Origin of the sequence: Viridibacillus sp. NPDC093762 (assembly GCF_050279675.1) — a bacterium.
Lineage (GTDB): Bacteria > Bacillota > Bacilli > Bacillales_A > Planococcaceae > Viridibacillus.
Window position 1 is genome coordinate 1 of record NZ_JBNNUK010000012.1, and the last position, 57,671, is coordinate 57,671.

Consider the following 57,671-nt stretch of genomic DNA (forward strand, 5'->3'; position numbering starts at 1 on the left):
TGATTATATGGATACGACATAGTAAAAAAATCCTCTCCAAACTTATCTTTTATTACTTTCCTTTAATCAATATTATACATACCTTCTTCAACTAACCTGCCCCGTTAGTTCAATAAAGAAAAAAGAGCTGCCTATGCAACTCAATGATCTTCAAGTAAAGCCTCCGCTAGCACAAGAAGCGATCGCTCTCCGTTAGTTAAAGTAAGATTCTTCACAAATTCTTGGTTATTCGTAATATGTATTGGATTGCCTCATTTATTAGTTTACTCAAAATGTTCAGTATCTATTTGAAAAATTTAGCACCATCGAATTGTTCATAACCACTTTCTTTTCTATAGTCAGCAATTACAACACCATCTTAATCGAAATAACGAGTTTCCCATTGCGGATGACAATTTTTACTAAAATTATTACTGTCATATCGAACATTAATATTTAATGAGTCGTTACCTGACGTTACAATGCCCATCCTACCATTTACCTCTTCTCTCATTCCACGCTTTAAAAATGCCATAGAACGCTTTTCTTTTACGTTTTGTAATGATATTACTTCCTTCGTCATTCCCTTCCTCCCTGTATAAAATCTTTCTTAAATTCCATTTAATAATAATGTTATAGTGCTAAAAGCTGGCACGAACGTTCGTGTATAATTATAATTATCTTAAAAACAAAAGGAGTCTTGCCATATGAATCAAAGAGTTGCCTACTACGATGTTGCACCTGATGGTATGAAAATTATGATGGATATGGAAAAATACACTAAGAAGTCAACAATTAATCGAGCAACAAGGGAACTTATCAAAATTAGAGTCTCTCAAATTAATGGGTGTGCGTTCTGCATAGACATGCATACATCAGATGCTCGTAAGATGGGTGAAACCGAACAGCGTATTTATTGTTTAAATGCTTGGAATGAATGTACTTTTTATACACTCGAAGAGAAAGTTGCTCTAGAATTATCTGAGCATATAACCTTAATTCCTACTAAAAGAGTTCCAGATGACCTATATAAGCGAGTATGTGAATACTATGACGAGAAACAGTATGTTGACCTTGTTCTAATCATCAATCAAATCAACAATTGGAATAGAATTTCAATTGCAATGGGGAATACAGCAACTGAAAAACAATAACTCTTTAACGAACATCTCACGGTGTTCGTTTTTCCCTTCCTTTGTTTCGCAATTTCTTTCAGATATTCATTCAATATTGTGATGGAAAATAAAATTCCACTTTGGTATATCTGTTTAAAGTAACCTTCTTCAACTAAACTGCCCCGTTAGTTTAAGTACATTCCTTCACAAACTGTTTTATTCACTCTCGCTTTTTGAGTTATTAAAAATACTTAGCATGAATGTTAATTAGCTCCATCATAAATCACCTTGATATCGGTAATTTTATCTTCACCGAATGGTATTTTCCTAAATAAAAGTAATTTCCTTTTACTATCACCATTATTGAAATAAGCAATTGTTACACTGACATTTTCTTCAAGTGGAGGTAATCCAATAATTCTTTTTATAGGGGTATCTTCCCGTACCCATCAAGCTAAGATTTTGAAGTATTCCCAAAACAATTTTTTCTCTCTATATCTATTTATAAGAATTAAATTCATTTTTTTGTTTTGTGGAACAATCAATTTTTCAATTACATGCAGGAATTACATACTTACCAAATGAGTCTAAGGATGAAAGCACTTTATGATGTTCTAATCCACCAAAATTCATTACTGCCATAAAATTAGTAACACCTATTTCCCTGTAGGACTGAATTTGTTTAATAACTTCATCTGGACTTCCTATTACTGGATTGAATTTATGTTTAAGGTCTTCAAATGAGATATTCGTCCCACCCGGAGTATTCATAAATAGTTGATAAGGATCTTTTGCATTGGATTCAGCATCTGCATATGTTTCACCAACATGAACATGAAAGGCCACAGGGATTTCCAACTCTTCTGGATTACCGTATCCTGACTTTAGATACGTATTCTTGTAAGTATCAATCAGCTTTGCTAATTCATCTCGTGATTTACTAAACCCAAGCCCCATGAAATTGTTTCCCATACTTGCAACATGACTAACACCTTTTTCACTAGAGGTTGCAATCCAATGAGGCGGAAACGGAGCTTGTATTGGCTGAACATTAAGCCTAAGGTCTTTATATTGAAAAAAGTTCCCTTGATGAGAAAAAAGCTTGCCTGACCATGCCTTATGTAACACTTCTAGAGTCTCGTTAAAACGCTCAGTTTTGTCCTCCAATGAAATATTAAAACCATCAAATTCCTTCTGTGCATATCCACTACCTAACCCCAAATCTAATCTTCCGTTTGATAAAATATCAACCATCGCATAATCTTCAGCAACTCGTATAGGGTCGTGTAATGGAAGTACTGAAACACCCACACCAAGACGAATTCTATTTGTCCTTTGAGATATCATAGCGAGCAGAACTGCTGGAGAGGGATTAATACCAAAATCCGAGAAATGATGTTCTGCAAACCATACCCCATCAAAATTCATTTCTTCAGCCCGAACGGCTTGCTCCAATACCTCATTATAGAATTGTCTAGGAGTTCGGGATAATTGATTGGGGTAATGGTCAAATATTGTTAATGTACTAAATTTCATTTAATATCGCTCCTGATAATTTTATTTAGCTTATTTACTTCACGGATAGTTTACAAAAAATCCAGATGATACTGTATTTAAAAATAATCATTCTAGTTTTCCGAATTATTCCACTTACGGATTATTTCCAAACCATAATCCATATCATAAACTTCTTTTATAGCTTTAACCTTTTCAAGACTCTCTTGGTTAAACACAGGTTTGTTTTCAAAAGCATGAAGAACCATTCTTTCAAGAAGAACGCCTAGTGAAATATCGTGATATTCTGCCATGGCTTTTAAAACTTTTACCATTCTTTTTTCCATCCTAATTCCAGTTTGTACACGTTCAACTTTAATTTTTTGATCTTTTCCATTTATTTGTTCATTATTTTGTTCCATAATTTCATATCCTCCTCGTAAAAAAACGATATTTTGTTATATATGTAACAATGTACGATTATAACAACATTTCATGTTTTGTCAATTGTGTCATTATATTATTGATTTAACACAATGGGTTCTCGCCCCATTACTATTATCAAGATAATTTATATTTGTATCCATATAATGAAAAAACGCTATTCTTTTTTAGAAATATACAAAAAGAATGGCGTTTTTGTTATGAATTTATCGATTTCTGATGAACTAGAATTAGTTTCTAAAAAATTGCAATGATTTATGTCACCTAATACTTTGGAATTAGCTAGAAAAATCGGATTTGTTCAACGAAGAAGTGAATATGGGTACACAAGAACTAGTGGCTCCCCTTTAGTTGAATAAAAAAGAGCTGTCTAAACAGCTCAAAGATCTTCTACTAAAGCACCCATTTAGTACAATAAGAATAAATGGAACTATTTTATTAATTCTTCCCCTATTAAAATTCGAAAAAGGTTAATCGAATCTATCTTTGTTAATTTCACAAATCTTGTTTCACTCAAAAGAAAACCCTCCCATACAATTGTTTACAGCAGAATAGCCTAATTCAGGGAGGGAAATCTATTCAATTTATTATTTTTGCACTTCTGGCTTTGGGTAATCGAAGCCTTTCGTATCCACTTCAACCTTTTTCATTTTTTGTTCTTTCAATGGTTTATCGGATTCGTTGCGCTCCGCTTTAACGATTTCATCAACAACATCCATACCTTCTGTTACCTTACCAAAGGCCGCATACTCGCCATCCAATTGTTCAGAAGTATCTACCATGATGAAGAATTGTGAGCCTGCAGAGTTTGGATCCTGTGAACGTGCCATTGATACGACACCACGATCATGCTTTAAATTGTTTTCAAAGCCATTTGATAAGAATTCGCCTTTAATCGCATAATCAGGCCCTCCCGTACCATTTCCAGTTGGGTCGCCACCTTGCACCATAAATCCAGGGATAACTCGATGGAAAATCAAGCCATCATAGAAACCTTCTTTCACTAATGATACAAAATTCGCAACCGTATTTGGTGCTACTTCCGGTTCTAATTCCATGACGATTTTTTTATCATTTTCCATCGTAATGGTTACAATAGGTTTTTCCTTTACTTCAGAAGCATAGTTCGGTGTATCCTTCATCTTTTCAACATCTTTTGATGCACCACAGCCTGTTAATGCAACTACAGCTAATACGCTAAGTACTATATACGCTAATTTCGACTTTGCAACCATCTCTCTCTATATCCCCCAGTCACATGATTCTTTTCTTAAAAACTATATCATAGAAGACTAGAAAAAGGATACATGAACTAGAATTCATAAAGAACTGGGGTAAACGTTGCACATGAGAATTTATCGCATATCAATAAGCATCCGAAGTAAAAAAACCACACGTACTTATGATACAGTTCACCTAAACTAATATTAAACTGTAGTACTGCTTTTTCCTTGACCATCTATCTCTATTGTTAAATGATAGAATACACACTTTCTTCAAATATCCTGCCCCGTTAGTTTAAGTTTTTTTTTAGCGAAGCGGTTTCGTTCCAAAGCTCTGCTAAGCGTTCGATTCTCGGAAATTGCGATTATTGTCTTCAGACTTTATAGGTTTAACATGTTCAATTAATTCATGACCTAAAACGCAAAAAAACTAACTGGCTCATAAGAAATAAGTCAGTTAGTTTTCTTGATACACGGTTATTTTTCAAAAATTTCGTGAAGCACTTCGTTGGCACTGCTGTTATTAAGGTTTTTGTGAATACAACTAGCTGGTTTTTCGCGTAAGGTTTCGGCAAAAGCCTTCGCCATTTCAATTTCTCCGGCCACATGTATCTCCTTCCAGCCACGCTCTTTCTTCAATCGTTCTACAATTTCGCCCATTCCTTTATAGAATCGACCCAAATTTTCTTTTAGCCGAGGCTCTAAAGCACCTGCTTTGCTGCTTCCAATGCCGGGGTGATTGTCAGGAGTCACTTTTTTTCGATTGCCCCACTCTTCCAGATTCGGTTCGAAATCGTAAATAAGTTCATCATTCAAAAAGCCCATTGCTGTATCTAGAATACGTACCTCCCCAAAGCTCGGTAAGATAATGCCCGCATCTGGGTAAGCCTTATACATGTATTCCATTTCTTCAAGTACCGGATGATCCTCCCAGTGAAAACTCGTTTTCACCTGTACTTGTACATAGTGGACCGACCACAAACTTGGACTGTCCGAAGCAAAAATAACGACTCCTTTTCGCAATTCATTTGAATGGTCATCTATTTCTTTAACGACTTTATCTTTCACTGTTTTAAATGCTTTCATTTCATCCTCATTTTTAGAAGCAGTTAAATACTCTTCCATTCGCTTTAAACCACTTTTTAAATGAATTTTCCATGCACCTTTCAGCTGATCTGGATCAGCTGGATTAGTATTTAAATACACACTCAACACACAACGATTGTTACACTGAAATTCTTTTAGGGCCTGAAGCTCTTTACTTATTGACATAAATTCAGTAACCTCCTTAAGTTTTACATCTATATAAGCTTACCCAATTAACATACCCACACACGCTGATTCTAAAACGAATCAGAAGCTACATTAAAAGAATTGCAAAAGAAAAATTAGGATGAAAAAAATTAATTTGAAGACATTTCAATTACGTAGAAAATGAAATATAGAGATGGTGTAAGTCAGTGCATACGTGGTGGTTGCAGTTTAGTACGTGTGAAAATGAATTAAGTCAAAAAATTTCCTCTGAGAAAAATAGCAGTAAATAAATTTTTTTCAAACTAATTTCAAAAAGAAAAAAGTACTGCAAGATTGAGAAAATCTCTCCCCTTAGCAGTACCCATTTTCATCTAAAAATATTATGGTTATATAAATAATCGTAGGATATATCAATAAATAGGTATTCATTCACACTTACCGGTATAGAAAAAGTACGTGTCAATTCTCCTGTGTCAATATCGCTATATAAGTCAGATAAAACACCACTTTGGTCATTTCGCATTTCAATGATTGTTTTTAAGAAGTATGGACGCCAGCTCCAATTTTTATTAACCGCTTCTTCTTGTATATGCCATTTCTTATCGATACACATGATATTAGGTGATGTTTGAAACCCCTCACCATCACATATATATAGTCTGAAGGAATATGCATCAAGTTCTTTAGCAAGCGCTAGAAGGTGGTCTGTATTGTCGCTCGAAGGCTTCATACGTTGTACGGATTTTTCTAATGTATTTTGCAAAGTTTTTAAGGCATTGTAATTATCTTCTAACAAGCGCTTTTCTGTTGAGATAAACTGCTGACACCGCTCTTTAAAACTTTGCTTCAATTGATCCCGTGGAATTGTTCCTGTATGTACATCAGCTAGATATGTCCCTTGATAATAACGTCCTCCATTTTTCCACGCAAATTGAAGTTTATATTCTTTATCAATACCTTCAAATAACATATTTGCACCAATTTTACGCGCTAATTTACCAAGTGATGTGAACATATCATTTTGCTCACCCCAAGATTGATAATTCAATTGCTCTATATTTAACTTCAAAATATTAGGCGACAGCGTTTTTATATAGTCCCAATGACTTTCAGAACCAACCTGATTAATTGCAATTTTCATTCCATAAGTTTGGAAATAACGAATGATATTATTAAGTTGTCTGAATTCACCATTAAAATTATGCTCTGAAATTACAAGAACAATTCGACTTATCTCTCCCTCAGGGATATATTTTTTTATTATTTCGAAAAAACTTTCCCCATAGTCAAGTACTAACAAGTTGGCATTGCATGGTAAGTAAATATCAAAATCCTTAGATTTCTCCGCTAGTTGGGAAAGAGCTAAATGCAAAATTTTATGCTCCACTTCCACCCGATACTCTTCAGGAATATCGTCATCGTAGGCAAATGTATTTAAACTTATAAGCTCTTCATTGTCTATAAGCTTGCCAGAGACTTCATATGCAATAACAATATGCTCGTCTGCACTAAAAATGGGCTGGAAGTACGCCTTCAACTTCTCTAGGTTTGTTAATACATCAATTGCGTCCATCCCATAAACCTCCTTAACCGATTGACCATAAGACAATCTTTATATCATGAAACAATTATCTTTTTTGAAACAATTATTTCTATTTTCATGATATGCCGTCATAAGGGAATATGCAAATGAACTCAATGAAACTTTTACCAAAATGAAATGAAACACAATTCAAAAATTCAATTCCCCAATAATAGGTAGATCATTTGCTAAATACATTTGATACTAACTCATATTTAAGTTAAATTCCGCATGAAATAAAGCTTTCACTACTTTCTTTCACTTTCATTATTTACAGTACATTTTGTACAAGTTACACCTGGATAAGATTATCATACACTATAAAAAGACTGTAAATTCTAAAAGAGCATTCGTTGTGCACTTATGATGATAGGTCTTTATTTATTTGGAGATATTTTGAATAAAAAAAATTAACATGTAAACGTTCTTAACTAATAAAACCATATGAACTTTTCATTATTTCGTCATTAAACATTATTAACATGTCACTCATACCATGAATAATTACTTTATTTAAGGCAAAAATATAATCAAACTAGTTGAAAGTGGTGTGTGCATGAATTTCCCTATTATCCATACTAATTTTTGGGATGCAGTTATAGCTATCCCAATTATTATGCTTATAACTCAACTAATTAAAATCGTTTATCATACTCCTTCAAAATTTGTACCTACAATTGCGTTATTCTTTGGTTTATTAATTTCTATTTTCATTAGCCACAGACATGATTTACTAGCAGGTGTATTTATGGGGTGGTTTTACGGATATGCAGCTGTAGGAAATTATGCAGCTTTAAAAAGCGCTTTTATTAGTTACAGAAATTCAGGTAAATAACACAAAATTCATAAAAGAAGATGGCGTTACTTTACCATTAACTTAGCTTTTCCAATGAATTATCTTAAATGTAATTAATAGAATCAATTGTTTTTTATCTGAAGGAGGATAATCCATTGAATGAAAACTTTAATATAGATTTTGATGAAATAATGAGTTCTGCAACACCCGGAACAAAAAACTCCGTCAAAATTGAGCTTCTTGCGTCGACTATTAGAGTTATTGCCGATGCATTATTGGCTCTGGCTATTGTCGAGGAGATAAATGAAGCTCAGGCAGAGGAACAGATAAATACAAAGACCCAATCAACTAATAATCGCCAATTAAAAAATATGCAAAAACAATTAGATTTTATAGTTGCTCAATTATCTAGAATGGAGCGGAAGATTGATAGAAACTAAATATGCCCTTACACATAATACATACCACCCTAAAACTTTGAACAAAAAAACGCCAAGATTGACGTCAAATCTTGGCGTAGTACTTTTACTATTTTCACTAATGCGATTTACATGTCTTAAAGTTCACTGAATAATCATCTAAACCTTGGAGAATTCACTGTTTTACAGTTCGCCAACTAATTACAGGAACGCCAAAATGCTTTTTAATATTTCTCTCCACATTCATAAATGTTGCATCTAGTAGATCATTGTTTGCACCTTTAATGCAACTTGAAGTGAACATATGGCAATTTTTTCGAATAAGATGATAACCACTGTGCGTATTTCTTGCTGCTATCGCTCTTCTAGCAATTGCTGGGTCATGCAAAACATTACCATTCATATCGCAAGCTACATATAATTCTGTTCCAGAGCGTACAGATGAGCCATTTAAAAAATTATAGTAATCTACTTCTATAATTTTTTCGTTACCATTCAATTCTATTACTCTTCTATTACCAACATAAATGCCAGTATGATTTGGAGAACCGATTATTGTATTTGCCATTCCTAGTAATTTACAATAGACTATACTACCTGCAATAGGTTCTACATGTTTGAGTAAGTGCGCACTTATGAACCTTCTCCACCTTGGATTATTAAATGCCATTAAAATTACCTCCCTTCGAACCAAGATGAGGCATTTAAAATCAATTAGGCTATCATATGAGGGATTAAAGTTTTTTCACATATTTGGAGCTCGCTGTCACATATGTTCCGCTAATTGTCTTATACATCGCAGAACCATCTACGAGTACTTTTTTTTCAATAGTTAATCTTTCTCCTCTTTTTACTGTACCAGTGGGTTTTGACCATCGTGGGCCATCGTAGTAATTCAATACGTTTGCTAACACTTGAATCTGGAACGTCTTGCTTGTTGTCGGTTTTGAAACTGTAATAATTTTAGTTTTTGTAACTAATTTACGGAATGTTGACCAAGTAAAAGCCGCTTTACCACTTCTCATTTTAGATGGACAGTTTTTACCACTCCAATGATTGTGTTGAACAACATTACTAATAGGAATCTTTTCATCTTTCATAATTTTAGCAACTAGAATGGCAGTATTTTCTACTGCTTTTTTGTAATTTCCATCTTCATTCACACAAATTTCAATGTGAATGGAGTTTGCATTACCATCGCCATTTCCATCCCCCGCAGCCCAACACTTTACGCTATGATTAAATGATTGTACCGCTTCTTTATCATCTACTGTCCAATGCCATGAAGCAGCACGGCTATTTCCCATCGCTTGCAAACGAGCATGAGCATTTGCATTAGCAGTTTTTCTTGAATTATCTGTCTCGTGGATAGTAATCCATTTGCAACCGTTTCCTATCCCACTTGTTACTTTATTCGTAATTGATTGTGAAACTAAGTGTTTTCTTATTATGACCATTCATCTTTCAGCTCCTATGATATGAATTCTTGTCCCTAGTAAAAGTTTAATTGCAGTGTCATTACTACATATTAAATGCTGAACTTATCATTTTTGTGAAAAATATGAGTTTGAAGCCTATTTTCAAACTTTTAATTTGTTAAATACAGGTAAAATTGTGGCCAATATTTTTATACATGACACGGCATGCTTATTTTAGTAGTTCAGATATCACGTGAGCATGACAAGTCACGATTTATACTTATCCACCTTTACTTGTTACATAGAGTTTACAAACTAAAAGAGAGAATTTTTTCATAAAAAAAGACCCAAATGCATTGAAGCATCTGGGTGTTCTTTATGAATGTAATAATTCTAAATTATATAAGGTAAGATCTTTCTTTTCTGATTTTAATATTTTATCCAAATTTTCCACCTTTTGTTCCTCTATCATTTCACCCGTTACAAGATCGTATTTTTCTAGAAAATAAACGTCCTTTTCTCGGTTATTTAAATAAAATAGTGATTGTCCTCTAAAATCGACTTGCTCAAATTCTGGTTGAAACGTACCAGTAGGTCGGTTAAGTCGGAACTTTTTTTGGATAACATCATTTGAAGTATTGTATGAATATACTTCCCCTAACCCGTTAATATAATATAATTCCTGATTATGAAGGTGCGTTGAATTATCAAAGTTAAAAGGTACAGAGTTCGATACAATTTCTTCACTGCGATACTCAGCGAGGTTTTTTACATCTAAAGTGAACGTTCGTTTATTGATGGTTGCAAGCAAAATATCTTCTTTTGCATCGTCTTCAAAATATGATAGGACAATATAATAGTTTTCCTTATCTTCTAAAATAGATGAGATTGGATCCAATTCTTCAGCATGTGGTAAAGGTACTGATGCTAAGTGTTTTATATTTACCTTGTTTTTTAAAGTAACAGATTTCAAATCAAAGCTTCCTTTGACTAGATCTTGAGTTAAAACAATTATTTCATTTTTCATAGTACCTGCTGTTGCTACATAAAACGGTAAAGAAGCTGTTTTAAAGCCTGATGAACTGCCATATCGTACACCAGTGTCATAATCTGCATTCTTACTAAAACCAGTGTTATACAGGCTAAAAAAGATTGCTTCTGAAGAAAGATATCCAGATAGCGTATTGCGAATTTCATCACGTTCCATCGGAAATTGCTGTGCATTTTTCCCTAATAGATAAACACTATTTTTGGCTTCTAAGTACAATTGCTCACCATTATACTTACTCGCTCCAAATTCCATTCCAGCCATTTCCATTGCAGAGGCAGATCCTTTTTTGTCGATAAATATCGCCATACTTTTTCCCGTTCCTTTTTCTAGCTGTTCTGTCGGTAATGATGCATATAGAATGGCTCTTTTATCTGCTAAGAATTTAGGATCTTCTATTGTTTGTTGTGTGATAAATATGGATTTCTTTTGATTTGTAGCCGATACATGAAGAAATGCATATAACCCTAAACCAATCACCATTAAACTCGTGATGACTATGATCAACTGCTTTTTCATCTGGACCTCCTGGTTTGCTATATATGAATTTAAAAATTGTAATAAAATAAAAACCATAGTTTACTTAGATAATCATACTAAAATTCCTCACATTTTACTATAAATAGTGAACCGAAGTGCACTTTATATATCAGAGCAGTTCGGTATTAGTAACTGGAATAAAAAAACATATACTTGCTATTCTTTACCTATTAGAAATCAACTTAAACATTGTTTTTCATTTCCAAGTAAAATAAAGTGAATATATGGCATATTGAAGGTGAGGAACTTATATGAGAACACTTTATACAATTGGAGAAGTATTAATAGATTTTATCCCACAACAACAAGGAATCATGTTAAAAGACGTAGCTTCATTTAAAAAAATGGCGGGCGGAGCCCCTGCAAATGTAGCGGCAACTGTAGCAAAACTTGGAGGAAACGCCTCATTAATTAGCCAAGTAGGAGCAGATGCTTTCGGTCAATTCTTAATTGAAACATTACAGCAATTAGAGGTAAATACAAATTTAATAAAAGTAACAAAAGAGGCAAACACAGCCCTTGCTTTTGTGTCTTTAACTGAAGATGGAGAACGAGATTTTTCCTTTTATAGAAATCCTTCTGCTGATTTGTTATATAAGCAAGAGTACATAAAATCAGAATGGTTCACACCTGGTGATTTATTGCATTTTTGTTCTGTTGATTTAGTTGAAAGTCCCATGAAAGAAGCCCATAAAAAAGCTATTTCCTATGCGCGTGAAAATAGTACTTTGATTAGCTTTGATCCAAATGTTCGACTCCCTCTATGGGATTCAAAAGCAAATTGCAGAGAAACTATATTAAAATTTTTACCTTATACAGATGTAGTGAAGATTTCAGATGAAGAATTAGCTTTTATAACTGGTATCAATGAAGTAGAGACTGCTATTGAATCTTTGTTTATAGGTCATGTAAAAGTTGTGATCTATACAAAAGGTGCTAGTGGCGCGACTCTTTTCACAAAAGATGCATCCTTCAGCGTTCCAGGTTGTGATGTTAACGTGCAAGATACTACTGGGGCTGGTGACGCATTTATTGGTGCATTCTTATACAAGCTATTAACAAGTAATATTGAATTAAATGAATTAGTTGATTATTGTAGACAATCCGCTGATGAATTACTGACCTTTGCCAATCATTGTGGTGCTTTAACTACAACTAAAAAAGGAGCATTTGCTGCTCTACCGACATTAGAGGACATTCAAAATCGCTTATAAAAATAAAAATCCTGTATTAAGAGGCGGTTACAGTGATTCATAAAATCACTTCTTTTAACCTTTTATCTAACTCAATTTGTGGATTAATATTTTTTAAGTGAGTTACAAATCCATTCTTATCCTTGGGAGAAACTAGTGCCATGCCATAGTCGGTTCCATAACTAATTTCAATGCGATCAAATGACAGCGCAGAAGAAGCTAATGGATTCTTAGTACTGGAAACTTTTTCGATATTCTTTATTGGAATTCTCTTTTTTAGCGGTCCACTTTGGATTATTAGTAATTCGTTAGAGATTCTATATCCCGTTGTAAACCAACTCCAGCCTAGAAGAAATGCTAGTGGAATAGTAACAAATAGAGCTTCATAATCTCTTTGCATTAATAAGGGTAGAAAACAAGATAATATAACAGCCCAATTAATTACAGCTACCCAAACATCTTTTTTTGATGGATAATACATTCGACTCACCACCCTTCTTTATTTATTCTACGGGTGATATGAACTATTAGTTTCAAATAATTACAATTCACCACTTAATGCTCTAGTTCTATGTCTTTTTTCAATCAAAAAAAACGACTCCTACATCTAGGAATCGTTTTTTAGTTATTCACAACTTTTCCGTAATAATGCTTTTGGTACCAAGCTAGGAAATCGTCTTTTTTAATGACATTTAAGACACATGATGTTTTTTCTTGTCGCTCCATTTTTATTAGTTCTTTAGGAAATTCTTCTTCAACTGACAATGTCATATAAGGGAGTTTGGCTTGGGCTTTTTGGGAGCGAATGTTTTCTACTCTAGCACCAGCAAATACATAATCTAAATTAAAATGATTAAACGCTATAAAAAGTATCTTTTCTTTTGCTTGCTCATTATATCCAAGTCCCCAAAATGGATCCGCAATCCAAGTACCGATATGGCATAACTTCTTTTCATGCTCTATATCTTTGAGTGTCGTAACACCTACTATTTCAGAAGCATCATTTATTATTACACGCGATAATTGTTGATTCTCTCTTTCCGCAAGTTGCATGCCACGTATAAAATTGAGTACTCCATTAACAGAAGTCTGACAATCATCCATCCCCAGTGCATTCTTTACTAATTCCGAACTGATTAATGAAGATATTTTTTCAGCGTACATGACATCATGTGATACAAGTCTAATTCTATCCATAGACGATCTCCTTTCTACATATATGCCATTTGTGATTTTTAAATATGTAATATTTCCAATATTTATATTTACCATCTTTTTTAGCGTTTGCTGAAATACTTCATTTCTTATTAAAACTAAAAATTTTTATTAGTACAATTATAAACAAATGTTCACAAATATTTCAATATTTTTTCGATATTTATATTGCTTTTCCAAATCAACCTATTAACCAAAAATTTTATGGTCACTCTAAATGTTTTAATAACTGCTTGTAGGATTGAAAAAATGACTTTTCTTTGCTTCATTAAGATATTGACAATTAATTTTCATACTTAGTGTATAGAACTTTTGTGATACGAGAAAAATATATGAACAATCATATGCAGTATTCAAAAGGAGTTTTTTTGATGAAGGATTTCAATACAGCTGTCTTCTTTATTGTTCTAAGCATTTCCCTTTTTGTATTTTCTATCGTAGCACCTATACAGAGTTCTGTTGTTAGAGTTATCTTATTTCTGTTATGTATACTATTTATCGAACGTAGCTTGCGTATATACTCAACAACTGAACATAAAAAACGCAATGTACTAAACTAAAAATCATTAACACTAAAAAGGACTTCCAGTTTCAGAAGTCCTTTTACATTTACATATGAATTCTTTGATTAAATCTCTTCAAATGAAATATTATGTATACCTTGTAAATGACTGTTTTCTGTTGCATATCGTTGCAGCTCCATTCTAATAGAAGGCGCTATCCATACATCGCAGTCACAAAGGGATGCTGGTATGTTTTGTATATGTAATTCTCCACCGTTAAGCTTGAAATTTCGCACAACTAAAGCCGGTTTTTTTTCACAATCGCATTTCCCACAAATCATACAATCTCTCCTGTCATCATTTAACTACTCGAAAACCCTAGTGAAATTTATTAATTATTTTTCTGTTTCTTTTTACACAACCACCTCATTATACTATAGAGGGATAAAAGTCACACTATAATTATAAAATAAAATATAAAGGAACTAATTTTCAAAAATATTTGTTATTAAAATTAACTTCCATTGTATTTTTCAGTTATCTATAAATAACAATAGAAATTCTTCTCATAGTTAATAAAAAGACAGCATAGGATGTTAACCCCAGCTGTCTTCTTCTTTTAAATATTTATCTTTTTTTGGTAGCACGAGCTTCTGTCATCTGTTTCCATACTGAACCCTTTGCTTCCTCACCTTGTGAAATCCGGGCAATAGCCATTTTCACTTGAAGTTTAACTTCGAATTCACTGTCATCACTTGCTTCTTCAAGAGCTTTTAAAGAGGCTTCTGTACCCGTTTCATACAAGTACATGGCAGCACGCCAACGTACAAGCTTATTGCGGTCCTTAAGAGATTCCATCATTGCAGATTCAAACTCTACAAAACCTAGATCACTGATGCAATCTCCTGCAGTTCGACGTACTGAAGAACTCTTATCATTTAAAGCTTGTACTAACAAAGGTACAACTGCTACATCTTCGATCATACCTAAATAGATAGTTGCTAAACGACGAATAGACATCTTTTCATCTTGTAGCGCTTTTTCAAGTAAAGGTAAATCTTCAATTTCTGGATCTGCCATTTGATCTAACAGTTGGAATCGAATTTCCCAATTATCTACTAAAAATTCTTCTAAAGAAACTTTTCGTTTACGCGTTTCAACAACGTCTTTTTTCTCTATACTCGCCAAAATCAATTCATCAATACGTTGTTCAGGGAATGAAGCTTCAAGTTCAGCAACAACGCTATCACCTATCTCCTCTTTATCACCGTAACGGACACCATAGTCTACCCATTTACGTTCATAAATGTAGTTCTCATCTGTACTCATCGCCTTATTAAAAGCATTGATAAATCGCACTTCTAATCCAAAACGTTTTTCCGCAATACTATCAAACACTTTGACTTGTAAAGGGATACCTTTAAACATTTGAACATGAACGTATACTTCTCCAAAATGTTCATCCATTTGTTGTTCACTTTTCTCTGCTTGTTTATCTTCACCAAATGCAATACGAACAGATGCTAATATACTTTCCCAGTCAAATTTTGCAATTCGTTCTACTGCTAGGAAATCTGCTACATGATAGACCCCTTTGACGCCTTCGATTGCTAGTATGTCCAGTATTTCTTTAGGTGCATCCGTTTTATTGGCTTCGTTATAGTTATGTGCTTTCCCAAATGGTAATTCATAATCTAGAACGATTTTCATTGTATTTGGACTTGGTGTTGGTTCTATGGTTAAAATTTTCATTTATAATCCCCCTCTTATTGGTTCACAATGTCCTGTAAGTATTCCCATCGTTCAATAAGGTGCTCATAGTTTGCATTTAGTTCTTCCAGTTCAGCAGTTAATTGTTGAAGTTTTGTGAAGTCCGAACCCGCTGTAGATACACCTTCTTCTGCATCCATAATCGCTTCTTCTAATTTTGCAATATCAGCTTCTATTGTTTCCCATTCTTTTTGCTCTTTAAATGAAAGTTTTTTCTTTTGAGTTTTCACTTTTTGTTCTTTTGGTTTATCAACTTTTTCTTCTTTCACAGGTGCCGGTGTAGCTCCAAGTGCTGCTAAATATTCACTGTAGATATCGAGACTTTCGTCAACTCCACCTTGTCCATCTAATATCCATAGCTTTTTCGCAATACGATCTAAGAAGAAACGGTCATGGGAGATAGTTACTACAACACCTGGGAATTGTTCAATAAAGTCTTCTAAAACAGAAAGCGTTTCGATATCTAAATCATTTGTAGGTTCATCTAGTAAAAGTACATTAGGTTGTTCCATTAACAATTTCAATAGATAAAGACGTTTACGTTCTCCACCAGAAAGCTTTCCAATTGGCGTCCCATGCGTATGCAATGGGAATAAAAAGCGTTCTAACATCGATGCAGCTGAATGATGTTCTCCTTCTGAATCTTGAATATCATTAGCTGACTCACGTATATACTCAATCATACGTTGACTGTCATTCATTTGTGGTAGTTGCTGTGTAAAATGAGCAATACGGACTGTTGATCCTACTTCGATTCGACCTTGGTCAGGTGTAATTTCACCAGCAAGCATTTTCAAGAGTGTACTTTTCCCTGCTCCATTTGCACCGATAATACCAATGCGATCACCTTGCTGTAAAAGGAATGAAAAGTCTTTAATTATATGACGTTCACCAAAAGATTTTGTGACACTCTCTGCCTCCAACACTTTTTTCCCTAGTCTTGATGTTGCTAAACCAAGCTCCAGACCACCATCATCTGAATTGCGATCAATATTATCAGATAGTTCTTCAAAGCGCTGGATACGGGCTTTTTGCTTAGTTGAACGGGCTTGTGCTCCGCGACGAATCCATTTTAACTCTGAGCGATAACGGTTGCGCATTTTCGCTTGAGTAGCAACAGCCATTTCTTCACGAATCGCTTTGGATTCTAGATAGTCACCATAATTACCTTTATGCTTGTACAATGTTTGATCTGCGAGTTCATAGATATGCGTAGAAATTTCATCAAGGAAATAACGATCATGGGTGATAAAAATGACTGCACCTTTTAAACGTAGTACCATCTCTTGTAGCCATTCAGTTGATTGCACATCCAAATGGTTAGTTGGCTCATCTAATAAATATAAATCTGCAGGTTCAATTAGTACTTTCGCTAAAGCTACACGCTTTTGTTGACCACCAGATAGGTTGGTTACTTGTTCATCAAACATTTCAATGCCAAGCTTGGTCAGAGCTGTTTTCGCTAATGCATTAACATCCCACGCTTGCTGTGTATCCATTTCTTGCTGCAAACGGAATAATTGAGTCTGTAATTGTGATGATTCTGGATTTTTGCCTAGCAAAGAGAGTGTATCTTCATAATCACGATTTAATTTTAAAATCGGTGAATCGCCTGAGAATACAGCTTGTAATACTGTCTCATCTTGAGCAAATTCTGGATTTTGAGGTAAATGTGCGATGCGGTATTTGTTTGGGTGATCTTTGTCAATTTGGTCTGCATCAAGTTCTCCAGCCAGTATAGACATAAGAGTAGATTTACCAGTGCCATTTATGCCAATTAAACCTGCACGTTCACCACTATAAATAGTGAAGTCAATATTTTTGAATAGAGTTTTATCTCCGACCGTTTTTGTTAAGTTAGATATAATTAAATGGCTCATAATTCCCCGTCTCTTTCATTTTTAAGCTGTTTTAAAAAGCATACCATAAATTCATGTCGTTCTTTAGCCATCTGCTTGCCTTTTGCTGTTGTCATTAAATCTTTAAGTAACAATAGCTTTTCATAAAAGTGTGTAACAGAAGCTGTTTGTTTATTGCGATAGTCTTCAACCGACATATTATGGCGTGCTTCTTCTTGGTCATCATAGAGTTTGCGACCTTTCGCTCCTCCGAATGCAAATGTTCTTGCAATACCAACCGCTCCAATGGCATCTAAGCGATCTGCATCACGCACGATTTGCGCTTCAATGGATGTGGCTTCTAATTGGTTGCCTCCATTGTAAGAAACTGAAGCAATGATTTCTCGAATTATTTGTTGTGTTTTTTCAGATATATTAAGTTGTTGTAAAATTCGTTGTTCATTTTCTTTTGAATCTGTATATTTAGAATCACTTACATCATGTAATAAAACTGCGAGTTCTACTATTTCAGTATCTGCTGAGGGTTCCGTTTTTAAAATTGCTTTTGCATTTTGCATTACTCGTTCAATATGTTGCCAATCATGACTTGCATCAAACTGATTATAAATATCTTTTACCATTTGCTCACATTGTTCTACTATTTTCAATTTTGTTCCTCCTAAATAAAACAGCTACCCTCTATTATAAAGGTAGCCAATCACTTTGTTTCTATTTATTTTATTATAATGCTTGCGCTAAGTCTTCTAGTAAATCTTCTACATCTTCAATACCTACTGAAATGCGTACAAGTCCATCTACTATCCCAAGTTCTGCACGACGTTTTGCAGGAATAGAAGCATGTGTCATACGAGCTGGGATGGATATCAAGCTTTCTACTGCACCAAGACTTTCTGCTAATGTAAAATAACGTAACTTCGAGAGCATTTCTTCTGCTTTTTTTGCACTTCCTACATCAAAAGAAATCATACCGCCAAAGCCAGTTGCTTGTGTCTTTTGTAATTCATGACCTGGGTGTTTTTTTAATCCTGGGTAATATACTTTTCCTACCTTACTATTTTGTTCCAAAAATTCTGCGATCCTTTGCGTATTTGAATTTACTTCTTCTACTCGAATTGGCAAAGTTTTTATTCCGCGCATTAATAACCATGAATCCTGAGGCCCTAATATTGCACCTACAGAGTTTTGAACAAAATGTAATCGTTCTGCAAGTTCTGCATTATTTACAACGACAAGACCTGCTATTACATCACTATGTCCACCAATGTACTTTGTTGCACTATGCAGAACAATATCCGCTCCAAGTGTAATTGGCTGTTGCAAATAAGGGGTTAAAAAAGTGTTATCGACAATTGTTAGTAGTTGGTACTGTTTTGCTAAAGTACTTATCTGCTTTATATCTGTTATTTTCAGCAATGGGTTTGTTGGCGTTTCAATATAGATAGCTTTTGAATTAGGTTGTATTGCATCTTCTACAGCCTGAATATTAGCTGTATCAACAAAAGTTGCCTCGATACCGAATCGATTTAAAACTTTTGTAAAAACTCTAAAGGTTCCTCCGTAGACATCATCCGTTACAATAATATGATCACCTTGTTTTAAAAGCATAACTACTGAGCTTATAGCAGCCATTCCTGAACTAAAAGCAAATCCGGCATGTCCATTTTCAAGTTCACTGATTAATACTTCTAATGCATGGCGTGTTGGATTTCCTGTTCGAGAGTATTCATACCCACGAAATTCACCAACAGCATCTTGTTTATAGGTGCTTACTTGATAAATTGGGGTTGATACTGCACCTGTTGTTTCATCGCCAACAATACCAGCATGAATGAATTTTGTTTTTGCTCTCATTTAAACAGTCCCCTCTTCAAATAATTCGTATATTGATTGACTTAAATAGCGTTCACTCGAATCAGCAAAAATGGTGACAATATTACTTCCTGGTTTAACCACTTGAGCTTCTAGTAGAGCGGCGTGGAAAGCTGCTCCGGCAGAACTCCCTACAAGTAGGCCTTCTTTCTTAGCTAACTCTTTTAATGCGTAGAAAGCATCCTTATCGTGTATAGTATGGATGGCATCAAAATACGATTTTTCCATATAATCAGGTAAAAACTCCATTCCAATACCTTCCGTAACATGCGATGCCGCCTTTCCTCCATTTAAAATGGAGCCAACTGGTTCTACAATGACTGTTTTCAACGTGGCTTTTTGGCTTTTTAAGTAACGAGCCGTTCCCATGAAAGTTCCTCCAGAACCTGCCCCTGCTACAAACACATCCAGGTTCCCATCTAAATCTTTCCAAATCTCAGGACCAAGTGTATATTCATATGTTGCAGGATTTGCAGGATTGGAGAACTGTGACGGTGAAAAAGAATCCGGAATTTCTTCAAGCAGTTCATTTACCTTTTTAATAGCACCATGCATTCCAAATGCTGTTGGTGTATTGATTATTTCTGCACCTAAAGCTTTCATTAATGTTTGTTTTTCTTGACTGAATTTTTCAGGAACAACGAATTTTACATGATAATTTTTCCCTATTGCAGCAAGTGCTAAACCGATTCCCGTATTGCCGGCAGTTGCCTCAATTATCGTACTACCCGGGCGTATTACACCCCTATTCTCCGCGTCCTCCAATAATGAAATACCAAGACGATCTTTGACACTTCCACCAGGATTTAAATACTCTAATTTCGCAAATATTCGACAATTATTAGGAATCTTAATATGGGTAATCTCCATTAAAGGTGTATTGCCTATTAATTGTCGAACATTATTATACAAAGCCATATTTAATCCACCTTTTAAACACTTTTTATAAATCATTTTTTACTTGTCTTGATTGCTTCCATATACCAAACATAATCGTTTAATTGTTCAAACTTTACGTCAAAACCTGCTTGTTGAAACATTATTTGTAGTTTTGGAATTGTTGTATAATACTCACGTTCTAGATCATCAGCGACTTCATGAAAGCCACGAGCTCTCTCCTTAGTTATCATTGCTTGTTTATGCTCTTCAGTTGCAAATGCCGTATCTGCAAAAATTATTTTTCCTCCAGGTTGTAATAACTTGGAATAGGTTATTAGAGCTTCTAGTTTTTCCCCATCCGTTAAATGATGAAACACGTAGGTGCTAACGATTGAATCTATATGTTTAATTTCTATTTCGAAGTTTTGTAAATCACCGTTGATAAGCTGAACATTAGGACATCTTTTCCTCGTAATTTCAAGCATAGTCTCATGTGGTTCAATACCAATGACTTTTCTTCCAGCAGCCTCCAACTTAAACGTCAAATTTCCTGTACCAGTTCCAAATTCAATTACGGTACCTGTTGAAGCGTTTGCAACTTTGTCTAATATACTTTCATATCCTTCGAAAACATCACGATATTCCTTATGCTGACCAGTTACTGATGCTTCGTATGACTTCGCCCATTCATCGAAAAGATAAATAAATTCCCTCCCCATTCTTACGGCCCCCTATCTTTATTAATCATATATAAATACTTGGTGTTAGGTCTTAGTTTGCCTTCAAAATTAGTCATAACACTTTTCTCCACTATATGACTCACTAATCTTATTGGTGAAAACTTTTTTAATGGAACACAAATAAAAAAAAGAGTTGTCTAAAGTTGAATTTAAATCAACAATTAGACAACTCTTCATTCAATTCAATACTTAAAATAGTCCAACAGCATTACCTTCAGCATCGACATCCATTTTCAATGCTGCTGGAGCTTTTGGTAAACCAGGCATTGTCATAATATCTCCTGTTAAACAAACGAGGAACTTAGCCCCTAGTTTAGGAATAATTTCTCTTACTGTTACTGTAAAGTTTTCTGGACGACCTAATAAGGTTGGTTGGTCAGATAAAGAATACTGTGTTTTTGCCATACAAATCGGTAGAGCATCCCAACCGAATTTTTCGATTTGTGCTATTTGTTTTAGTGCTTTATCTGTGAAGTGAACATCCATTCCCCCGTATACCTTTTGAACAATTGTACGGACTTTTTCTTCAATTGGCGCTGAGACATCGTAAAGTGGCGTGAAGTTATTTCCTTCGTCAATAACAGATAGTACTTGTTTAGCTAATTCAATACCACCTTTACCGCCTTCTTCCCAGACATTCGTTCGAGCTATTTTCACATTATTTTCTCTACACCAATTTAAAATAACAGAAAGTTCTTCTTCTGTATCTGTGATGAAGCGATTTAATGCGATGATAGGTTCAACACCGAAGTTACGAATTGTATCCACATGCTTAGCTAAATTTTCAATTCCTTTTTTAATTGCTTCTACATTTTCTGCTTTCAATTCGGTTTTCAGTGCTCCACCGTGCATTTTCAATGCGCGAACTGTGGCAACAATTACAACCGTACTAGGTTTGAATCCACCTTGCATTGCTTTAATATTCATAAATTTCTCAGCACCTAAATCTGCGCCAAATCCCGCTTCTGTCACAACAATGTCCGCTAACTTACGTGCTGTATTTGTTGCAGCTATCGAATTACACCCATGTGCAATATTAGCAAATGGACCACCGTGAATAATAGCTGGGGTCCCTTCTATTGTTTGAACCAAATTAGGCTTAAAAGCATCTCTTAACAATAGAGTTAGTGCACCTTCTACTCCTAAATCACGAACAAACACTGGTTCTCGCTGATACGTATAGCCAATAACAATATCCGAAATACGTTTTTTCAAATCTTGTAAATCTTTTGCTAAACAAAATATAGCCATAATTTCTGAAGCTACAGTTATATCGAAGCCGTCTTCTCGTGGTGTTCCTTGCATAGGACCACCTAAACCAATAACAATATTACGCAGTGCTCTATCATTCATATCTAAGCATCTTTTCCAAATAATACGTCGTGGGTCTATTTGCAACACATTACCTTGCTGGATATGATTATCTATTAATGCAGCAAGGGCATTATTTGCAGTAGTAATTGCATGGATGTCCCCAGTGAAATGAAGGTTAATATCATCCATTGGTAATACTTGAGCGTATCCACCACCAGTTGCCCCGCCTTTCATACCCATTATCGGGCCTAGTGAAGGCTCTCGTAATGCAACGATGACTTTTTCATTTAGTTGGTTAAGTGCATCAGCAAGTCCTACGGTCACAGTTGATTTACCTTCGCCAGCTGGTGTAGGGCTGATCGCTGTTACAAGAACGACTTTTGCTGAAGATGTGTTTTTGTTTAGTTTTAATGGATTGATTTTCGCTTTATAGTTTCCGTAAAGTTCCAGTGCATCTTGTGGAATACCTGCTTTTTCGGCAATCTCCTTAATAGGGCGCATTGTAGCATTTTGTGCGATTTCCAAATCTGATAAAGGTTGAGCGGTTTTAGACACAGCAGATCCCTCTTTCGTTTACTTTATTCTTTTCTAGTGTTATAGGTAATGAGATGAAATTTTTAAAATTTTCTATCTAAGATTATTATAAAGTACTTTCCTCAACAAAACATTTGCTAATTCGACAATCAATTGACAATTTCTATCATGAGAGACGGCTATGAACTGCACCCAAAATTTTGGACACAATCTACAATTTGAAGTGCTTTTATTCTGGTTAAATTTTCAATCGAAGAAAAAATTAATCCAATAACATACTACTTAAATTTTCAAGTCTTTACTCTCTGGAGGCACCATCTTTCGGGAAAGGAATTTCCCGCTCACCTTTTGAAAAGTTTAATTTGGGAGAGACCTCTTCAATTGTTCCTACTATACCCAACCCAAGCATTAAATGAAAATTACCTTTCCCTATAGTCTATCTACGTTTTTAATATTTGCTTAACACTCATATATGTTACTTTTATTAACACTTCATTTTTACTTATTTCAGTAAAGCAATAGCTGTATATGTAAGAACACTAGCATCACCCAATTCATTTTGAATTACCGCTTTCATTTCCTCTCCCCATTCCAAAAATTTCAAGCCAATCACCTTTATATTTACCAGAAAATTCAATTAATTTTATCAAAGTTTATAATTTTATCTAACCAATTAACCCCTACACTTCCATTTACCTACTGCTATATCGAACTATAACAAGATGCCATCTTTTTCAGTGAATTATTAAATTAGGGAGTTTTCATCATTTACAAAAGTAGCGTCTTTTTATTTTTCTTTTGCTTTTTGCACCTCAAGTAACTCTGAAATAGTTACAAATTTATATCCCTTATTTTTGAGTTCTGGTAGGATTTCTTTCAATGCTTTAATAGTTTGTTCTCTATTCCCACCTCCATCATGAAAAAGAACTATATTTCCTTCCTTTGCACCTTTTAACACAGTATCTACAATTTTATTAACACCAGGATTTTTCCAATCCATTGTATCTTGATGCCAAGACCACATAACCACTTTATACCCTTCCTTTACAATTGCATCTATCATCCCATCAGTGTATTGTCCTTCGACAGGTCTGAATAATACGGGAGAATAGCCACTAATACCATAAATCGTTTCATGTGTTTGTTTAATTTCTTTCATTAAATTTGATATATTGGTTTTTAATGGATGTGTATATGTGTGGATTGCTAATTCATGCCCATCTTCATACATTCGTAAAACAACTTCGGGATTCTTTTCTGCATTTTCACCCACAATAAAAAAGGTTGCTTTTGCATTGTATTTGGAGAGTAAATCTAAAATCTCAGCCGTGTATTTTTTATGAGGGCCATCATCAAACGTCAAGGCAATAATTTTTTCTTCCGTATTTATTTCCCAAACAATCTGCCCTGCTTGTTCGTAGTACTTTCTTCCTTTATCTGCTGAAGTAATCAATGTGAAATAAAATATAGAGATAAGAATAGCGCATATTGGCAAAATCATAATAGTACGTTTCAATTTTTCCACTCCCCACAAATAATTTATTTATATATTATTTGTGGATCCAACAAAAAAATACTTAAATAAATCACAAAGCGTAGGAAAAATCGACTTTCTTCATGTCGAAATTTGCATAGCTTATGTTTTGCGCTTTTAGTTGGTAATACACCAGAAAGCAATTAATGTTACTGATTTGTTGATAGCACTTCAAGCTTCGTTAGATAGGACTAAGACTACAAAGAAAAGAACAACTACGACTTCATTTCGTTCTACCCTTTTCCCCTGTTTACTTAAATCAATCAATTGTTTACTGAGTTTTTGTAAGTCATCCACGGCCTCAACTGGTTTTAATTTGTCGTATAGGCTGCCCAATTTTTCTATACAGACATTTCTGTGAATTCCCCAAATTACTAAATCTTCCTCAAAGAAATCATTTGGATTGCAGTACTTCCATAAATCACAATCAGACCACTTTTCACCTAGCTATTTGTCAATATCATACTCGTCCTTAAAAAGATAAGATAAAAGGTTTCGTCATAATAATCACTTCTGTAATCAAAATATATATCGCCATTATATCCATACACTTCCATTAAGATAGCTGAATCCCCCTAGTTTTAGTTATATTTTTTATAGCTTTCTCGTAAGTCTAAATTTCTTCTATCCGTTTCTTTTAGTTTTTTTTATCTAAATCAAGTTTAACGAATCAAAATTAGTTTATAAATGTTCACTCATTTTCAACCATTCCTTTATGTGATCGCTATGTGATTTCCTACTTTTTCAATCTCACGCATCTTCCAATCCATTTAGCCGCTGTGTCCATTCGGCTATTTTTAACGATAATTTCGCGAATTGCTCATTCGAAAGCTGTCCGTTTTCATACTTGCGTTCCATACTTACGAAATATTCGTCTTGCTGGGCCACAATAAATTCGTGCTCTTCATGTGTCATACTCTACACTCCTTATTGATCGAGGTGTTTTGCTAATTCATATCTATTTTCGCCAATTGGGTGGTTAGTAATTCCTTTTGTAGCGATATGTATTAACACTAAATTGCCCTCGTTTACTAATATGCGTTTACTATCATTCGTTCGCAGTCTCTTTGCTAGCCTTCACTCTCTCGCTTATTCCATAATCCTTCAATGTATTAAAAATGTCATGTTTCAACTGCTCTAAATCATGTTCAATTTGCGAGTAGTTAGTTTGTGGTTGTTTAAGCTTTTAGTAGCTCTCGGTTATCATAGATGTTACCGATGAACATATTAACTACAAAAATTCTAAATAATATTGCATAGACGTTTCTTTAGGTTCTATATAATACCTGATAAATACTTTTTAGCCTTACATTAAAAGTTACAAGGAGTAGTTATTATGTCATCAATTCAGAAATATAAATAAAGAACGGGATAGAAAGCTGGATGTATTTTATTGAAAATGGGACAAACCTAACTACAGGAAAGAGAGAAAGAAATGTAAAAGAGGTTTTTTAAAAGTAGACTGGAATACTCTTAGCGAGTTATTAGTTTTAAAATGGTCAAATATCGATTATAATAATAATACAATAAGTATTATGAAAACTTTGTATAATCCGAATAGAAATACTCTTAAGTATGAAATTACGACACCAAAAACCAAAGGATTTATACGAGTTATCGACACGAGCCAGAACTTATTGTGTTTTTTAAAAGCATTATGAAGTGCAAAATCGCTTGAAATCGACAATTGAGATAATTATTACGAATTAGGTTTCGTGATCACTAAGTTAGATTCACCATGCTTCGGTTATCCTTATCATTTAAAAACAGTGAATACTAGAATGCAATCAATACTTCAAAAAATGAATACGACTAAAAAGCATTTAATATCACATTCTTTTAGACAATCTCACACTTCTTTAATAACCGAGACAAATGTCCCACTCGAACTAATTATGGCTCGATTAGGGCCTGAATCTGATGAAACTACAAAGATAGTAAATCTTCATGTTACAAAAGAAAGATAGAAAGTGGCTTCTCAAAAATTCGGTGAATTTATGAGAAATCTCGAAATTTCATGATAATCTTTGTTTTAGACATCATTATGGCATCAATACTTTAATAATATTCTTAAAAACCTTATCATATCAAGGTTTAATGAATACTCTTTCATCATTTCGCATATAATATGTGATGGATTTCATGCTTGAACATTCTGTTTCATTTGGGAGGAACCTACATGCAACAAGGAAAAGTAAAATGGTTCAATAACGAAAAAGGTTATGGTTTTATTGAGTACAATGATGGTGAAGATGTATTCGTCCATTTCACAGGCATCCAAGAGGAAGGTTTCCGCACCTTAGAAGAGGGACAAGATGTTAGCTTTGAAATTATTGAAGGTAATCGAGGCCCACAAGCAGCAAACGTAAATAAAATATAGTGAGTACAGCTATTCTACAAGTTTAACTTGAGAATAGCTTTTTTTATTGTATGTAAATTTAAAGCATCTATAATAGCAATCATAAAGTTTGAATTTAATATTAAATTCAGAGAAAATCAACCGTGTTATTTTTTATTAATTATGTCTTTTGGAACATTTGATAATCTACGGTAGTAATAGGTTTAGAACAATAGATTTCTACTTAAATAAATTAGAAACCAAAGAAGTATCAGAAGTTCAAAATAATACAAGATCACTTTCTACAACTTTTATAAACCTTCTTCTAATGACTTACTCCCAATCAAAATGAGCATACATTACCAATTGATTGCTCCAATAATTTCTTAATATCTTAAATAGAGAATTTCTATATCTATTAATTTTCAACATTATTCTTTAACAATGTGAAAAAAAAGTACATTAAAGTATCGTTATAGGAAAATAAAAAGGCGTATCTAAGTCTAAAAACAACTTCAGATACACCTTAACTTTATATAGCTACTTTTTTTACTTCGAGTCTTACAATTTGATGCATATTGATATCTTGAATGGTAAATTCATAGCCTTCAGCTTCATGTTTCTCACCTTTTAAGATACGGTCATGATTTGTCATGAACCAGCCTCCAATTGTATCGATATCTTCGTCATTAATATCAATATTTAAGAGTGCCTCTACTTCTTCAAGTCTAAGCTTAGCATCAAGATTATAATGATTTTCCGCTATTTTCTGCACTTCAGGTAACTCATCATAGTCAAATTCATCTTTGATATCACCGACAATTTCTTCAATTATATCTTCAATTGTTACAAGACCAGATGTACCACCATACTCATCCATAAGAATTGCCATATGAATGCGCTTTAATTGAAATTTAAGTAATAAATCACTTATTGGAACCGTTTCAATAATACGAATAACAGGTTGCATAAAGTGAGTTATCTGTTTTAAAGCATTCTTTTCATCTAAAATAAACGCTGTTAACAGCTGTTTCATATTAACAATACCAATAATATGATCCTTATCCCCATCGACGACAGGATAACGTGTATATTGCTCCACATTAATCACATCAAATACTTCCTTAAGCGTTAAATGTTGATCAAGGCTAACAATTTCCGTTCTAGGGACCATAATTTCTTTTGCAATACGATCATCAAATTCAAAAATACGGTTCACAAAACTATATTCAGAACGATTAATCTCACCACTTTTATAACTATCTGACAAAATCATCCGCAACTCTTCTTCACTATGAGCAGCATCCGATTCTGACTGCATTTTCAAACCAAATAATGCGGTTAAGCCTCTTGCAGAACCATTTAATAGTTTAATGACTGGATACATAATATTGTGGAATAAAATAAGTGATCCAGCTGTTTGCAGTGTAACGGTTTCAGCTTGTTGAATTGCTAATGTTTTTGGTGCAAGCTCTCCGACTACAACATGCAAAAAAGTTACGATTGAGAACGCAATAATAAATGATACCACCGAAGAAATACGAGCATCTAAGCTAAATATCTCAAATAATGGTTTCAGGATAGCTTCAATAGTTGGTTTCCCCAACCATCCAAGCCCTAATGCCGTAATCGTAATGCCAAGCTGGCAAGCTGATAAATATTCATCTAAATTATTCGTGACCTTTTTTGCTCTTAAAGCCTTTTTATTGCCTTCTAGGACAAGCTGGTCAATTCTAGTTGATCTCACCTTTACTATCGCAAATTCCGCTGCTACGAAAAACGCAGTAAGTGCAATTAGTATTACGAAAACAACTAACTTAATGGCTATATCATTGTCCAATCATGTTCTTTATATCTGATCTGATCCTTATTTCAGATTCAGAATAAAGAATTCACCTCCTGTAAAATAAGTTACTATTACTAATCTATATGAAAGTATATGTAAATTGCAATTAAGAAGATGATTATTTTTAAAACTTTTTCATTTGTCTGAACTTTTTATTATTTATTTTTTTAAAATACAGAAATTTTTTCTGGTAAACTATCAACTTTCATTATTTCTTAAAATATTTTTTTATCATAGTCTTTTAAATATTTCATCTCCCCGTACTGATATCGGATTATGCTTTGCGAAAAATATTTTATAGATTCGAAAGCTGTTTACCTAGGGCGAAAGTTACTGATTGTTTTTAGCTCAGAAAGTAAAAAAAAGAACGCCTATAAATCGCTTTTTCGATTTATAGGCGCTACTTCAGTTATTTATAGGTTGTTACTGATAGTGCGAAAAATTCATTGTACAATGCTTGTAAAATGTTGTTCTCAAATTCTTTACGAACACCAAATACAAGGCTGACTTCTGATGACCCTTGATTAATCATTTCAATATTGGCACCTGTTTTTGAAATGGCTGTTGCTGCACGAGCTGCTAGACCTGTATTATTATTCATACCTTCTCCAACGATTACAATCATTGAAAAATTATGGCGGAAATGTACGTCGTCTGCCTGTAATTCTGTTTCAACACGTTTTACGATACGATTTTCTTTCTCAGGAGATAACTGGTGACTTCGAATAATAACAGAGATATCATCTAAACCTGATGGTGTGTGCTCATATGATATATTCTCATCTTCTAATATTTGAAGTAATTTACGACCAAAGCCAATTTCGCGGTTCATCAAATATTTACTTACGTATAAAATCGAAAAACCACTGTCAGCAGAAATACCAGTTACTGGGCTTTGATTTGATTCACGAACAGACACTATTCTCGTTCCTGGTGCAGATGGATTATTTGTATTTTTGATACAAACTGGAATACCAACTTTATAAACCGGCATTAGTGCTTCATCATGGAAAACCGAGAAACCCGCATATGATAATTCACGCATTTCACGATATGTAATCTCTTGTATTTCAACTGGACTATTTACGACTTTAGGATTTGCACAGAATACTGAATCAACATCAGTAAAATTTTCATATAACTCAGCTTTTACCGCTGCAGCTAAAATTGAACCTGTAATATCTGAACCCCCACGTTCAAATGTACGTAATACACCCTCTTGTGTATAACCAAAGAAACCAGGGAACACGACGATTTCTTGAGAATCTTTTAAGACACTCAAATTATCGTATGCTTTTGGCAGTGCTTGTGCTCGAGCAGGAATATCATTGACAATTAAGCCAGCTTCAAGGGGACTCATGTATTTTGCTTTTAGTCCAATACTATTGAAGTAAGCTGCAATCATTTTCGCATTATTGTCTTCTCCACTCGCCTTTAAGTTATCCATCAACAGTTCATCCGTGACCGAACCCGCTTCTGCAATACGTTTACGTAAGTCTGACTCAATGACTTCACAAATGACATGATCTAAGCCCAGTCCATTTGCATTGCTTTCATAGCGCTTTACAACATTTTTTAGTTTTTCTTCTACCGCATCTTGTTGTTGCAATGCCGCATTCGCCAATTCAATTAATAAATCTGTTACTTTTATGTCCTCATTAAACCGTTTACCTGGAGCCGAAACGACAATCAAGCGTCTTGTAGGATCTGATTGTACGATCGTTGCTACCTTTTTGATTTGTTCTGCACTTGCAACAGATGTTCCACCAAATTTACATACTTTCATTTCATCATATCCTTACATTGTTTATTTACTCATCTGTATTCTCAATAAAAACATTTGTCTATTCACAGTGTACAAACACTAACTGAAGTAGTCAATAAATTTTTTACCACTCATTACAAAGAATTGTTTAAATTGAACAATTATTATCATTATTCAGTAATTGATATCAACATGTTACTAGCATCTGCCTGTTATTTCAACAACAAAAAAACACCAAGAGACAAAACTCAAGGTGTTTTTAACATTGAAGTAGGTTATTTTGTATAAACTTTTAAAAGTTCTTCGCCTAAAAAGTGTAATTGCTCCCCAATCGTACATGACTCGATACAAAATCGGTGGGCACCAGACTTCCCTCGGTCTTTACGAAGTTGATTTTTAACGAAGCAACCTTCACAATAATTTTCCATCATTTCGTCAATTTCTTTTATGACGGTTACTTTGTCCATCAAATCGATTCACCTCTAAATTTCAATAATTTTTATTTTACTACTTGGAGCATATAGTTACAATTATGAGCTTTCTACAATTGCTTTTTAGTTTACGCTTTTCAAACTATTCCTATTCCTATTCCTCGTCTGCACCTTTTCATATTTCTCTATATCAAATATACTAAAGTAATAAATATGATGTAGCAGGTGACTAAATGATTGAATTATATATTGATGCAGCAACTGCTGGAAACCCTGGTCCTAGCGCAATAGGAATATTCATAAAAGGAGAAGGTCAATTAATTAAAATTGGTGAAGCCATAGGGGAAAATGATAATCATACTACAGAATTCATTGCACTTGTTCGCGGTTTAACAGAAGCATTAAAATTATCTACTGGTATGATCTCTGTTCGTTCTGATTCTAAAATAGTAGTCGCATCTATTGAAAAGGAATATGTTAAAAACGAAGCATATAAACCTTATTTGGAAGAAGCGCTCGCGCTTTCAAAAAAATTTGATTTATTTTTTATTAAATGGATTCCTAGTTCTGAAAATCGTGCAGCAGATACACTTGCAAGAGAAGCATTGCGTTCATATCAAAAAAAGCAAACTCGTTAATGAGTTTGCTTTTTTTGATATTTTACATCAGTTAATTGCTTTTTCAATTGCGTTACCATAAATACTATTGCACCAATGGCAACAACAAATGCTGCAGCAAGATAAACCTCTACATAACCATAATGTGTGGCAATAATACCCAGAAGCCATGACCCTAAGGCAATCCCTACATCAAAGAGTGTAAAGAATGTAGCAGTAGCATAGCCAGTACGTCTAGGATCACTGGATTGGATCGCCATTGATTGGAAACTTGGTACAAGTGCTCCATAACCAAGTCCAATTAACACGCCCGCGAGCATGAATAACACTGGTCCATTGACATAAGCTAGCGTAATTAAACCTAAGATAAAAAGGATAAATCCTGGAATAATAACAAACTTCGGTCCTTTTTGATCATATAAGCGTCCTGTAAATGGACGTGTTAACAACATAGCTGCTGCATAAACGGCATAAAATAAACTAGCGACTTCCATTAAACCCTTTTGTTTTGCGTAAACAGATAAGAATGATAATACACTAGCATAAGCAATTGCAACAAAACATGCTAAAGCAGCTGTAGGTAATGCCTTCTTCTCAAATAAATCTGAAAGAGCTATCGAGAATTTTTGTTGTTTAGCACCTTGTGGAATATCATCTAATTTAATCGATAGCGCTGCAATACCTCCGATTAAAACAACTGCACTCATTATAATGAACAAAATTTCGAAATTTAAATACTGAATGACCAAAAGACCAACAAAAGGTCCCAGTACTACCGCTAAGTTTAGTGACATTGTAAAATACCCAAGTCCTGCACCCTTACGAGATGGAGGAACAATATCTGCAGCTATAGAATTATTTGCTGTCGTTAAAATGCTGAAGAAAATCCCTTGTATAAAGCGCAATAATAATAGAAGTGCAAACGGCTTAAAGAATAAATATAATACGGTACATACAAAGTACCCGATTAAGCTAATATAAAGCAGTTTACGCTTACCAAAATGCTCTAAAACTTTCCCTGTAAATGGGCGTGTAATAATTGCAGATAGCAGGAAGATAGATAATAATAATCCAGCATCACTATCAGAACGGTTTAAATCTTCAGTTGCATAAAGTGGTAACACGGAAACTAATCCGTAAAAAACAAAAAACACGGCCATATTCGTACAAAAAAGACTAATAAACCGTTTCGTCCAAATTTTATCTAACTTTTCCAATAGTTCGTTCTTCCCTTCAACTTACATATCAGCTCTAGTAGCTGCTGTTGTTCCTCATCATTAAATGTTTCTATCAAACCCTCCTCAAATTGCAATACAGAAGCTAAAACAGCAGGGAATTTTTTCTTACCTTCCTCGGAAAAGGATACTATTTTTTCTCGACGATCTTCTCCTTCTGTTCGTACAATCCAATCAAGCTGCTCTAGTCTTGCAACAGTTCGTGTCACAGTAGGTGCCTCAACCTTTAAGTACTTCCAGATGTCTGTTAATGACATCGGTCCATATTTATTAATCGTATAGAGAATCGTCCACTGACTGCTATAAAGGTCATACTCTTTTAAACAACTGTTTAATTTATTTGTAATATCTCGAGTAGTTTGAAAGATTTCATGAAATAAAGGATTCATTTTCTTACCTCCGAATTTTATTTACCTAAGTAAATAATGATATAATTTTATTCCTACTAATATCGTTTGTAAAGAGGGATTTATATTCATAATTAAAAAAGAGGCTACTCTTATGTTGATTTCCCTACGCAGAATTGCCCCTCATATCATTAAAATTATTAATTAAGTCCAATACCTATCCTATAATTTGGTGAAATAAAGTTAAAATTAAATGATTCCCCGATTCCAACAATTTCTTATACTTTTTCTTTTCTTGAAAACAACAAGATACTTAAAACTATAAGTAACACAAACCCTACAATAGTAGAAGGAATAAATCCAATTCTATCATCTAAATATGAACAGGTGAATAGAGGTAAACTTATCAATAAGAACATTTTTATAAAATACTTTTTAGACATTTAATACCTCCTTTATTAACTTATCTTAAGAATACCTTGAATTTTTAATTTTTCTAAATAATTACTAAAAACCACTTATTTGAGACAACAAAATACTAATACAGATAAGTTTTACTACAACCTAGATCAAACATATTAATCACTACTTCAACAAAAAACCATAAGAGCAATTTCACTCTTACGGTTTACTAAATAATATAATTTTCAAGTTTGAAGTTTATGTTAAACAAATTAACTCTATTTTTTAGCTCTTTTGATTGACTGTTATATTTAAAAAGGCACCTATTGCACCACTAAAACCATGGTCTTCTAAGAAGATAGGCGTCTTCTTTTTTAAAATTGTGTAGTTGGCGATAACTTTTTTTAATGCTTCGTTTTCGTTTAGAGTTGTACCAATATATATAATATGTTCGACTTGATTTTGTTCTGCTAGCTGGATACTTAATGTTGTGATGACTTCCCCTACTAAGCCTTGCACTGTTGCTAAAATATTTTCAATAGGGTGATTCTTTGTTTCATCAATTCCCATTTTACCAAAGTTACTTGCCGTTAACGTACCTGCAATCGGTGTATCCATCCCTTGATAAATATCTTGTACTAGAAGATCAATTTCTTGTCTTTCACCATACTGTGCCTTTTTAATAATTTCATGATAGTCGTATATTCCTGTCGTTAATGCTGCTAGTCCGACTAGTGTTCCTCCACCAATACCAGTACCACCAACACGATTATGTGTTTCACCATCCATAAAATGAATGGATGTACCTGTACCAACATTTGTAATAATGCTGCGGTCAAATTGATGGCCATGCTGAATTAGTTGATATCGAACCCCTTTTAATGTAGCTTCAAATTCAACTATGTAATGGATGGATTTTACTTCTTTTAGTAAATTTTTAACTTGCTCAGCTCTTCCGCCTGTTAAGCCAATCTCTTCAATTTCTGGGTGATTGCTAATCCAGTCCGTTACAGCTTTTAAGTCGTTCGAAGGGAAATGCTCTAACACTAGCTCGCCAAATTCATTTTCATAAGCTAATTTTGTTAGTGTACCCCCTGCGTCTATTCCAATTGCCTTAGTCATACCATTCTCCTTTGTAATCGCCCAATCTAAACTTTACTGCTATGTGCAGTTTTGTGCAATGATTTCCTACGATGTTATCAATTTTTCTAATTTTCTAATCGCTTATTTTGAAAAAACTATATTCCCTGCAACAACTGTCTTAAGTGCAATGGCATTTGGAATTTCATCTAATTCGCAAACAAATAAGTCTTTGTCGAAAATAGAAAAGTCCGCATCATATCCCGGTTGAATGGTACCCCTTAATTGTTCCTTGCCAATTACCTTTGCGCTACCGGTTGTATAGAGAGAAATCGCCTCAAAACGTGTAAGTTTTTCTGTTGGAATGTATCCTTCATGGCTTTCCTCATGCTTTTTGCGAGCGATTGCAGCGTGAATACCAAGTAACGGATTCGCATCTTCAATCGGTGCATCGGAACCTCCTGCACATATCAATCCTTTATCTAAAAAGCGTTTAAATGGATATGTCAATTCAGCTCGCTTTGAACCGATTTTATCTACAACCCATGGGAAATCAGAAAGAATAAATTGTGGTTGAATATCTAAAATAACTGGCAATTTACTCATTCGTTCAATCAGTAAGTCATTAACAACACTACAATGAATAAGCCTATCTTTTTTCCCATTCGTTAGAGGATTAGCTTCGATGGCTGTTAATACTTGTTCAAGAGCGGCATCGCCTATTATATGAACAGCCACCGCTTCACCATAAAAACGGGCCAATTTTACAAGCTCATCAAGTTGTTTAGATGTATGGATGAATAACCCTTTATTTTGTGGCTGATTTTCATATGGTTCAAGTAATGCAGCTGTTGCACCACCAAGTGCCCCATCAGAGAAAATCTTCATCGCTCCGGGTTCTACAAATGGCTCTGAGTAAGTTGCATTTGAGATCATCATTTGTTCGAACGCAAGATGATGTCTTAATAAATGTGCTCTGAAATTTTTTCTTTTACCGATAACTTCATTGAAAGCATTCAGTGGATTGGAAAAATGCCCATAATAACTCATATCTTCAGTATGTCCACCTGTTAAACCAAGTGACAATAAATGATTAACAGCTAACTCTATTGTATTTGTTAATGAATATTCTTGCTCTACAGGTATTTGATCTAAAACTTTGTATAGTGCTTGATCATATAATAGACCTGTTAAGAGACCATTTTCATCTCGACCAATTTCACCGCCTTCTGGATTTGGTGTTTCTTGAGTAATATTACCAGCAGCCATTGCTGAAGTATTCGCAAGAACAACATGTCTGCATATACGTTTGAGGACGATCGGTTCTTGACGAATAGCATCCAATTCTTGAACAGTTGGAATGCGTATATCTTTAAATTGATTTTCATCCCACCCCTCAGCAATTAGCCATTCATCACTAGAACAATTAGCAGCCGCTTGTTTAATAACATTAAGCAACTCATCAGAAGATTTCACATTTGTTAAATCCAGTCGCAACAGTTTTTCCCCGTAGCCAATCATATGTAAATGACTATCAACAAAACCTGGATACATCACGGCCCCTTGCAAATCAAAAACCTCTTCTGCTTGGGTTATAAGTTCTTCGTACGTACCTACTTTTTTAACCTTGCCACTCTCAACAAGGACCGCTTCAACTGTTTCCCCATCACGTTGCATCGTGTAAATTGTACCACCAAACCATAATTGTCCCATTTCCCCCGACCTTCCCCTAAATTAGCTTTTCGAAATATTCCTATTATATCATTTTGAACAAAAAGGACGTATTGATAAGGTAGGTAATTCAGACGTCAATTCTTATTTAATAGGCTCCATCCTATACTGAATAAATAGTCATAAACGAAACTTTTTCCCCTATCAATCTCTAAGCCGTTTTATATGGAGCGCAACTCTAATGCAAAAATTGTAAATTTTACTTTTATGTACAAAAAAGAAGGACGAACAAAGTTCGCCCTTCTTACCACAATTCAACATTAATTATTGACTTGTTAATTTTGAATATATTGAGAAAAGTTTTTGGATTTCATCTTCTGAAAGAATTTTGAAATATTCTTGGCGCATTTCAGCACCTAATAAACTAGCTTCCTCTAAGATTTCTACCCCTAAAGGTGTTATTTGAATATAAGAAATTCTTCTATCAAATGAATCCTGACATCGAACACAATATTGATTGTGAATTAGTTTTTCTGCTAAATGTGTTAAAGAAGGCGGTGCAAACTCAAGGTATTTTGCAATATCCGTGGGTTTACTTTTTCCATGTTCTTTTAAATAGCTCAATACTAATATATGTGATATCCCTATATTAACTTTAAATAACTTTTTCCAAGCTAAAATCATGTTCTCATTTGCTTTATCAAGCACATGGACAAGGTCAAATAGGGTAGGATTATTTTTCAATGGCATCCAACTCCATATACAAAATTATTGTGCTGAGAATCCACCATCGATTACAAGTTCAGAACCAGTAATAAATGAAGCTTCATCAGATGCTAAGAAGATTGCAGCGTTTGCAATATCAGCTGGTTGTCCAAGACGAGCAAGTGGAGTTGCTTTAACCATAGCTTCTACGTATGCAGCAGAATCTTTTAATACAGCAGTCATTGGTGTTTCGATAATTCCTGGGAATACTGCGTTTACACGTACGCCAAATTTACCGAATGCAGTTGCAGCAGCTTTAGAAATAGCACGAACAGAACCTTTAGAAGCAGAGTATGCATTTAAGCCCATACCAATTTGAGCTGTGAATGAAGAAATGTTAACGATTGAACCTTTTCCATCTTCCTTCATTACTTCAGAAACGTGTTTCATACCTAAGAAAGGTCCGAATGCGTTAATATTGTGCATTAATGACCAGTCATCAACTGTAATAGCATCCATTGGTTTTTCTGATGAAATTCCAGCGTTATTAACAAGGACATCAATTTTACCAAATTTTTCAACAATATTTTCAACTAGCTCTTTCCAGTTTGCATCATCCATAACATTTAATTTCATTCCGAAAATGTTTTTTCCGTTGTCGATTGCAGCGATTGCAGCATCGTTAATATCAGCTGCAATAACAATTGCGCCTTCTTGAGCAAATAATTCAACCATTTTTGCTCCAATACCTGATGCTCCACCTGTTATGATTGTTACTTTATTATCTAATCTACCCATTATAAAAACTCCTTTGAAAGAAAATATTTAGATGTCTAAGGATTTATGTAAAACCAAATTTATTAGACAATTAAATATTATCACGTTAAAATATTTAATACAAAACATTTGTTTTATTTCTATAAGATTTATTTGTTTCTACGGATTTTGTTGTATCTTTTTCACTATTTGATATACGATAGTATGGAAGATTTTTTGATTGAACGGAGGAAGACAAAATGTCAGAACAAAAAGCACTCTATAAAGAAGCGATGAGCGTTTTAAAAGCAACAAGTCGCACTTTTTTTATTCCTATTACATTTTTGCAAAAAGAATTGAAAACAACTGTTGCAACAGCATATTTATGCATGCGAGCTATTGATGAAATTGAAGACCATGAGGATTTAGATATCGCCGTTAAAAGCGATCTATTACGACAAGTAAGTACTATGTTATTAAAACCATTTGATAATGAAGCTTACTTATCATTACTTAAACCATATGAAAATATACTGCCTGAAGTCACAATCCGACTTGGTGATTGGCTGGCATTATGTCCTGAAGATATTCGCGAGACAATCGCTGCTTCTACAAGTGAAATGGCAGAAGGTATGGCTAAGTGGGCAGACAAAAATTGGGTTGTTAAAACAAGAGAAGATTTAGACGACTACACATACTACGTAGCAGGACTTGTTGGGACGATGCTATCTGATATTTGGCGCTGGGGTGCTGGCATCGAAACAGACCGTGAATTAGCAATCGGCTATGGACGTGGTTTACAAGCGGTGAACATTTTACGCAACCAAGAAGAGGACGATGAACGTGGTGTAAGCTTCATGCCAGATGGTTGGACACGCGATGATCTATTCAAATATGCTGAGGAAAACTTGGCTAAAGGTGATTTGTATAATAAAAGCATAAAAAAACGTAGCATTTTAATGTTCTGTAAAATTCCTTTGGCACTTGCACATAAAACACTACAAGCTATGCTTAACGGTCATGAGAAAATGACACGTCAAGAGGTTGAACAAACTGTTGAGGAAGTAACGAAGGCAGATTAACCTGTAATATCATACTAAAAGAAATACACAATACAAAAAATGAGCCGAGTAGAAAAATTAATCTACTTCGGCTTTTCTATTACAAAATGTTTAAGAATTAGATAAGGTAAGTACTTCCTCAATCCCTGAAATCATATCATACGCGCCTTCAGAAGTATTTACGCAGACGACGATTTTGAGATCTCGCTTAGGGTAAAATGCAGCATGGAAATTAACTCCTGGATCATAACCCATTAACAAATACTTAGATACTTCTTCCTCGTAGGTTTTAATCCAAATTCCGTAACCATATGATAGCCCTTCCATTTCATGAGCATGAGGCGTTAACATTTGTTTGGTTATGCTTTCACTCAAAAGTTTATAGCTTGTTAACGATTCCCATAGCTTCATCATATCTGTTGCAGTAACATAAGCTCCGCCATCAGACCCTCCCTTTACAGGTAGAGAGTATATATTCGTTTTCCACGTACCATCAGAAAGATCAATATATCCAATCGCTGTTTTTGCAGGCAAAGCATCCATTTCAAAATATCCAGAGTCAAGCATTCCTGCTCGTTGGAAAATATTCATTTCAACATATTCGCTAAAGCTCATACCAGTAATTTGTTCAATAATTAAACCTAGTAAAATATATCCCGAATTATTATATTGGAATTTTGCACCTGCAGGATATTTCATTTCCTCATTTTGAAACAATGGTAAGAAATCTTGTAATTTTCTTATATGGTACATAGGTGTCTTAATCCATAGTTCTTCAAAATCGTTCATTACTTCTTCATCAAAATAATCCGGAACACCAGAAGTATGCGTAAGCAAATGGTGAACTGTAATATTTTCATCAAAATGCGGAAATTCAAATGTTAAACAATTTTGTAATTTCGACTCAAAGGAGAGCTCTCCTTTTTCGATAAGCTGACAAATGGCAATTGCTGTGAAAACTTTACAACCTGATGCGATACCGTATTTTGTAGTTTCTTCATTTTCAATTTTTTCACTTCGATTTGAGTAGCCAAAACTTATACTTGCTAGTGAATCTGTTCCCTGTTTCGTAAAAATGGTACCTGAAAATTGAGTCTCTTGTTGAACAGTCTCAATCTTCTTTAACAGATTTTCTTGTGCCATATATGATTCCCCCTGCACAGTAGATTTAGTTTATTCAAATCTCCTCACTTCAAACTACCATAAACAGAAGATTTTTGGTATTTTTTTCTAACTAATCATATATTTTCTTTCAAATAATTCCTCCTTAACTCTTCAGGTACCATGTTACCACCAGTCGCCCAAACAATATGAGTCGCATTCGCCATTCGAGCGTTAAGTTTTTGCTTTACTATAAACTCTTGCCCTAACTTTTCTAACATAACTGGCCCCTTCATACCCGCCAATGCTGAAGGTTCTAAGAAAATATCTTCGCTTTTATGAATCTCACGTAATAACATGAGCATTTCTGCATCACTAATTGTGTAGCAACCTGCTAAATAAGGCTCCATTACTCTACCAACGAAACCAGAAGCTCTCCCTACAGCTAATCCATCTGCCTCTGTTTTTTGCTCTATTCCAAGATTTTCTACAGAGATTTCATCATGTAGACCCGTCATCATTCCAATCGTCATACACGGTGCAGTCGTAGGCTCAGCAAAAAAGCTATACACGTGCTCACCAAATTCTGATTTCAAACCATACGCGACTCCCCCTGGACCACCACCTACACCACATGGTAAATAAACAAAGAGAGGATGCTCTGCATCGACTGTAATATTCATTTCCTTCAGTTGGTTTTTCAACCTTCTTGCAGCAACCGCATAGCCTAAAAATAAATCCTTAGAATTTTCATCATCTATAAAATGGCACATCGGATCACTTTCAGCTTGCTCTCTCCCTTTTTCTACAGCTAAGCTATAATCTGATTCATACTCTACAACTGTTACACCTTTTTCTCTTAGTAACTTCTTTTTCCACTCTTTTGCATCAGCTGACATATGTACAGTTACTTGAAAGCCTAGTTTTGCACTCATGATGCCAATACTCAACCCTAAATTCCCCGTAGATCCGACGGCAATAGAATATTTTGAAAACAGTGCATGTGCCTCTTCGGAAGTGAGCGATACGTATGAATCTTCTATCGTCAGAAAACCGGCTTCTAAAGCTATTTTTTCTGCATGCTTTAAAACTTCGTAAATGCCTCCACGCGCTTTAATCGAGCCTGAAATAGGCAATGTATTATCGCATTTTAATAGTAGTTTTCCATCGATAATTACTTGGTAATAACTATTTAAAAAGCTCTTCATTTCAGCTATTTCAACAATCTTCGATTCAATTATTCCTTTTGATCTAGTTGTTTCAGGAAAAGCCTTTTCTATAAAAGGAGCAAAACGCTGCAGTCTAGCTGCTGCGTCATCAATAGCTTCTTTCCCTATTTCATAATCAGTATTACTCAACTCAGAATGAGGGCTAAATTTTTCGTTTAACCAAAGTATTTCTTGAAGTGTTTTAACCCTTTTTAATTGCGGAAAAGCATTCACCAAATTAGCAAATTTAATTGAAATCATAACTATTTCCTCCAAGTTCACGATTTTGTCAAAATTTCTTTGCATAAACGGCGGAAAGCTTCGGCAAATTCCAAATTAGCCTCTTTGGAACGTTTTTTTGGCCCCTTCGTTCTACCACCAGCTTGCCTTATTTTCTGACCTAAATGTCGTGTAAAAAGTAATTGTTCTATATTACCCGATGTGTAATTTCTTCCATTTTGATCAATAGCATAACCCGATTTAGCCAATACCATAGCTGCCAAACCATAATCTTGAGTAACTACTATGTCACCTTTTTGTAAGCGATTAACTAGAACAAAGTCAACGGCATCGCTCCCTTTCGATACCATGACCGTGTCCGCACCTTCTCGTTCAATTTGATGAGCAGTATCACAAAAAATGGTTACTTTCAATTGGAATTCATTCGCTATTTTTATTATTAAATCTACAACTGGACAGCCATCTGCATCTATCAAGATTCTAGTCACATTTATAACCTCATTTACATTTTATTTACAAACTATTGACGCTTATATAATAATTCAAAATTATCATATTTAATACCATTCACGTGTATAATAATTCGCTATTTATGCATATTTATAAATATTGCAATATTGAATTATTAAAAAAATAGCGCTACTATATTATAATAGGTCAAATATTACTGGGGGTATTCACAATGGTCACAATTACAACAGAATCACAGCAAATTGCAACACAGTATATCGATGATGTGTTTAACAATTTGAAAAAACACCACTCACATGAACCTGAGTTTTTACAAGCTGTTAAAGAAATCATTTATTCATTAACTCCTGTTTTTGCTAAACGTCCTGAATTAATGGATGCAAGCCTATTAGAACGAATCACCGAGCCAGAACGTGTAGTAAAATTCCGTGTTTCATGGGTAGACGATAGTGGTAAGGTACAAGTTAACCGTGGTTATCGTGTACAATACAGCAGTGCAATTGGACCTTACAAAGGCGGACTTCGTTTCCATCCGTCGGTAAACGAAAGTATTATTAAATTCCTAGGTTTTGAACAAATTTTCAAAAACTCGTTAACTGGCCAACCTATTGGCGGTGCAAAAGGTGGCTCGGATTTCGACCCTAAAGGGAAATCAGATGCTGAAATTATGCGCTTCTGTCAAGCTTTCATGACAGAATTACATAAATATATTGGACCAGATGTTGATGTACCTGCTGGTGATATCGGCGTAGGAGCTCGTGAAATCGGCTTCCTATTTGGTCAGTACAACAGAATTCGCGGTGCTTATGAAGCAGGTGTTATTACGGGTAAAATGCCACGCTTTGGTGGTAGTTTAGCACGTAAAGAAGCAACTGGCTATGGTACAGTTTATTTCGTTCAAGAAATGCTAAAAGAAATTAAGGCTACATTCCAAGACTCAACAGTTGTAGTTTCTGGTTCTGGTAACGTTTCAGTTTACGCTATTGAGAAAGCACAACAACTAGGTGCAAAAGTTGTTGCATGTAGCGACTCAAACGGCTATATCTATGATCCAAATGGTATTAACTTAGATACTGTTAAACAAATTAAGGAAATTGAACAAGGCCGTATTAAAGAATATGTGGAACGTCATCCTGAGGCTACCTTTACTGAAGGTTGTTCTGGTATTTGGACTATTCCATGTGACATTGCTCTACCGTGCGCTACTCAAAATGAAATTGATGAAGAATCTGCTAAAACACTCGTTTCAAACGGAGTAAAAGCTGTCGGTGAAGGTGCAAACATGCCTTCAACTCTTAAAGCAATTCAAGTTTATCTAGAAAACAAAGTTCTTTTCGCACCTGCTAAAGCAGCAAATGCAGGCGGTGTTGCAGTTTCAGCTCTTGAAATGGCTCAAAATAGCATGCGTATATTCTGGACTTTTGAAGAAGTCGACGAAAAATTACATGATATTATGAAGTCAATTTATAGTAACAGTGTAGATGCTGCAAGAGAATATGGATATGAAGGTAATTTACTAATTGGTGCGAATATCGCAGGTTTCTTAAAAGTAGCAGATGCAATGATTGCTCAAGGTGTTATTTAATTTCAACACTTTCTATAGTAAAACTTCAAAGCAGTAAATCCGAACGGGTTTACTGCTTTTTAGATGAATATTCGTCTTTTTTACATAGATTTCCCTTTATTATGAAAAAAACTATCATTTACACACTAAATAACTTACAATAGCAATGAAACGGAGGCTGAATGTATGGAACTTAAATATCAAGGAAAAACAAAAGATGTGTATCAATTAGAGGATGGTCCTCTATTATTAAAATTCAAAGATGATGTAACGGGTGAAAATGGTATGTTTGATCCGGGTGCGAATACTGTTGGTTTAACAATTGATGGTGCAGGTCGTGCAGGTTTAAGTCTTACTACATTCTTTTATAAAAAATTAAATGCAATTGATGTCCCTACTCATTTCATTTCTTCTGATATAGAAAATGCGACAATGACTGTAAAACCCGCTACTGTCTTTGGTAAAGGACTTGAAGTTATTTGCCGTTTCCGTGCTGTTGGTAGCTTTTTACGACGCTACGGCGCATATGCAGAAGAGGGACAAAAACTAGAGTCTTTCGTTGAAGTTACAATTAAGGATGATGATCGTTTAGATCCACCTATCTCGGCGGATGCATTAGCTGAACTTCAAATTCTTTCTCTTGAAGAATATGAAACTTTAAAACAAAGTACTGTGGAAATTTCAAACTTCGTTAAAGCAGAACTAGCTAAAAAAGGTTTGGAACTTTATGATATTAAATTAGAATTTGGTCGCGATGCTGAAACTGGCGAAATTTTATTAATCGATGAAATTTCTGGTGGAAATATGCGCGCTTACAAAGGTTCAGACTATATTGAACCACTTCAACTTGAAAAAATTATGCTTTCAAAATAAGCAATCCTCGAAGCTAGCCAATCTATTGGCTAGCTTTTTTTATACAGAATAAACTATTTATAATGAATTATTTTACTTTACCGAATATTTTCAATATAATGAAGATAATTCGAGATTCGTATTTTTAAAGGAGAGATTAGTAATGAAAAAGAGTTTTGCACCACGTCATTTAATTCCTGTTGAACAAACTTGGGACTTATCACCTCTTATTGATTCAATTGAGACATACAACGCTGGAATTGCTCAAATTGAAAAAGACGCACTTTTATTTAATCAAAAATACACAGGTAATATTATTGATTCTTCGTCTGTCGTACAAGTATTGACCGACTACGAGAAATTAAATGAGCAATTCGTTCCTTTTGGTACTTATGCTAGTCTATCATTAGAAGTAGATCAAACGAATGATGAAGCCCAAATGCGTGCAAGTAAGTTTGGATCAATAGCTTCAAAAATCGGAAGTCAATTATCATTCGTACAAAGTGATCTTTCAGCACTATCTACTAAAATTTTAGAAGAAGCGGCTACAATTGCTCCTCAATTTGAAAACTATATCAAACAAATAATCAAGAAAAAAGCGCATCAGTTACATCCAGAAGTCGAAAAAACATTAGCAGCACTTAGCTCTTCTCTAGATGCCCCATACGAGCTATATAACACGACAAAACTGGTTGATATGAAATTCGACAACTTTACTGCAAATGGAGAATCTTTCCCATTAAATTACAGCTTATTTGAAGGCGACTGGGAATTAGAATCTGATGTAAATATTCGTCGTGCAGCTTTTGAAGCTTTTTCAAAAAAACTTCGCGAGTATCAACATACAACTGGCAAAACATATAATACGCATATCTCGACTGAAAAGACCCTTTCGGAATTGCGAGGTTATGAATCTGTAACAGATTACTTACTATTTGATCAAGAGGTCGACCGTACATTATATAACCGACAAATTGATTTAATTACTACAGAATTAGCACCTCATATGCGCCGTTATGCAAAGCTGTTACAAAAAGTTCATGGTTTAGAAAAAATGACGTTTGCTGATTTGAAAATTCCATTAGATCCAGAATTTGAGCCGATGATTACAGTTGAAGAATCAAAGAATTATATCGAAAATGCGCTTAAAGTTATGGGTGATGATTATATGGAAATGATTGAGAAGTCATACAGTGAACGTTGGATTGACTTTGCTCAAAATGAAGGGAAATCAACAGGAGCATTTTGCTCTAGTCCTTATGGATTCCATCCTTATATTCTAATCTCTTGGACTAGTCGTATGAACGAAGTATTTGTTTTAGCTCATGAACTTGGCCATGCAGGACATTTTGTCAATGCACATAAGAAGCAATCATTATTCAACAGTCGTCCTTCAACTTATTTTATCGAGGCTCCTTCTACGATGAATGAGATGTTGATGGCAAATTACTTATTGGAAACAGCTGAAGATACTCGCTTTAAACGTTGGGTCATTGCATCGATTATCTCACGTACTTATTACCATAATTTTGTTACACATTTATTAGAAGCTGCATTTCAACGTAAAGTGTATGACAAAGTGGATGCTGGTGAGAGTGTAAATGCAAATGTATTAAATGGATTAAAACGTGAGGTATTGGAAGACTTCTGGGGTGATGCAGTTGAAATAACTGAAGGAGCCGAGTTAACTTGGATGCGCCAACCTCACTATTATATGGGCTTATACCCTTATACTTATAGTGCAGGATTAACCATCTCTACCCAGGTATCTCAACGTATTTTAAATGAAGGTCAGCCTGCAGTTGAAGACTGGCTAAAAGTATTACAAGCAGGTGGTACAAAGACGCCTGTAGAGCTTGCACAAATGGCCGGAGTAGATATTACTACCGACGAACCACTATTAAATACGATTGCTTATATCGGTGGTTTAATCGACCAATTAGAAGTACTAACAGATGAACTAAACGCAATAATTATAGATAAATAATCTCTTCACCATTCAACTTCTGATTGACAGAATCAACTGTCTTTCGGAAGTTTTTTTATCCTAATATTCTAATTTATTTACAGGATTATTACATAATATGTCGAATACAAAAAAACTTGTTATTAATTTTATCCAAAGATTCTTCACTACTGTTAAAGCCGGGTAATCATAAATATTTTTACATACCTTGTTCGTTAGCCTTTTTAAAGAGGAATTCCTAAATGCCATTTCAAAAATACTATGAAACTTTAGATAATCTATTCAACATAAACCTTTGGGCGTTACAAAAGACACTTTCAAAACCACATTCTCAAAAAGTATTATTATAAAGCGTTAAATCCAGTACACATGTACAAATTGCAAGACTACATTATGATTTTGAAATTGCATTAAATTATTTGTGTAATCGAAGAAAAGTTATTAAATAAAAACTAAGAGATCGTTTCAAAGTGCCTTCCTTTTTTCTACGGAATGCTTTACAAGCCATGTCAGATGAATAAGAATAACTTATAATGAGTTTCTCGTCTATTCTTGCTTATAAATGAGCATTTTTGTGAACTTGAGAGAATTAGGGGGAGCTAGATTAATATTTTCTGAGGATTTTTCTACAAATAAAAACGCGACTTAATAATAAAAATTAAAAAGTCACGTCTATTGCCTATGTAATTATTTTATTATACAGGCTTATCTAGAAATATATTTTGTTTGTCGATTTTTTATCCAAACACCCAATACCACCAATAGAATCATACTAGCAGCCGGAATGACATAAGCCATCTGAGGGAATGTTTGTTCAACAAATTGCTCTCCGTACTTGTCTGCTACAATCATATGCCCCGCTGTATAAGCAATCATTAAAGCACCTACCCAAATAAGAATCGGGAATTTTTCCATTAATTTAATGATTAACTGACTACCAAATACAATGAGTGGAATACTTACAGCAAGTCCAAGGATAACTAAACCCATATGTCCATCTGCAACACCAGCTACTGCTAATACATTATCTAAACTCATAACGAAGTCTGCGATGATAATCGTACGGATAGCTGCAAATATTGAGCTACCACTTTTCAAATTAGGATCTTCGCCTTCAGATTTTAATAAATCCAGTGCAATATAGAATAATAATAAACCACCAACTAATTTAACTAAAGGAATTTGTAATAACCATACAGCAGCGAATGTAAGTACTACACGTAAAATAATGGCACCTGCAGTACCAATGAATATGGCTTTTTTCCGTTGTTTTTTTGGTAAGTTACGACATGCTAATGCAATGACGACTGCGTTATCACCACTTAAGACAATGTCTAGTAAAATAATGGATAAGATTTTTGATATGAAAACTGCATCCATTTTTTCTCCTTCTTTCTAGTTTGATATCGTTTACTATTCTACTCTTATTTAAATAAATGGAAAGTAAAAAACGTAGGACAGACTCTAGCATATGTGAAAGTGAAGTTAATTATGTAATGAATGAGCAAAAAGCGAGCAAAATCATGACAATCATGACTTTGCTCGCTTTTTATTTTGCTTATATAATCGAATCATTTATTTCTTTGAAATTCCTTTTTCAGGTGCATATTCTGTAATCCAATCACTATAACTACCTGTGTACAATTGTACGTTTGAATACCCGTCTTCTTTTAAAATGGCGAATAATGGTGACGCCGTTACACCACTACCACAATAAACGACTATTTGTTCATCTTGCTGTACAACATCATGCAGTTTCTGATTCGTTGTTAATACTCCATCTGCTTTTAATTGCTCCCAATCAAAATTACGTGCTCCTGGAATATGACCTGCTATTTTATCCAATGGCTCTATTTCCCCTAAATATCTCGCTTCAGCACGTGCATCTAGTAGTACTTTTTTTACTTTCCCATCAACTATCTCTTTGACACCTATTCGATTAACATAAAGGTCGTCTTGCCATCTTGGTTTAAGAGTAGTAGTTGACACTGCTTCTTCACCTGATTGAACAGCAATACCCGCTTCTTTTATGGCAATGTAGCCTTCTTTTACTATTTTGGCATTTTTAAAACCACCATATTGAAGCATCCACCATGCACGTGTGGCAAAGGGTGAAGCTCCTTGGTCATAGACTGCAATTGTTTTGTCCGTATCATATTGTAAACCGCTTCTTTCAAACAGCGACAGTAATTGTCCTTTGTCGGGCATTGGATGACGTCCCTCATCTTTTGTCATATCTGAAAGGTCTTTTTCTAAATCCCAGTATACTGCGCCTTTAACGTGTTCTTGATTATAAAGGTTTCGTCCTTCTTCTGTATTTTGCAGGTTATAACGCGCATCAATCCAGATAGTATTATTCACGTCTAAATCTTTGATCGAAATAAATACGTTCCCCATCACTTCACAACTCCTTCAAATAAAGATGTGTAGATTTTTTTCCATTCCGCAAGTTTGCTTTCTTCTTGTAAAAGCTCCCGTTCTGTTGCAATTTGCTCTGTTGCTTGAGCACTTAAATGATGACGTAAACTTTCTGCTTCAGTAGTAATAAGTGATTCAGACCAATTATTTAAACGTTTTGCTTCCGTGTTCAAATATTGTTGTGCGTCGGGTTTTGTCAATTGTTCTAATGCTTCTCTTAATTTCAAGCGATCGCCTTTTTCAAAGAATGCTTTATTATTTTTAAAATGAGATTTAACAGATTCATACGGTGCAGTTTGTTCAAACGGCCCTACAAATTCTAGTATTGCTGGCTCTTCTGTTTCAAATGGCATAAATGAGAAGCTATCATTCACATCTTTTAATTTCCTTACATCTTCAATGTAACGCTCAGTCATCTTTTTATGGATAAACTTCGCAATACGGAAGTTTGTAACACGCATTTCTTGTTCTAGATCAAAGCTTAAGCTTTGCAATAATTCTTTTAATGCTATTTGTAGTGCCGTTGTTGATGATTTACCTGCGAATGTTGCTGGATTATACGCTTCATTATAAAAATCTGCAAAACGATAATAAACTCGCTGTATTACATAATACATTAGCTCTGATAATTCTTGCTCAACATCTTTTTTTATAACGGCTGCACCTGATTTTTCAAAACGAGTATGAATAAATTGCTCAAGTTTCGTCAGTTCCACAAGGCGTTCGTCTTTACGTTGCATATTGTCTTCAGTTTGCTTAATCAGTGAAGCGAGACGGTTTTGTGTTTTCTCCGTTTCTTCTACTAAAGCTTGAACTGCTAAAGAGCTCAACTCTTCAGATAGGAAATGATGGAATGCATCTTCAAATGGTTGCAATCCTGATTCGAAATCATTTTCTTCTACTTTTTCTTTTAATGCAAGTAAACTAGACACACCAAATAATCGAGGTTTTCGAATACCGAAGCGTTGCAACTCTTGCTGTACATAAGTTTTTACTTCTACCTCTTCTTCCTTGTTTGATGCAAGATCAATAGCGTTTACGATGAAGAACATCTTATCAAGCTCAAAAGCATCTTTTACACGACCTAATTGAATCAAGAATTCACGATCTGCTCGAGCGAATGCATGATTATAATACGTAATAAACAGAATGGCATCAGCATTTCTAATATAATCAAATGCAACCCCTGTATGACGAGCGTTAATAGAGTCAGCCCCCGGGGTATCTACTAATGTGACACCCATTCTTGTTAATTCACAATCAAAATAGAAATCGATGGAATCAACAAAACAGCTACGTTTTTCTTCTGCGACAAATTTTTCAAAATCCTCTCGATTTGTACGTAAAGTCGTTCCTAACTGTTCTTTAAACTCTTCATATCCTTGTGCGAAGGCACGAATGAAAGACTTATGGACATGTAATCTCTCATCTTCTAATTCCATTTGCAATCCTTCAGTAACTTTATTGAATGCTTCTTCTAAAGATGTCACATGAATACCAATCGCCTCGTAAGACGAGATAATGTCAGCTTGTAATTGGTCAGTTGTTTTTAATCGAACATCTGCCGTTTCATGAGGATGCTCTGGTGAGACAGGTCGAATTTTGTTAATTGCTGCTGTCGTTGGATTTGGTGAAACAGGTAAAACTTGTTGACCCATTAGCGCATTAGAAAATGATGATTTACCAGCACTAAAGGCTCCAAATAACGCAATTGTAAAATCCTTTTTCTGAAGACGTTCTACTTTATTTTTGAGATAAGTTGATACCTCTTTAAATCCTTGTACATTCGCCACAGCATTAGCTGTATATAATGCTTGCTTGACTGCAATAGCAGTTTGGATAGTCTCCACATTAGCAGCATCTTCAGTAGTTTTTTCTTCTATAAGAATATCTTCCTCTGGTTGTAACATCGTAGGGTCGAATATTCGTATTTGCGCAAAAGCTTCTGAATGCTCTTTTGTCCACATTGCAACACAATTATCTGCATCCTTATTTAATACTGTTGTAGCAGCCGCTGCTTTTTTCTCATAAAACTGCTCATGCTCTTCAACATCCTCGATTTCTTTAATAACTGTTACTTTTTCAGAAAGTACCTCTAGTTTTTTCTTCAACGGTTCAACAGAGCCAAAAGATAATTGCTCTACAAAAGTTGCCTTGTCATCTTTCCATTCATCAGTTGTTCTAATAAACCAACGCTTTGTTGCTTCTGAAACACGGTTTGCAAAATTCAACAAACCGTCACCAGTTGCTAAAGCATCTTTTTTCACTTGATCTTGAATTGTTTCAAAAGGTACGTTGAATTCAATTGTATCAATTTCAAGAGATACATCATCAGTTAGTGTGCCAACATCCTTCAATGAATTTTTCATCAATGACAGCATATGACCTGAGATTTGTGATGTAATAATCGACTGATAAAGTTTATAAAGCTCTTCTTTACGTAATTCTCTTTCAGCAGCAGTTTTCTTTGCGGAGAAGAACATCCCTACCTTAAAGTCTTCTTGCATACTTTCTAAGTAGAGTTTTAGCTTGTCACGTAGCTCATAAGGCATAATACCAGCATTATTAAGTAATTCTTCACGTTGTTGTTCAAAGGATTTTTTCCATTTCTCAACAGAGTAAAGTTCTAATTGACGCTGGATATTGGTGTATTGATCTTTTAACTCTTGGCGATTTTCCCAATCTGAAAAAGGCAGAATTTCTTCATTTGTATCGAAGATTTCTTGTTTAGTGGCTTGTAAATATTCTTCATGCTCTTTATTCAATTGTTGTAAAGTCTTTTTAGCTGTCTCAACTAACTGTTCTTGCCAACCATCCATACTACTCATAACAATTTCTTTGACTGTTTGGAAATCATTATGTGGATGCTCAAGTTCACGTAGAGAAGTAAAGAAGATGCCTTTTGGAACAACTCCCCAATTTGCAAAAGAAGAATGAACGGACTGCTCAAATTCTGTAAAATCAAGTTCATTTTCTTTGTGTTTATCAATTTGATTGACGATTAGATAAACATTTGGATTGAATTTCATTAATTGTTTTGTAAATTGAAAATTTAATTCAGATTGAACATGGTTATAGTCCATAACGTAAAACACGATATCTGCTAAATGAAGTGCTGATTCAGTTGACATGCGATGAGCATCATCCGTCGAGTCTACTCCTGGAGTATCCATAACTGTTACGCCATCAGGTAGCACCGATTTTGAATGGCCGATTTCAATTTGCGATACGAGCGCACCATTTTTAGCGAAGGCTTTGACTGTTTTAATATCATAATCTCCAGTGAATTTCACTGGGTCTTGTCCTGTTAAATAAGCAATTGCGTAATCGTTTTCAGATTTATGTACTTTAACAACGTTTGCACTCGTTGGTATTGGACTAGATGGTAATAGCTGATCGCCTGTTAATGCGTTAATCATGCTCGATTTCCCTGCAGAGAAATGACCAGCAAAGCCAATCATATATTCTTTATTTAATAGTTTATTGGCAAAAAGCGTCGTTTTTTGCAGACGTTCCTCATCTGCGTTATTTTTGTAAATTAAATATTGCATTGCTGTTTGCTTTAATAATTGTTGAAGTTGTTGTTCGAATACTGTCATGAAAGGCTTTAACTCCTTTTATATGTAATAAACTCATTCTAACATGTAGAAGGAAAACGACAAACAAAAAAATCCTCCCAATTCCTGGAGGATTTTGTCGTTATTTTAAATGTGCGGTTGTTTGAGTGAAAACATATTTACTAACTGCTCCGTAGATTAATAATGTAGCTCCAATAAATGCAAATATCACTTTGACCGCTCCCTTATATTTGTTCGTTAAGTATATGTAATGAATATGAAAATCATTCTCATCTATCTTAATGATAATGAAAATCATCCTCTTCGTCAAGTATTAATTCAATTTTTTAAACTCGCATGTTATTATAGAAATAAAGTCACGTATCGGGAGTGTTTAAATGAGTACTTCTATTCAAATACAAGCCGTCTTGAACGGTACTATAAACGCACTAAAATCAGTTATTCCTTATGAAATTCAAGTATCATCTCCAACTATTACATCAGATCCTTACGAACAAAATGAAATTGGCGTACTAATTGGCATGGTTGGTGATTTAAGAGGGCGAATCATTATTGATTCAACACCTGATACATTTAGTGCAATCGGCGCAGGTATGTATGGCATGACATTAGAAGGTGCCATGTTAGAATCCTTTACGGGTGAATTCGGTAATATGATTGCTGGTAACCTATGTACATTTGCAGCAGAAAAAGAATTGGATTTAGATATTACACCTCCAACTGTTATGGTCGGGCATACGAAATTATACGGTTTCCAACATGCTTTTAAACTACCTGTAACAATTGATAACATTGGTAATCTAATCATCTTATTAACTATAGATACAAATGAATAGTATTTGAGTGTCTTGTTCAGTGAATTGAGCTAGACGCTTTTTTTTTTCCAATATATTAGCATACCCATTTTCCTTTCAAATTTTCTACAATATTTTATGTCTTTTCACACTTCATTCACATTTCACATGCTTTAGTGTGATATTTATCACATCCCACTAAAGTTTATTTTTATATGATGAACACACGGAATTAAGGATTTATTCAATTGATAAGGGAGGGTTCAATATGGCTAACAAAAATCATTCCGACAGCGACTTAAAAGGAACTTTTTACTTAGTTATGGCATTAGGTGCCTTTATAGTTGTAGTTTGGGGTCTTTGTTTTGGACTATTTCTTGATCGCTTTTAAATTGAAAGAAGGTAGGGAAAATTATGCATCTTCATAAATACGAAAAGTATTGGCTTGCATTCGGTGTTGGCTCACTTATAGTATTCTTATTAATTACTGGTATCATGGCCTTTCATAACGGTAGCCACCCACCAAGTGCAAAAAATACGATTAACCACGAAAAAGTGGATGAAATCGCTCCATTCAATAAACCAGGTGTCCATAAAGTGAAAGGAAAAGATTGGGATTACGAAGCCGTTGTAGTTGCTTCAGCATTTTACTATGATCCTCCCACTTTAGAAGTACCTGTAGGTGCTAAGGTTAAATTCATCGCAACTTCAAAGGATGTTGTTCATGGTTTCGAGGTTGCTGGTACAAATATTAATATGATGTTAGAACCTGGATACATTTCAGAATATGTAACAACGGTAGATAAAGTTGGCGAATATTTAATCGTATGTAATGAGTATTGTGGTGTAGGTCATGCTCAAATGCATTCTATGCTTAAGGTGGTGGAACCAGAATGAGTCAAGCATTAGCTAATAAATCTAAAGCAGATGTAAATAAACAAAATATTGTTGGGAAGGTTTCCAATAAAGTTAATGATTTAATGCAAGTAGATCGTAAAGATTCAAAAATAGCAATGGCTCATATTTATGTAGCTATGATTGCTCTTTTATTAGGTGGAACAGCGGGTCTTTTACAAGTACTTGTTCGTTCTGGTGAATTTAAATTGCCTTGGGGCATTGGTTATTACCAAGTTCTAACTGTCCACGGTGTTTTATTGGGCTTAATATTAACGACATTCTTCATTTATGGATTCCAAATTGCTGCTGTTAGTCGTACTTCAGGTGCATTATCAGCAAAACAACGTTTACTTTGCTGGATCGGCTTCTGGACTATGACTGCTGGTACTGCAATGGCATCAGCTATGGTGTTATTAAATGAAGCATCCGTTCTTTATACGTTCTATGCACCGTTGCAAGCACACTGGATATTCTATTTAGGCTTAACTTTTGTAGTTGTTGGTTCTTGGATTGGCGGTCTGGGCCAAGCACTACGATGGATTCAATGGAGAAAAGAAAATAAAGGTCAAACTTCTCCTTTATTATCATTTATGGTCGTTTGTAACAATCTAATGTGGTTCGTAGCAACCATTGGTGTAGCTTCAGAAGTACTATTCCAACTACTTCCATGGTCATTAGGTTTAGTAGAACGTGTTGATATTCTCTTATCGCGCACTCTATTCTGGTCATTTGGTCATGCACTTGTTTACTTCTGGTTATTACCAGCATATATGATTTGGTATGTAGTTGTTCCAAAAGTAATCGGCGGTAAAATTTTCTCTGATGCATTATCTCGTTTGTCATTTATTATGTTCGTATTGTTCTCAGTTCCTGTAGGTCTTCATCACCAATTAACGGAACCTGGTGTTGACGGATCATGGAAATTCTTACAGGTTATTTTAACTATGATGGTTGTTATCCCTTCATTATTAACTGCTTTTTCTCTATTCGCTACATTTGAAATACGTGGTAGAGCTTTAGGCGGTAAAGGCTTATTTGGTTGGCTTAAACAATTACCTTGGGGAGACGCGCGATTCTTTGTACCTTTCCTAGGGATGTTAGTATTCATCCCGGGAGGAGCAGGCGGTATCGTTAATGCTTCTTACCAGATGAACCAGTTAATCCACAATACAATTTGGGTAACAGGTCACTTCCATTTAACAGTTGCTACAACCGTTGTATTAACTTTCTTTGGCGCTTGTTATTGGTTAGTACCTCATTTAACTGGTCGTACATTAACTAAAGAAATGAATAAGTTAGGTATTATTCAAGCAATCGTTTGGGTAGTTGGTATGGGGATCATGTCAAGTGCCATGCACGTTGCTGGTTTACTTGGCGCACCACGACGTTCTGCATTCTCTGATTACGGCGGTGCTGATATTGCTAGTACTTGGGTATCTTATCAAATTGCACAAGCTGTGGGTGGCACTCTTCTATTCATCGGCATTCTGTTATTCCTTTATATTTTTGTGAAACTTTGCTGGTTCGCACCTAAAGGTCAAGAAGAATTCCCGATAGCTGAAGTTGCGCCAAACGCAGAAAAAACTCCAGCAATTTTAGAAAACTTCAAACTTTGGATAGTGATTCTTGTTGCACTAGTATTAATCGCGTACACCTTCCCTATCTTTGATATTATTACAAATGCTCCATTGGGATCTAAGGGATACAAGCTTTGGTAAATATATAAATTCTAAAACCCGCGCTAAAGATAAAAAATACCCCGGTAAAGTGGACACTTATAAGTCCACTTTACCGGGGTTTCTATGTTCTCAACTACAAATAGTTCATGAAAATTGTGCAACCATAAAATCAACTATATACAAATCTAAGTTACCTACCAAAGAAATGACTACCATTTTTTCTTTAAATATTTCCAAGACTACTACCAGTATTATCCTACAACCAATTTAACATAACGGACTACCTGCCTGAATTAAAACAACACACATATCATCAGGTTGGTCCTGTTGTAATGATTGAGGCATTACAATATCAATAGGTTCTATTACTTCGCAATCTACCCAGCGCTCCGAAATGGCTTCTTTTATTGCATCCAACCCGTCAGTCTCTTCATTATCAAGAGATTCCATCACACCATCCGTAAAAATCAGAAGCTGAATTCTCTCATTGTAATGAATAATATCTTTACTTATTTTCATTTCATTAAAAAAACCAACTGGACAAGATCCTTTCGAAAGGGATACCACCTTTTCATCATCAACATAGGCAAAGCCAGGCGGGTGACCTGCGTTAACGTACTCAACTGTTTTTTCCTTCGTGTCAATAATCATATAAATGGCTGTAAAATAGTAATGTACAGGATTTTCTTTTTTATTAAGTATGTTCATCCACCTGTTTAACTCAACAATAATTGATTTTGGATCAGTATTCTTCCGAATGGCATCTCGCAGTACAGAAGAAATATACATACATACAAGAGAAGCTGAGATACCGTGTCCCATCATATCTAAAATAATTACCCCGTATCGATTTTCATCTATTCTTTGCCAATAATACATATCACCTGCAAGTTTGTTTGCAGGAAAATAAGAAGCTTTTATCATTAGTTGTTCATCGATGATAGGCTCACTTAATAAACTGCTTTGTACTTGCATCGATAAATCCAGTTCGTCTCTGAGCTTTTTATCTTGTTCTTTATGCCAATCTTTTTCATACTTCAAACGAAGACCAACTCGAATTCTTGCAAGTAAATCAATTTTATTAATGGGCTTCATTATGTAATCTATTCCACCTACACCGAGTGCCTCTGCTACCTTATTCGAGTCTTCTAATGCCGTCACAAAAATAACGGGGATATCCTTCAAATGAGGAATATTTTGCAGGCGTCTGCAAGCTTCAATACCATCCATTTCCGGCATCATAATATCAAGAAGAATAATATCTACACTGGATTCTTTTGGATATTCTTGATCAGCCCCTAAATAGTCAAGCATTTCATGGGCTGATGAAAGTGAAAGGAAATCATTATACCCTGCGCGTTTTAATATATTTTCAACTAAGAAAAGGTTTACTTGGTTATCATCCACGATTAAAATCGTCATTCTTTTAGCCCCCTTTAGCTTATGAATCCTACTCCACCCATAGGTACTTATAAATTCATGATATATAACTAAATCTTACTTTTGTTTGGGGTAGCTTCCTTTTTTTACTTCTAATCAGTTGTTTTAATTATAATATCCTTTACCTTTTATACGGCTCCTCTAAACATTTTCTAAACAAACAAGGGCCGCATCTGCGACCCTGAGTTGTTATATTTTTTGATAAATATTCTGTTGACTTACTATCTCTTTATATTTTCTGGAGAAAACAGATGATCGTAATGTTTCTTTACTGCCTATACCGATCAAACCATTGTGGCAAAGGCTATCATAGAACAACTGATGAACACTATTTTGTAATTCACCTGTAAAATAAATCATAACGTTCCGACAAATTATTATATGAAATTCATTAAATGAGCCATCTGTTACCAAATTGTGTTGAAAGAATACAATATTTTTTAATAATGCTGCATCTAAGTAGGCATTTTGATAATCAGTTGAATAA

54 protein-coding genes (1 of these 54 running past the window's edge) are annotated in these 57,671 nt (G+C 34.6%); 15 read left to right on the forward strand and 39 right to left on the reverse strand.

All coding sequences use genetic code 11. The features are described from left to right. Positions 1-358: 358 nt before the first annotated feature. Positions 359-562 (reverse strand): hypothetical protein, encoded by a 204-nt coding sequence (locus ACQKM9_RS14615; RefSeq protein ID WP_427735075.1) that lies wholly within the window; start codon positions 560-562, stop codon positions 359-361. A 124-nt stretch (positions 563-686) separates the two neighbouring features. Here ACQKM9_RS14615 and ACQKM9_RS14620 point away from each other — a divergent pair, with 124 nt between their 5' ends. After that, a complete protein-coding gene (locus ACQKM9_RS14620; protein WP_390395674.1) occupies positions 687-1,133 on the forward strand; it encodes a carboxymuconolactone decarboxylase family protein in 447 nt (148 codons plus the stop codon). Positions 1,134-1,643: 510 nt separating this feature from the next. On the opposite strand, the gene ACQKM9_RS14625 is transcribed toward ACQKM9_RS14620, so the two are convergent. The 5 genes from ACQKM9_RS14625 to ACQKM9_RS14645 all read right to left on the reverse strand — a co-directional run bounded on the left by ACQKM9_RS14625 (position 1,644) and on the right by ACQKM9_RS14645 (position 7,082). Next, complete coding sequence (locus ACQKM9_RS14625; protein ID WP_427735076.1) at positions 1,644-2,630, reverse strand: LLM class flavin-dependent oxidoreductase; 987 nt, start codon at positions 2,628-2,630, stop codon at positions 1,644-1,646. A 92-nt stretch (positions 2,631-2,722) separates the two neighbouring features. Continuing rightward, on the reverse strand, positions 2,723-3,010 hold the full coding sequence (locus ACQKM9_RS14630) for a hypothetical protein (RefSeq protein WP_427735077.1): 288 nt from the start codon (positions 3,008-3,010) through the stop codon (positions 2,723-2,725). A gap of 609 nt (positions 3,011-3,619) precedes the next feature. Beyond that, entirely contained in the window at positions 3,620-4,267 is a 648-nt protein-coding gene (locus ACQKM9_RS14635; protein ID WP_427735078.1) for a peptidylprolyl isomerase, read from the reverse strand. A 465-nt stretch (positions 4,268-4,732) separates the two neighbouring features. Further along, entirely contained in the window at positions 4,733-5,527 is a 795-nt protein-coding gene (locus ACQKM9_RS14640) for a VLRF1 family aeRF1-type release factor (protein WP_427735080.1), read from the reverse strand. A 349-nt stretch (positions 5,528-5,876) separates the two neighbouring features. Then, complete coding sequence (locus tag ACQKM9_RS14645) at positions 5,877-7,082, reverse strand: EAL-associated domain-containing protein (protein ID WP_427735081.1); 1,206 nt, start codon at positions 7,080-7,082, stop codon at positions 5,877-5,879. A gap of 565 nt (positions 7,083-7,647) precedes the next feature. Here ACQKM9_RS14645 and ACQKM9_RS14650 point away from each other — a divergent pair. Together ACQKM9_RS14650 and ACQKM9_RS14655 are read left to right on the forward strand one after the other, a co-directional pair. Further along, entirely contained in the window at positions 7,648-7,926 is a 279-nt protein-coding gene (locus ACQKM9_RS14650; protein ID WP_427735082.1) for a hypothetical protein, read from the forward strand. A 116-nt stretch (positions 7,927-8,042) separates the two neighbouring features. Beyond that, positions 8,043-8,327: a hypothetical protein gene (locus ACQKM9_RS14655; protein ID WP_427735083.1), complete on the forward strand. Its 285-nt coding sequence runs from the start codon at positions 8,043-8,045 to the stop codon at positions 8,325-8,327. A gap of 154 nt (positions 8,328-8,481) precedes the next feature. On the opposite strand, the gene ACQKM9_RS14660 is transcribed toward ACQKM9_RS14655, so the two are convergent. The 3 genes from ACQKM9_RS14660 to ACQKM9_RS14670 form a co-directional block, all read right to left on the reverse strand. Then, a complete protein-coding gene (locus ACQKM9_RS14660) occupies positions 8,482-8,976 on the reverse strand; it encodes a hypothetical protein (RefSeq protein WP_427735084.1) in 495 nt (164 codons plus the stop codon). A 64-nt stretch (positions 8,977-9,040) separates the two neighbouring features. Continuing rightward, positions 9,041-9,763 carry an N-acetylmuramoyl-L-alanine amidase gene (locus ACQKM9_RS14665; RefSeq protein ID WP_427735085.1) on the reverse strand — a complete coding sequence of 241 codons (723 nt, stop codon included), beginning with the start codon at positions 9,761-9,763 and terminating at the stop codon, positions 9,041-9,043. Positions 9,764-10,100: 337 nt separating this feature from the next. Further along, positions 10,101-11,291 carry a hypothetical protein gene (locus tag ACQKM9_RS14670; protein WP_427735087.1) on the reverse strand — a complete coding sequence of 397 codons (1,191 nt, stop codon included), beginning with the start codon at positions 11,289-11,291 and terminating at the stop codon, positions 10,101-10,103. A 272-nt stretch (positions 11,292-11,563) separates the two neighbouring features. On the opposite strand from ACQKM9_RS14670, the gene ACQKM9_RS14675 reads away from it, so the two are divergent. Beyond that, positions 11,564-12,526, forward strand: a complete 963-nt coding sequence (locus ACQKM9_RS14675; protein WP_427735088.1) for a carbohydrate kinase family protein — start codon at positions 11,564-11,566, stop codon at positions 12,524-12,526. 37 nt (positions 12,527-12,563) lie between these two features. Here ACQKM9_RS14675 and ACQKM9_RS14680 read toward each other — a convergent pair whose 3' ends face one another. Both ACQKM9_RS14680 and ACQKM9_RS14685 read right to left on the reverse strand, forming a co-directional pair. Next, positions 12,564-12,986: a PH domain-containing protein gene (locus ACQKM9_RS14680; protein ID WP_427735089.1), complete on the reverse strand. Its 423-nt coding sequence runs from the start codon at positions 12,984-12,986 to the stop codon at positions 12,564-12,566. A gap of 140 nt (positions 12,987-13,126) precedes the next feature. Then, positions 13,127-13,702 carry a GNAT family N-acetyltransferase gene (locus ACQKM9_RS14685; protein WP_427735090.1) on the reverse strand — a complete coding sequence of 192 codons (576 nt, stop codon included), beginning with the start codon at positions 13,700-13,702 and terminating at the stop codon, positions 13,127-13,129. Positions 13,703-14,091: 389 nt separating this feature from the next. Between ACQKM9_RS14685 and ACQKM9_RS14690 the strand changes: the two genes are divergently transcribed. Beyond that, positions 14,092-14,280 carry a hypothetical protein gene (locus tag ACQKM9_RS14690; RefSeq protein ID WP_427735091.1) on the forward strand — a complete coding sequence of 63 codons (189 nt, stop codon included), beginning with the start codon at positions 14,092-14,094 and terminating at the stop codon, positions 14,278-14,280. A 68-nt stretch (positions 14,281-14,348) separates the two neighbouring features. Here the strand turns inward: ACQKM9_RS14690 and ACQKM9_RS14695 are convergent, their stop codons facing one another. The 10 genes from ACQKM9_RS14695 to ACQKM9_RS14740 all read right to left on the reverse strand — a co-directional run bounded on the left by ACQKM9_RS14695 (position 14,349) and on the right by ACQKM9_RS14740 (position 25,637). Next, entirely contained in the window at positions 14,349-14,564 is a 216-nt protein-coding gene (locus ACQKM9_RS14695; RefSeq protein ID WP_427735092.1) for a hypothetical protein, read from the reverse strand. A gap of 286 nt (positions 14,565-14,850) precedes the next feature. Next, positions 14,851-15,975, reverse strand: coding sequence for a conserved virulence factor C family protein (locus ACQKM9_RS14700; protein WP_427735093.1), 1,125 nt, complete (start codon positions 15,973-15,975; stop codon positions 14,851-14,853). Between the two features lie 14 nt (positions 15,976-15,989). After that, positions 15,990-17,873 (reverse strand): ABC-F family ATP-binding cassette domain-containing protein, encoded by a 1,884-nt coding sequence (locus ACQKM9_RS14705; protein WP_427735094.1) that lies wholly within the window; start codon positions 17,871-17,873, stop codon positions 15,990-15,992. After that, positions 17,870-18,472 carry an HD domain-containing protein gene (locus ACQKM9_RS14710; RefSeq protein WP_427735195.1) on the reverse strand — a complete coding sequence of 201 codons (603 nt, stop codon included), beginning with the start codon at positions 18,470-18,472 and terminating at the stop codon, positions 17,870-17,872. Before ACQKM9_RS14710 ends, ACQKM9_RS14705 begins: the two co-directional genes overlap by 4 nt. Before the next feature lie 100 nt (positions 18,473-18,572). Then, positions 18,573-19,703 (reverse strand): bifunctional cystathionine gamma-lyase/homocysteine desulfhydrase, encoded by a 1,131-nt coding sequence (locus tag ACQKM9_RS14715; protein ID WP_427735095.1) that lies wholly within the window; start codon positions 19,701-19,703, stop codon positions 18,573-18,575. Then, complete coding sequence (locus ACQKM9_RS14720; RefSeq protein WP_427735096.1) at positions 19,704-20,639, reverse strand: PLP-dependent cysteine synthase family protein; 936 nt, start codon at positions 20,637-20,639, stop codon at positions 19,704-19,706. A 32-nt stretch (positions 20,640-20,671) separates the two neighbouring features. Further along, entirely contained in the window at positions 20,672-21,319 is a 648-nt protein-coding gene (locus ACQKM9_RS14725; protein WP_427735097.1) for a class I SAM-dependent DNA methyltransferase, read from the reverse strand. A gap of 210 nt (positions 21,320-21,529) precedes the next feature. Next, positions 21,530-23,209, reverse strand: a complete 1,680-nt coding sequence (locus ACQKM9_RS14730) for a formate--tetrahydrofolate ligase (RefSeq protein ID WP_427735098.1) — start codon at positions 23,207-23,209, stop codon at positions 21,530-21,532. A 766-nt stretch (positions 23,210-23,975) separates the two neighbouring features. Beyond that, positions 23,976-24,689 (reverse strand): polysaccharide deacetylase family protein, encoded by a 714-nt coding sequence (locus ACQKM9_RS14735; RefSeq protein WP_427735196.1) that lies wholly within the window; start codon positions 24,687-24,689, stop codon positions 23,976-23,978. 783 nt (positions 24,690-25,472) lie between these two features. Continuing rightward, entirely contained in the window at positions 25,473-25,637 is a 165-nt protein-coding gene (locus ACQKM9_RS14740) for a hypothetical protein (RefSeq protein WP_427735099.1), read from the reverse strand. 1,264 nt (positions 25,638-26,901) lie between these two features. On the opposite strand from ACQKM9_RS14740, the gene ACQKM9_RS14745 reads away from it, so the two are divergent. Beyond that, the gene (locus ACQKM9_RS14745; RefSeq protein ID WP_038190452.1) at positions 26,902-27,102 is read left to right on the forward strand and encodes a cold-shock protein; all 201 of its coding nucleotides are present in this window, start codon (positions 26,902-26,904) and stop codon (positions 27,100-27,102) included. 490 nt (positions 27,103-27,592) lie between these two features. Here ACQKM9_RS14745 and ACQKM9_RS14750 read toward each other — a convergent pair whose 3' ends face one another. From ACQKM9_RS14750 to ACQKM9_RS14760, 3 genes are all read right to left on the reverse strand, one after another. Next, the gene (locus ACQKM9_RS14750; protein WP_427735100.1) at positions 27,593-28,900 is read right to left on the reverse strand and encodes a hemolysin family protein; all 1,308 of its coding nucleotides are present in this window, start codon (positions 28,898-28,900) and stop codon (positions 27,593-27,595) included. A 415-nt stretch (positions 28,901-29,315) separates the two neighbouring features. Next, a complete protein-coding gene (locus tag ACQKM9_RS14755; protein WP_427735102.1) occupies positions 29,316-30,692 on the reverse strand; it encodes an aspartate kinase in 1,377 nt (458 codons plus the stop codon). 254 nt (positions 30,693-30,946) lie between these two features. Continuing rightward, positions 30,947-31,138 carry a zinc-finger domain-containing protein gene (locus ACQKM9_RS14760; RefSeq protein WP_053417172.1) on the reverse strand — a complete coding sequence of 64 codons (192 nt, stop codon included), beginning with the start codon at positions 31,136-31,138 and terminating at the stop codon, positions 30,947-30,949. Positions 31,139-31,335: 197 nt separating this feature from the next. On the opposite strand from ACQKM9_RS14760, the gene ACQKM9_RS14765 reads away from it, so the two are divergent. Next, positions 31,336-31,740 carry a ribonuclease HI family protein gene (locus ACQKM9_RS14765; protein ID WP_427735103.1) on the forward strand — a complete coding sequence of 135 codons (405 nt, stop codon included), beginning with the start codon at positions 31,336-31,338 and terminating at the stop codon, positions 31,738-31,740. Here the strand turns inward: ACQKM9_RS14765 and ACQKM9_RS14770 are convergent. From ACQKM9_RS14770 to ACQKM9_RS14800, 7 genes are all read right to left on the reverse strand, one after another. Further along, positions 31,737-32,936, reverse strand: a complete 1,200-nt coding sequence (locus ACQKM9_RS14770) for an MFS transporter (protein ID WP_427735104.1) — start codon at positions 32,934-32,936, stop codon at positions 31,737-31,739. The two genes, ACQKM9_RS14765 and ACQKM9_RS14770, sit on opposite strands and share 4 nt — an antisense overlap. After that, positions 32,924-33,343 carry a MarR family winged helix-turn-helix transcriptional regulator gene (locus ACQKM9_RS14775; RefSeq protein ID WP_427735105.1) on the reverse strand — a complete coding sequence of 140 codons (420 nt, stop codon included), beginning with the start codon at positions 33,341-33,343 and terminating at the stop codon, positions 32,924-32,926. The genes ACQKM9_RS14770 and ACQKM9_RS14775 overlap by 13 nt, the downstream gene beginning before the upstream one ends. Before the next feature lie 236 nt (positions 33,344-33,579). Further along, on the reverse strand, positions 33,580-33,744 hold the full coding sequence (locus ACQKM9_RS14780; protein ID WP_427735106.1) for a hypothetical protein: 165 nt from the start codon (positions 33,742-33,744) through the stop codon (positions 33,580-33,582). Between the two features lie 244 nt (positions 33,745-33,988). Further along, complete coding sequence (gene coaW, locus ACQKM9_RS14785) at positions 33,989-34,825, reverse strand: type II pantothenate kinase (RefSeq protein ID WP_427735108.1); 837 nt, start codon at positions 34,823-34,825, stop codon at positions 33,989-33,991. A gap of 102 nt (positions 34,826-34,927) precedes the next feature. Further along, positions 34,928-36,496, reverse strand: coding sequence for an amidohydrolase (locus ACQKM9_RS14790; RefSeq protein ID WP_427735109.1), 1,569 nt, complete (start codon positions 36,494-36,496; stop codon positions 34,928-34,930). A gap of 282 nt (positions 36,497-36,778) precedes the next feature. Then, on the reverse strand, positions 36,779-37,198 hold the full coding sequence (locus tag ACQKM9_RS14795; protein WP_427735110.1) for a MarR family winged helix-turn-helix transcriptional regulator: 420 nt from the start codon (positions 37,196-37,198) through the stop codon (positions 36,779-36,781). Between the two features lie 24 nt (positions 37,199-37,222). Next, the gene (locus ACQKM9_RS14800; protein WP_427735111.1) at positions 37,223-37,957 is read right to left on the reverse strand and encodes an SDR family NAD(P)-dependent oxidoreductase; all 735 of its coding nucleotides are present in this window, start codon (positions 37,955-37,957) and stop codon (positions 37,223-37,225) included. Between the two features lie 218 nt (positions 37,958-38,175). Here ACQKM9_RS14800 and ACQKM9_RS14805 point away from each other — a divergent pair, with 218 nt between their 5' ends. After that, on the forward strand, positions 38,176-38,997 hold the full coding sequence (locus ACQKM9_RS14805; RefSeq protein WP_427735112.1) for a squalene/phytoene synthase family protein: 822 nt from the start codon (positions 38,176-38,178) through the stop codon (positions 38,995-38,997). A 90-nt stretch (positions 38,998-39,087) separates the two neighbouring features. Here ACQKM9_RS14805 and ACQKM9_RS14810 read toward each other — a convergent pair whose 3' ends face one another. The 3 genes from ACQKM9_RS14810 to ACQKM9_RS14820 all read right to left on the reverse strand — a co-directional run bounded on the left by ACQKM9_RS14810 (position 39,088) and on the right by ACQKM9_RS14820 (position 42,013). After that, a complete protein-coding gene (locus ACQKM9_RS14810; RefSeq protein ID WP_427735113.1) occupies positions 39,088-40,119 on the reverse strand; it encodes a serine hydrolase domain-containing protein in 1,032 nt (343 codons plus the stop codon). A 95-nt stretch (positions 40,120-40,214) separates the two neighbouring features. Continuing rightward, on the reverse strand, positions 40,215-41,546 hold the full coding sequence (locus tag ACQKM9_RS14815) for a D-serine ammonia-lyase (protein WP_427735114.1): 1,332 nt from the start codon (positions 41,544-41,546) through the stop codon (positions 40,215-40,217). 17 nt (positions 41,547-41,563) lie between these two features. After that, positions 41,564-42,013 carry a YaiI/YqxD family protein gene (locus ACQKM9_RS14820; protein WP_427735115.1) on the reverse strand — a complete coding sequence of 150 codons (450 nt, stop codon included), beginning with the start codon at positions 42,011-42,013 and terminating at the stop codon, positions 41,564-41,566. Positions 42,014-42,207: 194 nt separating this feature from the next. On the opposite strand from ACQKM9_RS14820, the gene gdhA reads away from it, so the two are divergent. The 3 genes from gdhA to pepF all read left to right on the forward strand — a co-directional run bounded on the left by gdhA (position 42,208) and on the right by pepF (position 46,399). After that, complete coding sequence (gene gdhA / locus ACQKM9_RS14825) at positions 42,208-43,581, forward strand: NADP-specific glutamate dehydrogenase (RefSeq protein WP_427735116.1); 1,374 nt, start codon at positions 42,208-42,210, stop codon at positions 43,579-43,581. Positions 43,582-43,746: 165 nt separating this feature from the next. Continuing rightward, the gene (locus ACQKM9_RS14830) at positions 43,747-44,433 is read left to right on the forward strand and encodes a phosphoribosylaminoimidazolesuccinocarboxamide synthase (RefSeq protein ID WP_427735117.1); all 687 of its coding nucleotides are present in this window, start codon (positions 43,747-43,749) and stop codon (positions 44,431-44,433) included. 142 nt (positions 44,434-44,575) lie between these two features. Then, complete coding sequence (gene pepF / locus ACQKM9_RS14835; protein WP_427735118.1) at positions 44,576-46,399, forward strand: oligoendopeptidase F; 1,824 nt, start codon at positions 44,576-44,578, stop codon at positions 46,397-46,399. 684 nt (positions 46,400-47,083) lie between these two features. Here pepF and ACQKM9_RS14840 read toward each other — a convergent pair. From ACQKM9_RS14840 to ACQKM9_RS14850, 3 genes are all read right to left on the reverse strand, one after another. Continuing rightward, positions 47,084-47,758, reverse strand: a complete 675-nt coding sequence (locus tag ACQKM9_RS14840; RefSeq protein ID WP_427735119.1) for a TerC family protein — start codon at positions 47,756-47,758, stop codon at positions 47,084-47,086. A gap of 195 nt (positions 47,759-47,953) precedes the next feature. After that, entirely contained in the window at positions 47,954-48,775 is an 822-nt protein-coding gene (locus ACQKM9_RS14845) for a sulfurtransferase (protein WP_427735120.1), read from the reverse strand. Further along, entirely contained in the window at positions 48,775-52,395 is a 3,621-nt protein-coding gene (locus ACQKM9_RS14850) for a dynamin family protein (protein ID WP_427735121.1), read from the reverse strand. Before ACQKM9_RS14850 ends, ACQKM9_RS14845 begins: the two co-directional genes overlap by 1 nt. 356 nt (positions 52,396-52,751) lie before the next feature. Between ACQKM9_RS14850 and ACQKM9_RS14855 the strand changes: the two genes are divergently transcribed. The 4 genes from ACQKM9_RS14855 to ACQKM9_RS14870 all read left to right on the forward strand — a co-directional run bounded on the left by ACQKM9_RS14855 (position 52,752) and on the right by ACQKM9_RS14870 (position 55,783). After that, on the forward strand, positions 52,752-53,210 hold the full coding sequence (locus ACQKM9_RS14855; protein WP_427735122.1) for a chemotaxis protein CheX: 459 nt from the start codon (positions 52,752-52,754) through the stop codon (positions 53,208-53,210). A gap of 226 nt (positions 53,211-53,436) precedes the next feature. Next, positions 53,437-53,559: a hypothetical protein gene (locus ACQKM9_RS14860; protein ID WP_427735123.1), complete on the forward strand. Its 123-nt coding sequence runs from the start codon at positions 53,437-53,439 to the stop codon at positions 53,557-53,559. 23 nt (positions 53,560-53,582) lie between these two features. Next, positions 53,583-54,065: a cytochrome B5 gene (locus ACQKM9_RS14865; protein ID WP_427735124.1), complete on the forward strand. Its 483-nt coding sequence runs from the start codon at positions 53,583-53,585 to the stop codon at positions 54,063-54,065. 83 nt (positions 54,066-54,148) lie between these two features. Continuing rightward, a complete protein-coding gene (locus tag ACQKM9_RS14870; protein ID WP_427735197.1) occupies positions 54,149-55,783 on the forward strand; it encodes a b(o/a)3-type cytochrome-c oxidase subunit 1 in 1,635 nt (544 codons plus the stop codon). Positions 55,784-56,011: 228 nt separating this feature from the next. Here the strand turns inward: ACQKM9_RS14870 and ACQKM9_RS14875 are convergent, their stop codons facing one another. Together ACQKM9_RS14875 and ACQKM9_RS14880 are read right to left on the reverse strand one after the other, a co-directional pair. Then, a complete protein-coding gene (locus ACQKM9_RS14875) occupies positions 56,012-57,166 on the reverse strand; it encodes a PP2C family protein-serine/threonine phosphatase (protein ID WP_427735125.1) in 1,155 nt (384 codons plus the stop codon). 207 nt (positions 57,167-57,373) lie between these two features. Continuing rightward, positions 57,374-57,671, reverse strand: the final stretch of a protein-coding gene (locus ACQKM9_RS14880) for a CheR family methyltransferase (RefSeq protein WP_427735199.1). It continues 542 nt past the right edge of the window; only the last 298 of its 840 coding nucleotides appear in the window; its start codon lies beyond the right edge, outside the window; its stop codon occupies positions 57,374-57,376.

Coding starts and splice junctions, on each gene's coding strand:
- ACQKM9_RS14700 (WP_427735093.1), bottom strand. CDS start 15,975: ATGAAAATTTTAACCATAGAACCAACACCAAGTCCAAATACAATGAAA.
- ACQKM9_RS14805 (WP_427735112.1), top strand. CDS start 38,176: ATGTCAGAACAAAAAGCACTCTATAAAGAAGCGATGAGCGTTTTAAAA.
- ACQKM9_RS14875 (WP_427735125.1), bottom strand. CDS start 57,166: ATGACGATTTTAATCGTGGATGATAACCAAGTAAACCTTTTCTTAGTT.
- ACQKM9_RS14660 (WP_427735084.1), bottom strand. CDS start 8,976: ATGGCATTTAATAATCCAAGGTGGAGAAGGTTCATAAGTGCGCACTTA.
- ACQKM9_RS14680 (WP_427735089.1), bottom strand. CDS start 12,986: ATGTATTATCCATCAAAAAAAGATGTTTGGGTAGCTGTAATTAATTGG.
- ACQKM9_RS14765 (WP_427735103.1), top strand. CDS start 31,336: ATGATTGAATTATATATTGATGCAGCAACTGCTGGAAACCCTGGTCCT.
- ACQKM9_RS14755 (WP_427735102.1), bottom strand. CDS start 30,692: ATGAAAGTATGTAAATTTGGTGGAACATCTGTTGCAAGTGCAGAACAA.
- ACQKM9_RS14725 (WP_427735097.1), bottom strand. CDS start 21,319: ATGGGGAGGGAATTTATTTATCTTTTCGATGAATGGGCGAAGTCATAC.
- ACQKM9_RS14810 (WP_427735113.1), bottom strand. CDS start 40,119: ATGGCACAAGAAAATCTGTTAAAGAAGATTGAGACTGTTCAACAAGAG.
- ACQKM9_RS14685 (WP_427735090.1), bottom strand. CDS start 13,702: ATGGATAGAATTAGACTTGTATCACATGATGTCATGTACGCTGAAAAA.
- ACQKM9_RS14705 (WP_427735094.1), bottom strand. CDS start 17,873: ATGAGCCATTTAATTATATCTAACTTAACAAAAACGGTCGGAGATAAA.
- coaW (WP_427735108.1), bottom strand. CDS start 34,825: ATGACTAAGGCAATTGGAATAGACGCAGGGGGTACACTAACAAAATTA.
- ACQKM9_RS14640 (WP_427735080.1), bottom strand. CDS start 5,527: ATGTCAATAAGTAAAGAGCTTCAGGCCCTAAAAGAATTTCAGTGTAAC.
- ACQKM9_RS14760 (WP_053417172.1), bottom strand. CDS start 31,138: ATGGACAAAGTAACCGTCATAAAAGAAATTGACGAAATGATGGAAAAT.
- ACQKM9_RS14675 (WP_427735088.1), top strand. CDS start 11,564: ATGAGAACACTTTATACAATTGGAGAAGTATTAATAGATTTTATCCCA.
- ACQKM9_RS14855 (WP_427735122.1), top strand. CDS start 52,752: ATGAGTACTTCTATTCAAATACAAGCCGTCTTGAACGGTACTATAAAC.
- ACQKM9_RS14715 (WP_427735095.1), bottom strand. CDS start 19,703: ATGAGAGCAAAAACAAAATTCATTCATGCTGGTATTGTTGGCGATGAA.
- ACQKM9_RS14775 (WP_427735105.1), bottom strand. CDS start 33,343: ATGAATCCTTTATTTCATGAAATCTTTCAAACTACTCGAGATATTACA.
- ACQKM9_RS14860 (WP_427735123.1), top strand. CDS start 53,437: ATGGCTAACAAAAATCATTCCGACAGCGACTTAAAAGGAACTTTTTAC.
- ACQKM9_RS14670 (WP_427735087.1), bottom strand. CDS start 11,291: ATGAAAAAGCAGTTGATCATAGTCATCACGAGTTTAATGGTGATTGGT.
- pepF (WP_427735118.1), top strand. CDS start 44,576: ATGAAAAAGAGTTTTGCACCACGTCATTTAATTCCTGTTGAACAAACT.
- ACQKM9_RS14790 (WP_427735109.1), bottom strand. CDS start 36,496: ATGGGACAATTATGGTTTGGTGGTACAATTTACACGATGCAACGTGAT.
- ACQKM9_RS14630 (WP_427735077.1), bottom strand. CDS start 3,010: ATGGAACAAAATAATGAACAAATAAATGGAAAAGATCAAAAAATTAAA.
- ACQKM9_RS14720 (WP_427735096.1), bottom strand. CDS start 20,639: ATGGCTTTGTATAATAATGTTCGACAATTAATAGGCAATACACCTTTA.
- ACQKM9_RS14840 (WP_427735119.1), bottom strand. CDS start 47,758: ATGGATGCAGTTTTCATATCAAAAATCTTATCCATTATTTTACTAGAC.
- ACQKM9_RS14645 (WP_427735081.1), bottom strand. CDS start 7,082: ATGGACGCAATTGATGTATTAACAAACCTAGAGAAGTTGAAGGCGTAC.
- ACQKM9_RS14800 (WP_427735111.1), bottom strand. CDS start 37,957: ATGGGTAGATTAGATAATAAAGTAACAATCATAACAGGTGGAGCATCA.
- ACQKM9_RS14665 (WP_427735085.1), bottom strand. CDS start 9,763: ATGGTCATAATAAGAAAACACTTAGTTTCACAATCAATTACGAATAAA.
- ACQKM9_RS14690 (WP_427735091.1), top strand. CDS start 14,092: ATGAAGGATTTCAATACAGCTGTCTTCTTTATTGTTCTAAGCATTTCC.
- ACQKM9_RS14870 (WP_427735197.1), top strand. CDS start 54,149: ATGCAAGTAGATCGTAAAGATTCAAAAATAGCAATGGCTCATATTTAT.
- ACQKM9_RS14850 (WP_427735121.1), bottom strand. CDS start 52,395: ATGACAGTATTCGAACAACAACTTCAACAATTATTAAAGCAAACAGCA.
- gdhA (WP_427735116.1), top strand. CDS start 42,208: ATGGTCACAATTACAACAGAATCACAGCAAATTGCAACACAGTATATC.
- ACQKM9_RS14635 (WP_427735078.1), bottom strand. CDS start 4,267: ATGGTTGCAAAGTCGAAATTAGCGTATATAGTACTTAGCGTATTAGCT.
- ACQKM9_RS14745 (WP_038190452.1), top strand. CDS start 26,902: ATGCAACAAGGAAAAGTAAAATGGTTCAATAACGAAAAAGGTTATGGT.
- ACQKM9_RS14740 (WP_427735099.1), bottom strand. CDS start 25,637: ATGACACATGAAGAGCACGAATTTATTGTGGCCCAGCAAGACGAATAT.
- ACQKM9_RS14780 (WP_427735106.1), bottom strand. CDS start 33,744: ATGTCTAAAAAGTATTTTATAAAAATGTTCTTATTGATAAGTTTACCT.
- ACQKM9_RS14815 (WP_427735114.1), bottom strand. CDS start 41,546: ATGATTTCAATTAAATTTGCTAATTTGGTGAATGCTTTTCCGCAATTA.
- ACQKM9_RS14625 (WP_427735076.1), bottom strand. CDS start 2,630: ATGAAATTTAGTACATTAACAATATTTGACCATTACCCCAATCAATTA.
- ACQKM9_RS14845 (WP_427735120.1), bottom strand. CDS start 48,775: ATGGGGAACGTATTTATTTCGATCAAAGATTTAGACGTGAATAATACT.
- ACQKM9_RS14695 (WP_427735092.1), bottom strand. CDS start 14,564: ATGATTTGTGGGAAATGCGATTGTGAAAAAAAACCGGCTTTAGTTGTG.
- ACQKM9_RS14865 (WP_427735124.1), top strand. CDS start 53,583: ATGCATCTTCATAAATACGAAAAGTATTGGCTTGCATTCGGTGTTGGC.
- ACQKM9_RS14830 (WP_427735117.1), top strand. CDS start 43,747: ATGGAACTTAAATATCAAGGAAAAACAAAAGATGTGTATCAATTAGAG.
- ACQKM9_RS14710 (WP_427735195.1), bottom strand. CDS start 18,472: ATGGTAAAAGATATTTATAATCAGTTTGATGCAAGTCATGATTGGCAA.
- ACQKM9_RS14735 (WP_427735196.1), bottom strand. CDS start 24,689: ATGATTTTGCCAATATGCGCTATTCTTATCTCTATATTTTATTTCACA.
- ACQKM9_RS14650 (WP_427735082.1), top strand. CDS start 7,648: ATGAATTTCCCTATTATCCATACTAATTTTTGGGATGCAGTTATAGCT.
- ACQKM9_RS14615 (WP_427735075.1), bottom strand. CDS start 562: ATGACGAAGGAAGTAATATCATTACAAAACGTAAAAGAAAAGCGTTCT.
- ACQKM9_RS14620 (WP_390395674.1), top strand. CDS start 687: ATGAATCAAAGAGTTGCCTACTACGATGTTGCACCTGATGGTATGAAA.